The 57,671-nt window shown below is 45.0% G+C and carries 54 protein-coding genes, 1 other RNA gene and 1 pseudogene (2 of these 56 only partly in view); 47 read left to right on the forward strand and 9 right to left on the reverse strand.

What is annotated here, in order from left to right; genetic code table 11:
- Positions 1–552, forward strand: partial view of a class II fructose-bisphosphate aldolase gene (locus CCC17_RS03520; protein WP_015524416.1) — the 3' portion only. Its footprint begins 294 nt before the window's first position; only the last 552 of its 846 coding nucleotides appear in the window; its start codon lies off the left edge, out of view; it ends in the stop codon at positions 550–552.
- 102 nt (positions 553–654) lie between these two features.
- Positions 655–1,827, forward strand: a complete 1,173-nt coding sequence (gene rlmD / locus CCC17_RS03525) for a 23S rRNA (uracil(1939)-C(5))-methyltransferase RlmD (protein ID WP_059085471.1) — start codon at positions 655–657, stop codon at positions 1,825–1,827.
- Here rlmD and eutJ read toward each other — a convergent pair.
- Together eutJ and CCC17_RS03535 are read right to left on the reverse strand one after the other, a co-directional pair.
- Positions 1,824–2,648: an ethanolamine utilization protein EutJ gene (gene eutJ / locus CCC17_RS03530; protein ID WP_015524418.1), complete on the reverse strand. Its 825-nt coding sequence runs from the start codon at positions 2,646–2,648 to the stop codon at positions 1,824–1,826. The genes rlmD and eutJ overlap by 4 nt on opposite strands.
- Positions 2,649–2,707: 59 nt before the next feature.
- A complete protein-coding gene (locus CCC17_RS03535; protein ID WP_118752525.1) occupies positions 2,708–4,840 on the reverse strand; it encodes a glycogen debranching protein in 2,133 nt (710 codons plus the stop codon).
- A 214-nt stretch (positions 4,841–5,054) separates the two neighbouring features.
- On the opposite strand from CCC17_RS03535, the gene CCC17_RS03540 reads away from it, so the two are divergent.
- Positions 5,055–6,236: an ATP-binding protein gene (locus CCC17_RS03540; RefSeq protein WP_092070442.1), complete on the forward strand. Its 1,182-nt coding sequence runs from the start codon at positions 5,055–5,057 to the stop codon at positions 6,234–6,236.
- Positions 6,237–6,256: 20 nt separating this feature from the next.
- Here CCC17_RS03540 and CCC17_RS03545 read toward each other — a convergent pair whose 3' ends face one another.
- Positions 6,257–6,625, reverse strand: a complete 369-nt coding sequence (locus CCC17_RS03545; RefSeq protein ID WP_015524421.1) for a hypothetical protein — start codon at positions 6,623–6,625, stop codon at positions 6,257–6,259.
- Positions 6,626–6,894: 269 nt separating this feature from the next.
- Between CCC17_RS03545 and pap the strand changes: the two genes are divergently transcribed.
- Positions 6,895–8,367, forward strand: a complete 1,473-nt coding sequence (gene pap, locus CCC17_RS03550; protein ID WP_118752541.1) for a polyphosphate:AMP phosphotransferase — start codon at positions 6,895–6,897, stop codon at positions 8,365–8,367.
- A 64-nt stretch (positions 8,368–8,431) separates the two neighbouring features.
- Here the strand turns inward: pap and sigG are convergent, their stop codons facing one another.
- Together sigG and CCC17_RS03560 are read right to left on the reverse strand one after the other, a co-directional pair.
- Positions 8,432–9,211, reverse strand: a complete 780-nt coding sequence (sigG, locus tag CCC17_RS03555; RefSeq protein WP_015524423.1) for an RNA polymerase sporulation sigma factor SigG — start codon at positions 9,209–9,211, stop codon at positions 8,432–8,434.
- Between the two features lie 113 nt (positions 9,212–9,324).
- Complete coding sequence (locus CCC17_RS03560) at positions 9,325–9,579, reverse strand: YlmC/YmxH family sporulation protein (protein WP_015524424.1); 255 nt, start codon at positions 9,577–9,579, stop codon at positions 9,325–9,327.
- 138 nt (positions 9,580–9,717) lie between these two features.
- On the opposite strand from CCC17_RS03560, the gene nrdR reads away from it, so the two are divergent.
- The gene (nrdR, locus tag CCC17_RS03565) at positions 9,718–10,167 is read left to right on the forward strand and encodes a transcriptional regulator NrdR (RefSeq protein WP_021976805.1); all 450 of its coding nucleotides are present in this window, start codon (positions 9,718–9,720) and stop codon (positions 10,165–10,167) included.
- A gap of 191 nt (positions 10,168–10,358) precedes the next feature.
- On the opposite strand, the gene gdhA is transcribed toward nrdR, so the two are convergent.
- The gene (gene gdhA, locus CCC17_RS03570) at positions 10,359–11,693 is read right to left on the reverse strand and encodes an NADP-specific glutamate dehydrogenase (RefSeq protein ID WP_015524425.1); all 1,335 of its coding nucleotides are present in this window, start codon (positions 11,691–11,693) and stop codon (positions 10,359–10,361) included.
- 220 nt (positions 11,694–11,913) lie between these two features.
- On the opposite strand from gdhA, the gene CCC17_RS03575 reads away from it, so the two are divergent.
- The 35 genes and pseudogenes from CCC17_RS03575 (at position 11,914) to feoB (ending at position 46,485) form a co-directional block, all read left to right on the forward strand.
- Positions 11,914–13,131: an aminotransferase class I/II-fold pyridoxal phosphate-dependent enzyme gene (locus CCC17_RS03575; protein WP_015524426.1), complete on the forward strand. Its 1,218-nt coding sequence runs from the start codon at positions 11,914–11,916 to the stop codon at positions 13,129–13,131.
- Positions 13,132–13,378: 247 nt separating this feature from the next.
- Positions 13,379–14,740, forward strand: coding sequence for a citrate/2-methylcitrate synthase (locus tag CCC17_RS03580; protein WP_129974431.1), 1,362 nt, complete (start codon positions 13,379–13,381; stop codon positions 14,738–14,740).
- Positions 14,741–14,761: 21 nt separating this feature from the next.
- Positions 14,762–15,268, forward strand: a complete 507-nt coding sequence (locus tag CCC17_RS03585) for a YqeG family HAD IIIA-type phosphatase (protein ID WP_110103007.1) — start codon at positions 14,762–14,764, stop codon at positions 15,266–15,268.
- The gene (locus CCC17_RS03590) at positions 15,265–15,774 is read left to right on the forward strand and encodes a shikimate kinase (RefSeq protein WP_015524429.1); all 510 of its coding nucleotides are present in this window, start codon (positions 15,265–15,267) and stop codon (positions 15,772–15,774) included. The genes CCC17_RS03585 and CCC17_RS03590 overlap by 4 nt, the downstream gene beginning before the upstream one ends.
- 86 nt (positions 15,775–15,860) lie before the next feature.
- A complete protein-coding gene (gene efp, locus CCC17_RS03595) occupies positions 15,861–16,418 on the forward strand; it encodes an elongation factor P (RefSeq protein ID WP_015524430.1) in 558 nt (185 codons plus the stop codon).
- 260 nt (positions 16,419–16,678) lie between these two features.
- Positions 16,679–17,024: a transfer-messenger RNA gene (gene ssrA, locus CCC17_RS03600) on the forward strand.
- Between the two features lie 116 nt (positions 17,025–17,140).
- Positions 17,141–18,301: an FtsW/RodA/SpoVE family cell cycle protein gene (locus CCC17_RS03605; protein ID WP_092070471.1), complete on the forward strand. Its 1,161-nt coding sequence runs from the start codon at positions 17,141–17,143 to the stop codon at positions 18,299–18,301.
- 141 nt (positions 18,302–18,442) lie between these two features.
- Positions 18,443–18,676, forward strand: a complete 234-nt coding sequence (gene acpP / locus CCC17_RS03610) for an acyl carrier protein (protein WP_015524431.1) — start codon at positions 18,443–18,445, stop codon at positions 18,674–18,676.
- 173 nt (positions 18,677–18,849) lie between these two features.
- Positions 18,850–20,304: a glutamate--tRNA ligase gene (gene gltX, locus CCC17_RS03615; protein ID WP_195656924.1), complete on the forward strand. Its 1,455-nt coding sequence runs from the start codon at positions 18,850–18,852 to the stop codon at positions 20,302–20,304.
- Between the two features lie 22 nt (positions 20,305–20,326).
- Positions 20,327–22,153 carry an ATP-dependent helicase gene (locus CCC17_RS03620; RefSeq protein WP_287082559.1) on the forward strand — a complete coding sequence of 609 codons (1,827 nt, stop codon included), beginning with the start codon at positions 20,327–20,329 and terminating at the stop codon, positions 22,151–22,153.
- A complete protein-coding gene (locus tag CCC17_RS03625; protein WP_015524433.1) occupies positions 22,150–22,698 on the forward strand; it encodes a 4'-phosphopantetheinyl transferase family protein in 549 nt (182 codons plus the stop codon). Before CCC17_RS03620 ends, CCC17_RS03625 begins: the two co-directional genes overlap by 4 nt.
- 17 nt (positions 22,699–22,715) lie before the next feature.
- A complete protein-coding gene (locus CCC17_RS03630) occupies positions 22,716–23,864 on the forward strand; it encodes a YncE family protein (protein WP_021650703.1) in 1,149 nt (382 codons plus the stop codon).
- An 84-nt stretch (positions 23,865–23,948) separates the two neighbouring features.
- On the forward strand, positions 23,949–24,881 hold the full coding sequence (gene spoIIIAA / locus CCC17_RS03635; protein ID WP_015524435.1) for a stage III sporulation protein AA: 933 nt from the start codon (positions 23,949–23,951) through the stop codon (positions 24,879–24,881).
- Positions 24,866–25,384, forward strand: coding sequence for a stage III sporulation protein AB (locus tag CCC17_RS03640; protein ID WP_021650701.1), 519 nt, complete (start codon positions 24,866–24,868; stop codon positions 25,382–25,384). The genes spoIIIAA and CCC17_RS03640 overlap by 16 nt, the downstream gene beginning before the upstream one ends.
- Positions 25,385–25,442: 58 nt before the next feature.
- Positions 25,443–25,637, forward strand: a complete 195-nt coding sequence (spoIIIAC, locus tag CCC17_RS03645) for a stage III sporulation protein AC (RefSeq protein ID WP_021650700.1) — start codon at positions 25,443–25,445, stop codon at positions 25,635–25,637.
- Between the two features lie 15 nt (positions 25,638–25,652).
- Positions 25,653–26,039: a SpoIIIAC/SpoIIIAD family protein gene (locus CCC17_RS03650; RefSeq protein ID WP_022426372.1), complete on the forward strand. Its 387-nt coding sequence runs from the start codon at positions 25,653–25,655 to the stop codon at positions 26,037–26,039.
- Positions 26,036–27,178, forward strand: a complete 1,143-nt coding sequence (locus CCC17_RS03655; RefSeq protein WP_173733881.1) for a stage III sporulation protein AE — start codon at positions 26,036–26,038, stop codon at positions 27,176–27,178. The genes CCC17_RS03650 and CCC17_RS03655 overlap by 4 nt, the downstream gene beginning before the upstream one ends.
- Complete coding sequence (locus CCC17_RS03660) at positions 27,175–27,747, forward strand: stage III sporulation protein AF (protein WP_158526435.1); 573 nt, start codon at positions 27,175–27,177, stop codon at positions 27,745–27,747. Before CCC17_RS03655 ends, CCC17_RS03660 begins: the two co-directional genes overlap by 4 nt.
- Positions 27,713–28,027 carry a stage III sporulation protein AG gene (locus CCC17_RS03665; RefSeq protein WP_021650696.1) on the forward strand — a complete coding sequence of 105 codons (315 nt, stop codon included), beginning with the start codon at positions 27,713–27,715 and terminating at the stop codon, positions 28,025–28,027. The genes CCC17_RS03660 and CCC17_RS03665 overlap by 35 nt, the downstream gene beginning before the upstream one ends.
- Before the next feature lie 11 nt (positions 28,028–28,038).
- Positions 28,039–28,644 (forward strand): annotated as a pseudogene (locus CCC17_RS03670) (SpoIIIAH-like family protein); the annotation flags it as partial.
- 306 nt (positions 28,645–28,950) lie between these two features.
- Entirely contained in the window at positions 28,951–30,540 is a 1,590-nt protein-coding gene (locus CCC17_RS03675) for a peptide chain release factor 3 (protein WP_059085481.1), read from the forward strand.
- An 80-nt stretch (positions 30,541–30,620) separates the two neighbouring features.
- Positions 30,621–31,007 carry an Asp23/Gls24 family envelope stress response protein gene (locus CCC17_RS03680; RefSeq protein ID WP_015524453.1) on the forward strand — a complete coding sequence of 129 codons (387 nt, stop codon included), beginning with the start codon at positions 30,621–30,623 and terminating at the stop codon, positions 31,005–31,007.
- Between the two features lie 32 nt (positions 31,008–31,039).
- Positions 31,040–31,516, forward strand: a complete 477-nt coding sequence (nusB, locus tag CCC17_RS03685) for a transcription antitermination factor NusB (protein ID WP_015524454.1) — start codon at positions 31,040–31,042, stop codon at positions 31,514–31,516.
- Entirely contained in the window at positions 31,513–32,718 is a 1,206-nt protein-coding gene (gene xseA / locus CCC17_RS03690; RefSeq protein WP_059085482.1) for an exodeoxyribonuclease VII large subunit, read from the forward strand. The genes nusB and xseA overlap by 4 nt, the downstream gene beginning before the upstream one ends.
- Positions 32,718–32,936 (forward strand): exodeoxyribonuclease VII small subunit, encoded by a 219-nt coding sequence (xseB, locus tag CCC17_RS03695; RefSeq protein WP_021650691.1) that lies wholly within the window; start codon positions 32,718–32,720, stop codon positions 32,934–32,936. The genes xseA and xseB overlap by 1 nt, the downstream gene beginning before the upstream one ends.
- Positions 32,926–33,813 carry a polyprenyl synthetase family protein gene (locus CCC17_RS03700; RefSeq protein ID WP_059085483.1) on the forward strand — a complete coding sequence of 296 codons (888 nt, stop codon included), beginning with the start codon at positions 32,926–32,928 and terminating at the stop codon, positions 33,811–33,813. The genes xseB and CCC17_RS03700 overlap by 11 nt, the downstream gene beginning before the upstream one ends.
- Before the next feature lie 22 nt (positions 33,814–33,835).
- Positions 33,836–35,722 (forward strand): 1-deoxy-D-xylulose-5-phosphate synthase, encoded by a 1,887-nt coding sequence (dxs, locus tag CCC17_RS03705; protein ID WP_173760678.1) that lies wholly within the window; start codon positions 33,836–33,838, stop codon positions 35,720–35,722.
- Positions 35,723–35,806: 84 nt separating this feature from the next.
- A complete protein-coding gene (locus CCC17_RS03710) occupies positions 35,807–36,616 on the forward strand; it encodes a TlyA family RNA methyltransferase (RefSeq protein WP_015524459.1) in 810 nt (269 codons plus the stop codon).
- Positions 36,617–36,639: 23 nt separating this feature from the next.
- Positions 36,640–37,500, forward strand: coding sequence for an NAD(+)/NADH kinase (locus CCC17_RS03715; RefSeq protein ID WP_015524460.1), 861 nt, complete (start codon positions 36,640–36,642; stop codon positions 37,498–37,500).
- A gap of 16 nt (positions 37,501–37,516) precedes the next feature.
- Positions 37,517–37,978 carry an arginine repressor gene (gene argR, locus CCC17_RS03720; RefSeq protein ID WP_021650687.1) on the forward strand — a complete coding sequence of 154 codons (462 nt, stop codon included), beginning with the start codon at positions 37,517–37,519 and terminating at the stop codon, positions 37,976–37,978.
- Between the two features lie 42 nt (positions 37,979–38,020).
- Positions 38,021–39,706, forward strand: coding sequence for a DNA repair protein RecN (recN, locus tag CCC17_RS03725; RefSeq protein ID WP_173741012.1), 1,686 nt, complete (start codon positions 38,021–38,023; stop codon positions 39,704–39,706).
- A gap of 150 nt (positions 39,707–39,856) precedes the next feature.
- A complete protein-coding gene (gene spoIVB / locus CCC17_RS03730) occupies positions 39,857–41,062 on the forward strand; it encodes a SpoIVB peptidase (RefSeq protein WP_287082516.1) in 1,206 nt (401 codons plus the stop codon).
- A gap of 324 nt (positions 41,063–41,386) precedes the next feature.
- Positions 41,387–42,193, forward strand: coding sequence for a sporulation transcription factor Spo0A (gene spo0A, locus CCC17_RS03735; RefSeq protein ID WP_015524464.1), 807 nt, complete (start codon positions 41,387–41,389; stop codon positions 42,191–42,193).
- Positions 42,194–42,251: 58 nt separating this feature from the next.
- Positions 42,252–43,697, forward strand: a complete 1,446-nt coding sequence (glgA, locus tag CCC17_RS03740) for a glycogen synthase GlgA (RefSeq protein ID WP_015524465.1) — start codon at positions 42,252–42,254, stop codon at positions 43,695–43,697.
- Between the two features lie 409 nt (positions 43,698–44,106).
- Positions 44,107–46,485, forward strand: a complete 2,379-nt coding sequence (gene feoB, locus CCC17_RS03745; protein WP_287082517.1) for a ferrous iron transport protein B — start codon at positions 44,107–44,109, stop codon at positions 46,483–46,485.
- A gap of 10 nt (positions 46,486–46,495) precedes the next feature.
- Here feoB and CCC17_RS03750 read toward each other — a convergent pair whose 3' ends face one another.
- The gene (locus CCC17_RS03750) at positions 46,496–47,371 is read right to left on the reverse strand and encodes a LysR family transcriptional regulator (RefSeq protein ID WP_287082518.1); all 876 of its coding nucleotides are present in this window, start codon (positions 47,369–47,371) and stop codon (positions 46,496–46,498) included.
- Positions 47,372–47,542: 171 nt separating this feature from the next.
- On the opposite strand from CCC17_RS03750, the gene CCC17_RS03755 reads away from it, so the two are divergent.
- From CCC17_RS03755 to CCC17_RS03765, 3 genes are read left to right on the forward strand one after another with little or no spacing between them, the layout of a single operon-like run.
- Positions 47,543–49,009, forward strand: a complete 1,467-nt coding sequence (locus tag CCC17_RS03755; protein ID WP_287082520.1) for a UbiD family decarboxylase — start codon at positions 47,543–47,545, stop codon at positions 49,007–49,009.
- Positions 49,006–49,575: a UbiX family flavin prenyltransferase gene (locus CCC17_RS03760; protein WP_044960990.1), complete on the forward strand. Its 570-nt coding sequence runs from the start codon at positions 49,006–49,008 to the stop codon at positions 49,573–49,575. The genes CCC17_RS03755 and CCC17_RS03760 overlap by 4 nt, the downstream gene beginning before the upstream one ends.
- Entirely contained in the window at positions 49,560–49,940 is a 381-nt protein-coding gene (locus tag CCC17_RS03765; protein WP_173741014.1) for a prenylated flavin chaperone LpdD, read from the forward strand. The genes CCC17_RS03760 and CCC17_RS03765 overlap by 16 nt, the downstream gene beginning before the upstream one ends.
- Before the next feature lie 122 nt (positions 49,941–50,062).
- Here the strand turns inward: CCC17_RS03765 and CCC17_RS03770 are convergent, their stop codons facing one another.
- Positions 50,063–51,436: an MATE family efflux transporter gene (locus CCC17_RS03770; RefSeq protein WP_173741015.1), complete on the reverse strand. Its 1,374-nt coding sequence runs from the start codon at positions 51,434–51,436 to the stop codon at positions 50,063–50,065.
- Positions 51,437–51,725: 289 nt separating this feature from the next.
- Between CCC17_RS03770 and CCC17_RS03775 the strand changes: the two genes are divergently transcribed.
- The 3 genes from CCC17_RS03775 (at position 51,726) to CCC17_RS03785 (ending at position 55,077) form a co-directional block, all read left to right on the forward strand.
- Positions 51,726–53,216: an AAA family ATPase gene (locus tag CCC17_RS03775; protein WP_173741016.1), complete on the forward strand. Its 1,491-nt coding sequence runs from the start codon at positions 51,726–51,728 to the stop codon at positions 53,214–53,216.
- Positions 53,217–53,441: 225 nt separating this feature from the next.
- Positions 53,442–54,473: a LacI family DNA-binding transcriptional regulator gene (locus CCC17_RS03780; RefSeq protein ID WP_015524476.1), complete on the forward strand. Its 1,032-nt coding sequence runs from the start codon at positions 53,442–53,444 to the stop codon at positions 54,471–54,473.
- A gap of 100 nt (positions 54,474–54,573) precedes the next feature.
- Entirely contained in the window at positions 54,574–55,077 is a 504-nt protein-coding gene (locus CCC17_RS03785; RefSeq protein WP_287082522.1) for a gamma carbonic anhydrase family protein, read from the forward strand.
- Positions 55,078–55,184: 107 nt separating this feature from the next.
- On the opposite strand, the gene CCC17_RS03790 is transcribed toward CCC17_RS03785, so the two are convergent.
- Positions 55,185–56,567: an alanine/glycine:cation symporter family protein gene (locus tag CCC17_RS03790; protein ID WP_287082523.1), complete on the reverse strand. Its 1,383-nt coding sequence runs from the start codon at positions 56,565–56,567 to the stop codon at positions 55,185–55,187.
- 292 nt (positions 56,568–56,859) lie between these two features.
- Between CCC17_RS03790 and CCC17_RS03795 the strand changes: the two genes are divergently transcribed.
- Positions 56,860–57,671: the 5' portion of a sensor domain-containing diguanylate cyclase gene (locus CCC17_RS03795; protein ID WP_287082525.1), read on the forward strand. Its footprint extends 655 nt past the window's final position; the window shows 812 of its 1,467 coding nt (coding positions 1–812); its start codon is at positions 56,860–56,862; its stop codon lies beyond the right edge, outside the window.

The following is a 57,671-nucleotide window of genomic DNA, read 5'->3' on the forward strand; positions in this document are numbered from 1 at the left end:
ACATCGGTTATGCTGGATGCTTCTACGCTTCCTTTTGAGGAAAACATCGCCAGAGTAAAGGCCGTTGTGGAGAAAGCACGTAAATACGGCGCTACAGTTGAGGCTGAGCTTGGACTTGTGGGCGGAAGTGAGGATGGAAGCTGTGACCACGGTATCCGCTGCACAGATCCGGATGATGCGGTCGTTTACGCAAGAGAGACAGGTATTGATGCGCTTGCAGTTGCCATCGGGAATGCCCATGGTAATTATCCGGTAGCGCCGACGCTTGCTTTTGATGTATTGGAGAAGATCCATGAGAAAGTGGATATTCCGCTGGTTCTTCATGGCGGCAGTGGTATCACTGATAAAGATTTCCAGAGGGCGATCTCTCTTGGCATCCGTAAGGTGAATATTGCCACAGCAAGCTTTAACAGCCTGACAGCTCATGTGGAGAAATATATGGAATCAACAGACAAGCATAATTTCTTTGACCTCAATGAGGCTATGGTCCAGGGTACTTACGAGAATGTGAAGAGACATATTCTTGTATTTAATGAGCCATATCAGGAGTAGGTCAAGGATTTTCTTGTAAAAAAAGAAAAGGTCTGATAAGATGTTCTCAGTGAAAATAACTGGGAACATCTTTTTTGTGCCCATAAAAGAGGAGAGATAAAAATGGAACAGAAAGAGACTGTCTGTTCAGTTGCGAAGAAATGCGGCGGTTGTCGTTATCAGGGTGTATCCTACCAGGAGCAGCTTCGCAGGAAACAGAGAATTACAGAAGGCCTTCTGAAAAAATTCGGAAAAGTAGAGCCGATCATTGGAATGGAAGATCCCTATTATTACAGAAACAAAGTTCATGCAGCTTTTGGCCGTGACCGGAAGGGAAACGTAATTTCCGGGATTTATGAGGAGAAGAGTCATAGGATCGTTTCCGTAGATGACTGTATGATCGAAGATAAAAAAAGTCAGGAAATCATCCGTACCATACGTGGTATGCTGAAATCCTTTAAGATCAAGACCTATGATGAGGATACAGGATATGGACTTCTCCGCCATGTGCTTGTGCGGAGAGGCTTTTCCACAGGAGAGATCATGGTGGTATTAGTTACGGTTTCTCCAATATTTCCATCTAAGAATAACTTTGTAAAAGCTCTCCGTAAAGAGCATCCGGAGATCACTACGGTGGTTCTCAATGTCAATGACAGACAGACAAGCATGGTACTTGGAGACCGCAATATCGTACTTTACGGACCGGGATTCATCAAAGATCGACTTATGGGACTGACCTTCCGTATTTCTCCATCTTCTTTTTATCAGGTAAATCCTGTGCAGACAGAAGTACTTTACGGAAAGGCTATGGAGTTTGCGGCAATGACAGGAAAAGAGAGGGTGATCGATGCTTACTGCGGCACAGGTACTATCGGGATCATCGCTTCCGGGAATGCCAGGGATGTCATTGGTGTAGAACTGAACCGTGATGCTATCCGTGATGCCAGAATGAATGCCAGGGAAAACAAGATCCGTAATGTTCGTTTTGTTCCGGGAGATGCAGGATGGTTTATGGAAGGAATGGCAGCAGAGGGAGAGAAGGTGGAGGTTGTTCTCATGGATCCGCCACGTTCCGGAAGTGACCGTAAATTCCTTCACTCCCTTTTGACTCTTTCACCGGAAAAAATTGTTTATGTATCCTGCAACCCGGAAACCCTGGCAAGAGATCTTGCCTGCCTTACTAAGAGAGATTACCTGGTAAAGAAGATGCAGCCGGTTGATATGTTCCCGCTCACCGATTCAGTGGAGGTTGTTTGCCTTCTGGAGAATCGTAGGACCAGACCGGGAAGAGCTTAGATTTTTGGCAGCTCACAGTGATATGCGATGCCAAGGGGCGTAACAAGAAGCGGATGGACCGGACGGTATACCGGAAGCTTCAGCCTCTTTTCAAAAACGGTAGTAAATTCCTTAAACATGGAAGAACCGCCAACTACATAAACAGCCGGAACCTGATAGCCCTTTAGAAATTTCTCGGTGATCACAGCCATTTTTTCTACAGTGGCCTTGATCACAGGGAAAATTTCGTCTTCTTTTTCCGGAGTAGTTTTCAATACTTCGGCTTCCTCATAAGGAATCTTATAGTGACCGGCGACTGTCATGGTCATATGGCTGCCGCCAGTAGCCTCATCATCGGTGTAGATAACTTTTCCGTCTTTCAGGATGCTGATACCGGTTGTGCCGCCACCCACATCCACAACAGCACCGTCTGTGATCTTAAGGACAGCAGCTGCGGCAGTAGGCTCGTCCACGATATTTGTAACCTCGAAACCGGCACCCTCCAGAACATAGCCGATGCTTTTGACACTGCCTTCAGAAACTCCCGGAGGGATGGCAGCAGCACCGTAAGTAAGTTCTGTGCCAAGCCTTTCCTCCAGCTCATTTTTAAGCTTTGTCACAAGCTGGACAGATTCATAGTAATTGACGATCACTCCATCCTGGATCGCATGGGATGGTGCGGAAATTCCGGCTATGGGACGGTTATTCCGGTCGACAACGGCAAGAACGGTATTGGCAGTACCAAGGTCGATGCCTGTCTTCAGACGACCGCGGAATTTTTTACATTCACCTGTTTCTACAAGTTCTGCAAAATTGGACAAAGTTCTGTTTTTTAATTCCATTCAAAATACTCCATTTCTTTCAGACAGGGACAAAAAGAATTTTGCCCCTGATATAAATTCTAATAATTGCGGCCGGTAAAGATGGCAACGGATCTGGGCCGCATGCAGAAATCGTGTTCAATGCGTGGCTCCTGGCCTTTTTCGTAGAAATAACGGCCATTTCCGTCACCGAACGTGTTGACACAGAGATACCATGCACCGGGACGGGCAAGCTCCGGAAGTGTGACCGTTACGTCCTCCCAGTATGCGTTGATCACAATGTAGATCAGGTCATCAGTGCCTTTGCTCTTATTATAGCCTGCAAAGCTTACAGCGAAGGTGTGGGCATCTCTTGGAATGGTCACATCCCTTGCGTCAATGTTATGAGTGTGGATATTTTCCATACCGCATACTGCGTTGGGAAGCTTCCGGGAGATAACAGGGTGGTCTTTACGGAACCGGATCATAAATTTGAAAAATTCAAAAAGATCGTGATTTTTCTCCAGAAGCTTCCAGTTGATCCATGAGGTTTCGTTATCCTGACAGTAGGTATTGTTATTTCCGTGTTTTGTGTTTCCGAATTCATCACCTGCAAGGAACATCGGGGTTCCGCGGCTGGACATCAGTACAGCACAGGCATTTCGTATCATGCGGAAGCGGAGGGAGAGCACTTCGGGGTTGGTGGAATCGCCCTCTTCTCCACAGTTCCAGCTGCGGTTATCGTTGGAACCGTCGGTGTTATTCCAGCCGTTTGCTTCGTTGTGTTTTTCATTGTAGGAATAAAGATCATACATGGTGAAGCCATCGTGGCAGGTAAGGAAATTGACACAGGAATTGTATCCTGCATAATTGTCATTATGATCAGAATAAAAGCCTCCGTACAGATCACCGGAACCGGAAATACTCCATGCAGCGTCCCAAGCATTCCAGAAATCTCCCTTCAGGAAGGAACGGAGGCAGTCACGGTAACGGCCATTCCATTCAGCCCATCTGCGGCTGGCAGGGAAAGAACCAACCTGATACAGCCCGCCGGCATCCCAGGCTTCTGCGATCAGTTTGACATTTCTAAGGACCGGATCGTAAGCGAGAAGCTCCAGAAGGGGCGGATTGTTAAGTGGAGAACCGTCCTCATGGCGTCCGAGAATGCTGGCAAGATCGAAGCGGAAGCCGTCCACACGGTAGTTGATGGTCCAGTAACGTAAGCATTCAAGGATCATCTGACGTACAATGGGATGGTTACAGTTCAGAGTATTTCCACATCCGCTGAAATTGTAGTAATTTCCCTCTGGAGTCAGCATATAATAAACCTTATTGTCAAAGCCCTTAAAGCAGAAGGTTTTTCCCAGCTCGTTTCCTTCGGCGGTATGATTGAATACAACATCAAGAATTACTTCGATGCCATTTTCGTGGAGCTCACGGATCAGCTCTTTCAGCTCAGTTCCCTCACAGTTATGCTCCGGCTTGGAAGCGTAGCTGGTGTTTGGAGAAAAGAAGTTGACAGAATTGTATCCCCAGTATTCCAGAAGCCGTTTGCCATTTACAGTACGGGCATTCATATTCTCGTCGAACTCGAAGATCGGCATCAGCTCTACGGCGTTGATCCCCAGTTCCTTGAGATAAGGGATCTTTTCACGAAGACCGGCAAAGGTTCCCGGGTGCATAACACCGGAAGAAGAATCCTGTGTAAAGCCGCGGACGTGAAGCTCATAGATGATCAGGTCACTGATCTTACGGGTGGACTGCGGCATGTCTTCCCAGTCAAAGGAATCACGTACCACACGGGCATGATAGCTTCCGATCTTTTGCTGGCCCCATTCACGCTGACCGGCAACGGCTTTGGCATAAGGATCAAGAAGAACCTTTGTCTTATCGAAGATGTGACCCTTTTCCGGTTCGTAAGGACCGTCAATGCGGTAGCCGTACTCCAGATCTTCGATGTCCAGTCCCATGACGATCATGGAGTAGACATCACCGATACGACAGGCATTGGGAAAAGGAAGGACTGCGAAGGGTTCCTCTTCTCCGGAGTGGAAAAGAAGAAGCTCGCAGGATGTACCGTGGCGGGTATGTGCGGTAAAGTTGACTCCGTTGGAAAGAGGAGTAGCGCCATTTAATTCAAAAAACCCGGGACGTACAGGAAATCCCGCAATAATATCTGTGGGCCGGGATGTCAGTGTATTCTCAGAGAGCATAGTCTGATTCTGTGTTTTCATTTCCGGTATCCTCCTTGGTGAAAATTTTTTTACAAACAAAAATATTATAACTGATTTTCAGAAAAAAGTACAGGCTGGGTTGTTGAGAACAAAGTGAACAGCAGCATTCCAATAACGCGGGAACCTTCGGGAAAATCTTCTTGAGGTTTTTGACGGGAAGGCTTACAATATGAACCAGAAACTTTGAAAATGTAAGGAAAGGAATAATAGCAGTATGAATGAAGAAACACTGGAGATTTCTTTTGACCAGATAGAGAAAGAACGGGGGAAATATCTTCTGATAGATACCCGTGATAAAGTAACTGTAGAATATGGAATGATCCCGGGAGCAATCTCTGTTCCGGAACAGGAACTGGAAGAGCGGGCAGAAGAACTGAGGGGGGATAAGATACCGGTCCTTTACTGTACAAGAGGGCTTTTCAGCCAGGAGGGTGCAGAGATGCTCCGGGAAAAAGGAATTCCCGCACTGAGCCTGAAAGGTGGATATACAGGATGGCTTTTTCAGCAGATGCAGAAAGAATCCGGTAAAGAGAACAGTGAAGAAGAGGAAAATGATGCAATGGAACAGCGGCGGAAGGATATCGAGCTGAGTATCCGCAAAAAGTTCCATAAGCAGCTGTTTTCCAGATTTGCCAGGGGAATCAACGATTATGAGCTGGTGAAGCCGGGAGATAAGATAGCAGTCTGTATTTCCGGTGGTAAGGATTCCATGCTGATGGCCAAACTGTTCCAGGAACTGAAGCGTCATAACAAGTTTCCCTTTGAACTGGTGTTTCTTGTGATGGATCCGGGATATAATGAGGCAAACCGTGCGGTGATCGAGCACAATGCCAGGCTTCTCGGGATTCCGATCACAGTGTTTGAGACTGAGATCTTCGATGCGGTTTATAATATAGAAAAATCCCCATGCTATCTCTGTGCCCGTATGAGAAGGGGCTATCTTTACAGCAAGGCAAAGGAGCTTGGCTGCAACAAGATCGCTCTTGGACATCACTATGATGATGTGATCGAGACGATCCTGATGGGAATGCTTTACGGAGCGCAGGTACAGACTATGATGCCGAAGCTCCATAGTACAAATTTTGAGGGAATGCAGCTGATCCGTCCTATGTATCTGATCCGGGAGGCAGATATCAAACACTGGAGAGATTATAATGACCTTCATTTTATCCAGTGTGCATGTAAATTTACCGATACCTGTACTACCTGCCGTACAGATGGTACCAGTGTTTCCAAGAGAATGGAGATCAAGAATCTGATTGCAGAACTTAAGAAGGTAAATCCACATGTAGAAAGTAATATTTTCCGAAGTGTGGAAAATGTTAATCTTCATACAGTTATCGCATACAAAAAAGATGGAGTGAAACATTCTTTTCTGGAAGGGTATGAGGACTGACAGATATAAATAAAAGCTGCTCAGGCGTTAGCCCGGGCAGCTTTTACTTTTTCCCGCTGTTTGGTAAGATCATAATATTCATCAGAGATGATCCCGCGACTGGAAAGTGCTTCGTAGGTTTTCTGCTGTGCGGGGGTCATCTTCATTCCGATCGTGGAATTGACATCGGTCAGTACGCAGCTTGTTTTTTCTACCAGCCAGAAAAGTGCGGAATCATCATCGGGGATCATTTTCCAGATTTCGTTTTCTGTATATGGAAGAAGGGACATGAGAGTTTTTAAGTGTCCATCCTGGATCAGACGGTAATCCCCGTCCGGCATGATGATGCCATCGCCATAGAGTTCTTTTTTCTGTTCCATTTTCTGCAGAAGTTTTTCTGTGAGTTTCATGATCGGCTCCTTGATCTTTATTATTTCAACAGTTTTCAGGCACTGCTTTTTTATGAAGTTAAAAAAATAACAATCAGCGTCTATTGTATGAAGCGGCGACAAAAATGTCAAGAGGTTAAAAAGATTTTCGATGCTTATGAATGATTTTTGTTGTGCAATTTGTTTGCTTTTGTGAGGCTAAAGGTTAAAATTATGTAAAAATTATCGTAAAATAAGATCTTCTGTGGTATAATATGAATATTCAAAAAATTCAAGGAAGGACGATGCAGATGTTGAAAAACTGGAACCCGGAACAGATTCCGGAAAAAGAGGATATCAAAGTGCGTTTAAGCGCTGCAAGAACCAGATTATATGAATTGCAGATGGCTCTGAAAGAGCATAAGATTCCGGTGATCGTGCTGTTTGAAGGCTGGGGAGCTTCCGGAAAAGGAAGTACCATAAGTAAGGTGATCAAGAATATCGATCCTCGTTTCTTCAAAGTTGCGACTATGTCAGCACCTACAGAGGAAGACCTTCGGAAACCATTTCTTTACCGATATTTCAGGGAAATCCCGGAAGCGGGCAAGTTTACATTCCTGGATTCAGGATGGATGGATCAGACCTGTCGTGAACGTATGGATAAAAAGCTGAAGGGTGACAATTATTCAAAACGGATTGACAGTATCCGGAGATTTGAACGTCAGCTGACGGATAATGGATATGTACTCCTGAAATTTTTTATGCAGATCGACCGGAAAGAACAGGAAAAACGTATGGGCATCCTTCTGGAAAGCAAGGATACCAGATGGAGAGTCAATGAATATGATCTCTGGCAGAATGATCATTATAAGAAGTGCAGAAAGATTTTCGACCAGTATATGCAGGATACCAATACATCTGCGGCTCCATGGTATATTGTCGATGCCGGTGACCGGAAGTGGGCAGAACTGCAGGTACTGGAAACCATGATCAGCAATATAGAGGTTGCCATGGAAAACAGCAAACATGCAGTGCCGATCCTGCAGAATGTTTTTCCTCTGGTGGAGATGCCCAGATTAAGCGAGATTCCTCTGGATGGAAAAGAAGTGGGGGATGAAGAGTACAAGGCAGAGCTTAAGGAACTGCAGGCAAAGCTTGGAAGTCTGCATAACCGTCTTTACCGAAAAAGAGTGCCTGTGATCATCACCTATGAAGGCTGGGATGCTGCCGGAAAGGGAGGAAATATCAAGAGGATCACGGAGGCTCTTGATCCCCGTGGATTTGAGGTACATCCTATCGCAAGTCCGGAGCCTCATGAAAAAGCCCGTCATTATCTGTGGCGTTTCTGGACAAGGCTTCCCAAGGATGGTCACATTGCCATCTTTGACCGGACGTGGTACGGAAGAGTGATGGTAGAACGTCTGGAGGGCTTCTGCAGCGAGAATGACTGGAGACGTGCCTACAATGAGATCAATGAATTTGAGAAGGAGCTTTCTGACTGGGGCGCTGTGATCGTGAAATTCTGGGTCCACATTGATAAGGACACCCAGCTTGCCAGGTTCAACGACCGCCAGAGCAATCCGGAAAAACAGTGGAAGATCACGGATGAGGACTGGAGAAACCGTGAAAAATGGGATCAGTATGAAACAGCAGTAGATGAGATGCTTCAGAAAACCAGTACTGCTTATGCACCATGGCACATTCTGGAATCCGTAGATAAGAAATATGCAAGGCTGAAGGCGCTTCGGATCGTGATCGAAGAAATTGAGAAAGCGCTGAAATAAGAGATAAAAGCTGCGGCAGGATAACAGATATTCTGCTGCAGCTTTTTGTCTGAAGAGAGATGAATCAATTCCGGAGATAGTTTCGCATACTGCGAAGAGCATGTTTTTCCAGTCGGCTGACCTGAGCCTGGGAGATACCAATCTCATCAGCTACCTCCATTTGGGTTTTTCCCTCGTAGAAGCGGAGATCGATAATGTGACGTTCACGCTCTCCAAGCCGGTTCATGGCATCTCGAAGAGAAATATCCTCCACCCAGTTTTCTTCCAGGTTCTTTTTATCACTGATCTGATCCATAACATATAGGGTATCTCCGCCTTCGGAATACACGGGCTCAAAAAGGCTTACCGGGCTCTGGATCGCATCCATGGCATAGACGATCATTTCCTTGTCGATACCGATCTCATCAGCGATTTCTGCAATGGTAGGCTCTTTGAGATGCTGCCGCATATAGTTTTCCCGGGTATAGATGGTTTTGTAAGCGATATCCCGCAGAGAACGGCTGACCCGTATGCTGTTGTTATCACGGAGATATCTTCGGATCTCTCCGATGATCATGGGAACTGCATAGGTGGAAAATTTTACCTGAAGAGTGGTGTCGAAATTATCGATCGCTTTGATCAGGCCGATGCAGCCGATCTGAAAAAGGTCATCCGGATTTTCACTGCTGTTCTGAAAACGCCGGATCACGCTTAAAACAAGCCGCAGATTGCCTTTGATGTACAATTCCCTGGCTTCTTCATCGCCAGCTTTGATTCTTTTAAAGAGCTCCGCCTTTTCTTCCTGATCGAGAACGGGAAGGGTTGAGGTATTTACTCCGCAGATTTCAACTTTATTCAGTGCCATCTTAGAATCCTCCTTGTCTTGTCAGTACATTAAGATGATTCTCAGAGGGCGGTTGAAATATACTTTTTCAGGGAAAATATAAAAAATAAAGGGCCTTGACAATAAGGAGGTATTTATTCTCCGGACAGCAGTTTTTCATTACGGAAATCAACAAGGATGATATCTTCGCCGATCTGGCGGATGCAGTCCCATGGAATGGAATATTCATTTTCTTTGGAAAAACACCAGCAAAATTTTCCCGGTTCCGGCATGATCAGGGCTTTCAGACGTGCGGTTTCACAGCAGAATTCCACATCAAGAGGGCAGCCAAGACTGCGGCAGGTATGGATATTGATCACTTCTTTTTGTTTCAGCTCACAGATGCGCATAAATTCATCACCTGGTATGATTTTATGGAAAATCTGTAAAATTTATGCAAGTCCGATTATTGACACATTATGTGCATTTATTTTATAATAAAAACGAATTTAGTAATGATTTACTGATCCGGAAAGGGGGAGAGTTCCGTGAGATGTCCGTTCTGTAACCAGGATAATACAAGAGTTGTAGATTCCAGACCTGTAGAGGATACCAATTCCATCCGCCGCCGCCGTCTCTGTGATGCCTGCGGAAAGCGTTTTACAACTTATGAGAAGGTGGAAACGATTCCGCTGACTGTGATCAAGAAGGATCAGAACCGGGAAAGCTATAAACGTTCCAAGATCCAGGATGGTGTTCTTCGTGCCTGCTATAAGCGCCCCATTCCCATTGAGAGAGTGGAAGAGATGATCGATTCCATAGAAGGAGATATTTTCCGGTCAGAAGACCGTGAGATCAGCAGTACCAAGATCGGAGAGATCGTTATGGAGCATCTGAAGGATCTGGATGCGGTGGCGTATGTACGCTTTGCGTCTGTATACAGAGAGTTTAAAGATGTCAGTACCTTTATGGATGAGCTGAAGAAGCTGATCAATTAAGAGATTAAATGAATAGACCGCAAATGCAGGAGATTTCAGGCCGATTGTCAAAAGACAACCGGCCTTTTTTGAAACATGAATGTTCGATTTTTCAGAGATCGTAAAAGTGGATACAAAAAAACAGGAACCGCCTGGGAAAAATCCTCTGCGGTCCCTGCTATAAATATACATTAATGATTCAGGAAACTTAATTAAACAATACCCTGAGCTTTCATAGCGTCAACAACTTTTTCGAAGCCGGCGATGTTTGCACCTACAACATAGTTGTCTTCCATACCGTAACGTTTAGCAGCGTCATCAGCTTTGTGGAAGATATCGATCATGATGTTGTGGAGTTTCTCATCAACCTCTTCTCTTGTCCAGGAAAGTCTCATGGAGTTCTGGCTCATCTCAAGTGCAGATGTGGCAACACCGCCAGCGTTTGCGGCTTTACCAGGCATGAAGAGAACACCGTTCTCCTGAAGGTATGTTGTTGCATCAAGAGTAGTAGGCATGTTTGCACCTTCAACGACGTATTTGCAGCCATTTGCAACCAGTGTTTTAGCTCCGTCAAGACCAAGCTCGTTCTGAGTAGCGCATGGAAGGTAGATATCACATTTGATATTCCAGATGCCAAGTCCCTCAGTGTAGGTAGCACCCTCAACACGGTCTGCATATTCTTTGATACGTCCACGTTTTACTTCTTTGATATCCTTTACGACGTCAAGGTTGATTCCGTTCGGATCGTAGACATATCCGTTGGAGTCGTTCATTGCAACAACCTTGGCACCAAGCTGAGTAGCTTTCTCAACAGCGTAAATAGCTACATTACCGGAACCTGTTACAACGATTGTTTTTCCTTCTACAGAATCATTGTGAGCTTTGGCGATCTCGTTGAGCATGTATACAACACCGTAACCGGTAGCCTCTGTACGGATCAGGGAACCTCCGAAGGAAAGACCCTTTCCTGTAAGGACACCCTCATAAAGGCCACGGATTCTCTTATACTGTCCGAAGAGATAACCGATCTCACGTCCGCCGACACCGATGTCACCAGCCGGAACATCTGTATCTGCGCCGATATATTTGCAAAGCTCTGTCATAAAGCTCTGGCAGAATGCCATAACCTCTCTGTCAGATTTACCCTTAGGATCGAAGTTGGAGCCACCTTTTCCACCGCCGATCGGAAGGCCTGTAAGAGAGTTTTTAAAGGTCTGCTCAAAACCAAGGAATTTCAGGATACCCTGATTTACAGAAGGATGGAATCTTAAGCCGCCTTTGTATGGTCCGATGGCGCTGTTGAACTGAACACGATATCCCTTGTTAACCTGTACAGTTCCGTTATCATCGATCCACGGTACTTTGAAGGAGATGATCCTCTCTGGCTCTACAAGACGCTCAAGGATGGAAAGTTTACGATACTCTTCCTCATTTTTGTCAATTACGACTTTAAGGGAATCGAGAACTTCCTTAACTGCCTGATGGAATTCTGGCTCGCCAGGATTCTGTGCTACAACTCTTTCATAAACTTCTTCTGTGTAAGACATTGTTGTTTCCTCCTCATCACATATTAAATTGCGTTGAAAACTAAATTCGAGTGCTATTATACATTAACATGCTAAAAAAGGGAAGTGCTAAATTTGATTTTTTTAAATTTTTATTTCTTGCGTTGAAAGCCTAAATGTGAGATGATATAGAATAAATATTTTTTGACTATGAAATTAAAATGGTTAAATAATAGTGAAAATTAGAAGAGGAGTGGTTTTTATGAGAACATTCGGGAAATCATCAAAGCTTGACAACGTGCTGTACGATGTGCGCGGACCGGTTGTGGATGAGGCTGCCAGAATGGAAGAAGATGGAATGGAGATTCTGAAGCTGAATATTGGTAATCCGTATCCATTTGGGTTTTCAGCACCTCAGGAAGTGATCCTGGATATGCTGAGTAATGTTCGTACTTCCCAGGGATATTCCGATTCCAAGGGCATTTTTTCTGCAAGAAAAGCGATCATGCAGTATGCACAGCTTCGCGGGATCCCGGGAGTTACCATTAATGATATTTATACGGGAAATGGTGTCAGTGAACTGATCAACCTCTGTATGCAGGCGCTGCTTGATAACGGGGATGAGATCCTGATCCCGGCTCCGGATTATCCGCTGTGGACAGCTACTGCAACACTGGCAGGCGGAAATGTAGTTCATTATATCTGTGACGAACAGTCTGACTGGTATCCGGATATTGAGGATATCAAGAGCAAGATCACACCAAGGACCAAGGCGATCGTTATCATCAATCCCAATAACCCTACAGGTGCAGTATATCCGAAGGAGATCCTGGAACAGATTGCAGACATTGCAAGAGAAAATGAGCTGATCATCTTTTCTGATGAGATCTATGACCGTCTTGTTATGGATGGATATAAACATACATCGATTGCATCCCTTGCACCCGATGTGTTCTGTGTAACATTTTCAGGATTGTCCAAGTCTCATATGATCGCAGGTTTCCGCATCGGATGGATGATTTTAAGTGGTGCAAAAAGTAAGGCGAAGGGTTATATAGAGGGAATCAATATGCTCTCTTCCATGCGTCTCTGTTCAAATGTTCCGGCACAGTCCATTGTACAGACTGCACTTGGCGGATATCAGAGTGTCAATGAATATACGCAGCCGGGCGGACGTGTTTATGAGCAGAGAGACTTTATTTACAAGGCCCTGAATGATATTCCGGGAATTTCCGTTGTAAAACCACATGCGGCATTTTATATATTCCCGAAGATCGATACTGAGAAATTCAATATTTTCAATGATGAACAGTTTGCTTTGGATTTTCTTCATGAGAAACAGGTGCTTGTTGTTCCGGGCAAGGGATTCAACTGGAACCAGCCGGATCACTTCCGTATTGTTTATCTGCCGGATATCCGCCAGCTTGACAAGGCAATGAAGAAGATGAAAGAGTTCTTTGCTACATATAAGCAGGGCTGATCGCAGATAGACAAGAAGAGATTTGCGATCCGCATTCGCTGCCTGCTCATAACCGATAAACTGTAAAGCAGATATTCGGTTATATTTTCGGCATAGACCGGAACCGAAAAAAATGTTATAATATATCTGAAATATCCCGGCCAGCTACGCCGGGATATACAAATAAGACCAGAATTGCTTGAGAGGGGAATGAGGAGGGACCGTTATCGAACAGCAATAAAACAGAAATCGAAAGGGGAAATAACTGATGAGCAAATTCAACATGAAAGTGACACCTGAGATTGAGAAACTTACCCAGATCTGTCGTGAGAATGACAAACTGGATCTGTCTTTATATGGCAAATACGATGTCAAGCGAGGCTTGCGTGACCTGAATGGAAAGGGTGTCCTTGCAGGACTGACCCAGATCTCCAATGTCCAGGCAACGAAGATCGTGGACGGAAAAGAGGTTCCCTGCGCAGGTAAGCTTTCTTATCGCGGGTATGACATTAAGGATCTGACAAATGGTTTTATCAATGACCGGCGCTTCGGTTTTGAGGAAGTAACCTATCTGCTTCTTTTCGGAAAGCTTCCGGATCAGGAAGAACTGAATGGATTTTCCGGGATTCTTGCGAACCAGCGTATGCTTCCGCGGAATTTTGTAAGGGATGTCATTATGAAGGCACCATCCAGAGATATTATGAACGCTCTGTCAAGAAGCGTGCTGACACTTTATTCCTACGACAAAGACCCGGATAATATTGAACTGGAGAATGTGCTCCGTCAGTGTATCAACCTGATCAGCGTTTTCCCGCTGTTATCTGTTTATGCATATCAGGCCTATAACCACTATGAGAAAGGCGAGAGTCTTTATATCCATCAGCCTAAAAAGGAGCTTTCCACAGCTGAGAATATCCTGCGTCTGTTAAGACCGGATAAGAAGTATACGGCACTGGAGGCAGAGATCCTTGATATTGCTCTGATCCTTCATATGGAGCATGGCGGTGGTAATAACTCTACTTTTACTACACATGTGGTTTCCTCTTCCGGGACAGATACGTATTCTGCGATCGCGGCAGCACTAGGTTCTCTGAAAGGCCCGAAACACGGCGGTGCCAACATCAAAGTCGTAAAAATGTTTAACGATATGCGTAAACACGTACATGACTACAGTGATGAAGAGGAGATCAGTGCATACCTTAAGAAGCTTCTTCATAAAGAGGCCTTTGATAAACGTGGACTGATCTATGGTATGGGACATGCGATCTATTCTGTTTCAGATCCACGTGCAGAAGTCTTTAAAGGCTATGTGGAACAGCTTGCAAGAGAAAAGGGCAGAATGAAGGATTATCAGCTGTATGCTGCAGTAGAGCGTCTTGCACCAAAGGTTATCGCAGAGGAGCGTAAGATCTATAAGGGTGTCAGTGCCAATGTGGATTTTTACAGCGGATTTGTTTACAGCATGCTGGATCTGCCGCTGGAGCTTTACACACCGATGTTTGCTATTGCACGTATCGTAGGCTGGAGCGCACATCGTATGGAAGAGCTTATCAATGTGGATAAGATCATCCGTCCCGCATATAAGAATGTCCTTCCGGAAGCAGAGTATATTCCTCTTTGCGAGCGATAGGAAAGGACTGAGGTGGAATAGATGTTCAGATGCTTTTTTCCGGATGAATATCTGGATTCTGCGTATGGGATCGATTATGAGAAGCTTTACAGAGAAGGATACAGAGGGCTGCTCTTTGATATCGATAATACCATTGTTCCCCACGGTGCACCGGCAGATGACCGGGCAAAGAAACTGTTTGAAAAGCTGAGGGCTCTCGGGTTTCGATACTGCTTTGTATCCAATAACCAGAAACCTCGTGTGGAGCCCTTTGCCAAAGCAGTAGAGGGGGATTTTATAGAAAATGCCCATAAACCGGCTGTGAAAAATTATAAAAAAGCCTGCCAGGTGATCGGAATCGATCTTGACAGGACGATCTTTATAGGAGATCAGTTGTTTACGGATATTTATGGAGCAAAGAGAGCAGGGATCCGGACGATCCTTGTGAAACCGATTCATCCAAAAGAGGAGATCCAGATCGTACTGAAGCGATATCTGGAAAAAATAGTATTACATTTTTACCAAAAAGAGGAGGGAAAGAATTCATGAACCATATTGTAATCATCGGCTTTATGGGTTCAGGAAAGACACGAGTTGGAAAGAGACTGGCGAAGGACCTGGGGCTTCCGTTTATTGACGTGGACAGACTGATCGTGAAAAAAATGAACATGTCAGTAAAGGAGGTATTTGAACGCTTTGGAGAAGCATTTTACCGTGCGCTGGAGACTATGGCAGTCAAGGAACTGTCCACAGACAGCGAACGGAAGGTAATCTCTGTAAGTGCGGGATTGCCTCTTCAGGAGCAGAACCAGAAATATCTCCAGAGTATGGGAACGATCATCTATCTGAAGGGATCTGCTGCAACGTTGATCAAACGTCTGGAAGGAAGTAACAATCCCACATTGGAAGGAACTGAGAATAAAGAAGAGAAGATCAAGAAACTTCTGAAACAGAGAGATCCGGTTTATGAGAAGTTTGCGGACATTAAAGTTGTCACAGGAGTGAAGCCTTTTGATGAGCTGATCGCAGAAATTGAAGAAAAATTGAAGGCTTAAACAAAAAAACAGTTGAAAAATGGCAAAAGGTATTATAGAATAATCCATAGCGAAAAAGAACCGCATATATTAAGGAGGAAATATTTATGATTTCAGCAGGTGATTTCAAAAATGGTATCACACTTGAAATTGATGGAAACGTATGTCAGATCGTTGAATTCCAGCATGTAAAACCAGGAAAAGGCGCAGCCTTTGTAAGAACAAAATACAAGAACATTATCACAGGCTCTGTAGTAGAGAAATCCTTCCGTCCTACAGAGAAATTCCCGGCAGCACGTATTGAGCGTGTAGATATGCAGTATCTGTATCAGGATGGTGGTTTATACTACTTCATGAATACAGAGACATATGATCAGGTTGGTCTTACAGAGGAGCAGGTTGGCGATTCTCTGAAATTTGTTAAGGATAATGAGATGGTTAAGGTTTGCTCTCATAACGGAGAGGTATTCGCAATCGAGCCACCTCTTTTTGTAGAGCTTGAGGTTATTGAGACAGAGCCAGGATTCGCAGGAAATACAGCACAGGGTGCTACCAAACCGGCAACTGTTGAGACAGGTGCACAGGTTCAGGTTCCTCTGTTCGTAAACCAGGGCGACAAACTGAAGATCGATACAAGAACAGGTGAGTATCTCTCACGTGTATAATGCAGCAAAAAACCCGCGTAAGCGGGTTTTTTTGTGCCATAAAATTAAAAGATCATTTTGACAGTATTTAAAATACCAAAGTTTGAATGCATATTCCAGACTGTACAGGTAAGAAAAACGGTACAGTCTGGACTTTTTTTGAAATATCCTTGACACGAAAAATCATTCTGGTATAATTAAACCCAGTCAAAAAACTGACTAAGAAGTTCGTCTGTCCACCAGAGATGACCGGAAATGATCCTGTCACAGAAGTCTTTTAAGGGCTTGTACTGGTTTCGACGGGGGCTTTGAAGTTAGGGAAGCCATCCGCAGACTCCTGGACTGCGTACCAACCGGGAACTAAATATAAACGCAGACGAAAAGTTAGCGTTAGCAGCCTAAGCTGCTCGTCAGCCCCGTTGCACTTACACATCGGGAATCTGGCGTCGACCATGTGAGAAACCTTGCCGGGTAAGCTTTGCCCCGGTAGATGTATCATGAAGCTACTGAAGCAGTAAGCCTGTCGGTGGGCGTACTGCTGAGGGAATGTTAAATCAGCGACTGTGATGGGAGATGCCTTAAGGGATAGGCTTTCGGACAGGGGTTCGATTCCCCTCAGGTCCATTTATGGAACGTCCCGGAAAGACAGCATTTATGCGGCTTTCCGGGAATTTTTTTTACTTTCTTTATTACTCGTGGATATCAGGAAATTCTTCGCAGATACAGAAAGCGATGGTGATAGAATGAAAAAAACTCTGCTTAACAGAAAAAAGCAGAATAAGAAATCTGATTATTATGATTATAATCTGGTAGCTGTTATTGTACTGCTGGTGTGCTTTGGACTGGTCATGCTTTACAGCACCAGTTCATATATGGCAGAAGTGAATTATGGCAACGATATGTTTTATTTTAAGAAACAGGCACTGATCAGTGCAGCATGTCTGATCGGAGCGTTATTTATTTCAAAAATACTGGATTATCATATCCTTCTTCCTTTTACAACTGCGTTGTATGTGGCTTCGCTGATCCTTATGGGACTTGTGCGGACTCCGCTGGGACATTCCTCTCATGGTGCTACCAGATGGCTGTATATCGGACCGATCAACTTTCAGCCTGCCGAGCTGGCAAAGATCGCGGTTATTATCATGATGGCTTACATGATCGGAAAAATGGGACGAAAGGTGAAAACTTTAAAGAGCTGTATGATTCTGGGACTTCCGGGGGCAGGACTTGCGCTTGCGGCTTATATACTTACAGATAACCTGAGTACAGCCATGATCATTCTGGGAATAACAGTTGGAATGGTGTTTGTGGCACATCCGGATATGCGTCCGTTTATTGCTGTGGCAGCGGCAGGAGTGATCCTTATTGTGATCGGAGTACTTTTTCTGGTTGCGACGACCAAGAATAGTGACAGCTTCCGTGTTATGCGAGTACTTGTATGGCTTCAGCCTGAGAAATATTCCGATGAAGGCGGTTATCAGACGCTGCAGGCATTGTATGCCATTGGCTCCGGAGGGCTTTTTGGCCGCGGGCTTGGAAATAGTATCCAGAAGCTTGGAAGTGTTCCGGAAGCACAAAATGATATGATCTTTTCCATTATCTGTGAGGAGCTTGGAATTTTCGGAGGGATTTTTGTACTGATCCTGTTCGGATATCTTTTGTACAGGTTGTTTTTTATTGCGCAGAATGCACCGGATCTGTTTGGCTCACTGATCGTTACCGGGATTTTTATACATATTGCGCTGCAGGTGATCCTTAACATTGCTGTTGTATTGAATCTGATGCCCAATACAGGTGTTACCTTGCCCTTTATCAGTTACGGAGGAACGTCCATTGTGTTCCTGATGCTGGAGATGGCAATAGCTCTCAGCGTGGCCCGTCAGATAAAATTTCAAGAGTAAAATAGTTTTAAAATCAAAATATTTTTGCTCTGGAGCCATTTTTTGGGAAAATCCTCTTGACAACTGTTTTTGCAGACTATATACTTTGCTCAAAAAGAGGAAACAGATTCGATCTGTAACGATTAAAGGAGAGAATAAGACATGTTAGAAAAAATGAAAGAAATGCTTGCAGAGCAGTTAAATTGTGAGGCATCTACAATCACACCGGAGACATCTTTCAAGGATGATCTTGGTGCAGATTCTCTTGACCTGTTTGAACTGGTCATGGCTCTTGAGGATGAGTACAATGTTGAGATCCCGGCAGAGGAGCTTACAGATCTGAACACAGTTGGAGATGTGATCGATTATCTTAAGAACAAAGGCGTAGAAGCATAAGCAGAAATCTAGGATCCTCTGGGACGACAGTGTCTCAGAGGATTTTTTTGTATATGCGAAGATACATGAGAGGGATGGTAGGGTATTCCGCCGGAAAACCTATGGACATTTTGAAGGATTTGGGTATATAATAGCACCTATAAAGAGAAACAACAAAAACGAGGAGAAAAGAAATGACAAAGATCAGAACAAGATTTGCACCGAGCCCTACAGGAAGAATGCATGTGGGTAATTTAAGAACAGCTCTTTATGCTTATTTGATCACAAAACATGAAGGCGGAGATTTTATCCTCCGTATTGAAGATACAGACCAGGAACGTTATGTGGAGGGAGCTGTAGATATCATCTACCGTACTCTTGAGAAAACAGGACTTCTCCATGATGAGGGACCGGACAAGGATGGCGGATTTGGCCCGTATGTACAGAGCGAGCGTCAGGCAACAGGCATGTATCTGAAATATGCCAAACAGCTTATTGAGCAGGGAGATGCATATTACTGCTTCTGCGGCAAGGAAGAACTGGAAAGCATGAAACGTACTGTTGCAGGTAAGGAGATCTCTATTTATGACAAGAGATGTCTCCATCTTTCCAAGGAAGAGGTTCAGCGCCGTTTGGATGCAGGTGAGCCGCATGTTATCCGCTTTAATATGCCAACAGAGGGAACCACTACATTCCATGATGTTATTTACGGAGATATCACCGTTAACAATGAGGAGATGGAGGATTTGATCCTGATCAAATCTGACGGTTATCCGACCTACAACTTCGCAAATGTAATTGATGATCACCTTATGGGAATCACACATGTTGTAAGAGGTAACGAATACCTTTCCTCTTCACCGAAGTATAATCGTATTTATGAGGCATTCGGATGGGAAATCCCGACCTATGTTCACTGTCCGCTGATCACAGACGAGACACATCAGAAGCTTTCCAAGAGATGTGGACATTCTTCCTATGAAGATCTGATCAATCAGGGATTTGTGACAGAGGCAGTGATCAACTATGTTGCACTCCTTGGATGGAGCCCGGCAGACAACCGTGAGATCTTTTCTCTTCCGGAGCTTGTGGAGGCATTTGATTATCATCATATCAACAAATCACCGGCAGTTTTTGACATTGCCAAGCTGAAATGGATGAATGGTGAGTATATCAAGAAGATGGATCCGGAGGCATTCTATGAGAGAGCACTTCCGTATCTGAAAGAAGTTCTGAAAAAAGACTTTGATCTTAAGAAGATTGCAGGAATGGTTCAGACCAGAATTGAAGTATTCCCGGATATTCCGGAGCTTGTAGATTTCTTTGAGGCAGTTCCGGAGTATGACAGTGCGATGTACCGCCACAAAAAGATGAAAACAACAGAGGAGACTTCTCTTGCAGTTCTCAAGGAAGTGCTTCCGGTACTGGAAGCACAGGAGGATTATACCAATGATCCGCTGTATGCATCTTTAAGCGCTTTTGTAAAGGAGCACGGATATAAGAATGGTTATGTTATGTGGCCGCTTCGTACAGCAGTATCCGGCAAGCAGATGACACCGGCCGGTGCAACAGAGATCATGGAGATCATTGGCAAGGAAGAGACACTGAAACGTGTACATGCAGCAATCGAAAAGCTTGAAAATAAATAAGAGTGTGATCGATAATCCAGTTATGAAACGAAATCCATCTCAGAAAAGGGCAATCGCCCACCTGTCAGGACCTATGATGGTTCTGGCAGGCCCCGGTTCGGGGAAAACTTCCGTCATAGTAGAAAGAACAGCACATATGATCCAGGAAGGGAAGATACCGGCTTCCTCTGTTCTTGTTGTGACTTTTTCCAGGGCAGCAGCAGTGGAAATGAAAGAACGGTTTCTGAAATTTACCGGTGTTCAGCGAACCGGCGTTACTTTCGGGACTTTTCACGGAGTGTTTTACGGGATCCTCAAACAGGCTTATGGTCTGAATGGAGGAAATATCCTGTCAGAAGAAGAAAAATATGCGATCTTAAGAGAACTGGTGGTAAACTGTGCTGCAGAACAGTCCCAGGAAGGGGATTTTGTGGAAGATATTGCCAAGGAGATCAGTGTTGTAAAGGGTGGAAGGATCGCTCTGGAGCATTATTATTCTTCCTGCTGCCCGGATGAAGTGTTCCGACAGATCTTTCAGGGATATCGAAAAGTCCTGAATGAAAGAAGAAAACTTGACTTTGATGATATGCTGTTGAGCTGTTATGAACTTCTGAAAAAACGAAAAGATATCCTGTCTGCATGGCAGAAAAAGTTTCACTATATTCTGGTGGATGAGTTTCAGGATATCAATCATCTTCAGTATGATATCGTGAAGATGCTGGCAGCACCGGAGAACAATCTGTTTGTGGTGGGAGATGATGATCAGTCTATCTATCATTTTCGTGGCGCTCGCCCGGAGATCATGCTGAATTTCCCGGAAGATTTTAAAAATGCGGAGACGGTGATCCTGAATATCAATTACCGGTGCAGTGGAAATATCTTGGATACAGCCATGAAGGTGATCAATCATAACGAAAACCGTTATGTGAAAAAACTTTCCACACCAAATGAACCGGGAGAGCCGGTGCAGATAAAAAAATTTCGAAATCCCAGAGACGAATATATGGCAGTTGCAGGCCTGCTGCGGAATCGGATGGAAGAAGGGGATAATATTGAAGATACAGCGCTGCTTTTCAGGACTAATCAGGAAACCGAAGGACTGGTCGCTGCGTTGATGGAGTATGGGGTTCCTTTCACTATGAAGGAAAAACTGCCCAACCTGTTCCGACACTGGATCTGCCGGAATATGATCGCTTATTTGAAAATGGCAGAAGGAGACCGGAGCCGCAGTACATTTCTGGAGATCATGAACCGGCCAAACCGATACATAGCCAGAGACGCTCTGACAGAAAAAAACGTTGATTTTAAAGCATTGGGAGAGTTTTACAAAGACAAAGACTGGATGTGTGACAGGATCACAACGATGGAGACACATCTTCGGATCTTAAAGACTATGGCCCCTTATGCAGCTATTAATTTTATCCGGAATGGCATGGGATACGAAGAATACTTGCAGGAATATGCAAGGTATCGTAAAATAAAACCGGAAGAGCTTATGGAAACCCTGAACCGGATCCATGAAAGTGCCAGAGGAATGAAAACATTGGAAGAATGGATGGCCTATATGGACGAGTATACCAGAAAGCTGGAAGAACAGGCGAAGAAACAGGATGTGAAACGGGAAGGAGTGGTGATATCCACTCTTCATGCGGTCAAAGGTCTGGAATATGACAATGTATATATCATGAATGTAAATGAAGGTAGCATGCCTTATCGGAAGGCAGTCCTGGAGGCACATCTGGAGGAAGAACGGAGGCTTTTCTACGTTGGTATGACACGGGCAAAGAAGAAACTCTGCCTGTATTATGTAAGACAGCAGTATGAGAAGGAACGGGAACCGTCCCGTTTTCTTGAGGAGGCCGGATTATGAATGGGATTATTTATTATACGAAGATCAGAGATGAATATAACGGCAAGAACATGGAGCATATGATCGGGGAAAAGCTTCTGGAAATCGGACTTGAGCGGGAATTTGGACGGAAGCTTGCTTTTGAGCCTCGGTCAAAGGGGGAACATGGGAAACCGTTTTTTACCCTGCTTCCAAGAATTCATTATAATATCACACATTCCGGAAAATATGTGATGTGTCTGTTTGCCGGAGAAGAGGTGGGCATTGATGTGCAGATCCACAAGAAGGTAAATTACGAACGGCTCCTTGAAAGAATGGTGCCGGCAGATATGATACGGGAAATCCTGGATGCAGATGATATGGAGAAAGCCTTTTTTGCCCAGTGGGTTTTGAGAGAGGCATATATCAAATGGACCGGAGAGGGACTGTCCAGGGATCTGCGTACGATTTCCATGGATAAGGGAAATTACATAATGCTGGAGCTGGAACCGGGATACAGTGGTGCAATCTGGTCCAGAGACAGCCTGGAATTACGATTTGAATACGAAGACATCATTTTGAGATAGCAAATAGAGACGATGAAATGAACAAAGAGATGAAACGCAGCTTCAGGATTTTCATTCTGAAGATCCTGGCAGTTGTTTTTGTGCTGTGCATATGTTATTTTTTATATGCATTTGTTTACCGTGCAAAAACTGAGCTGCCCACAAAAGCTGTGGTGACAAACCGAGGTGCTGCAGTGTATACACTGCGGGGACAGAAACAGATGCTTTCCCAGAAAGAGGATTTCTCTTATTTTGCCTTTGATGGGAGAGAAAAAGAGAAGGAATATGGAACATATGTCATTCCCGGGCTGAAGAATACCAGGACGCTGCTCACAAAAAAGGGTGCCACTCCTGCCATGTGTACGTCCATGACGCCTCAGGGACTGGCGGTTACAGAGGATTATGTGCTGGTCAGCGCTTACTGCAGCACACAGAAACATAATTCGGTCATTTATGTGATCGATAAGGAAAAACATAATTTTATTAAAGAAGTGATACTGCCTGGACAGCCTCATGTGGGAGGACTTGCCTATGACCCGGAGCATAAGTTATTATGGTATTCCTCCAATATCAACGGGATCGCACAGGCAGTGAGTATAAAGATGGATACAATAGAAGCCTACGATTATGATGACAGCCATCTGCCGGTGGATACTTTCCAGATAGTCAGTCTTTATGGGATCGTGAGAGATTCTTTTATGACCTTTTATAAGGGATGTCTGTATGTAGGCTGCTTTGAAAAATATAACGAAAGTGTAATTGCACGATACGGAGTTGACGAAGAGGGAAAACTGATCAATACCATGGACGAGAAACTGGGCATGGATTTTGAAATGGCAGTTCCGTTGGATTATTCCACCATATCGGAGCAGGTTCAGGGAATTGCTTTTTATAATGATAAGCTTTTGATCTCTCATTCTTTTGGAATCCTGCCATCCAGGCTGGTGTTTTATGAACAATCCGATAAGCGTTTGTATGTAAACGAGAATTCTGCCAGAACTTATCGTTTTCCGGAACGACTGGAACAGATCGTGGTGGAGGGTGACAGTCTTTATGTGATGTTTGAATCCTGTGCCTATGCATACCGTGCGTCCTCCGTAAATATTGTGGATCGGGTCCTGAAGCTGAATCTTTCGAAGATGGAGACCTATGACGAAGAAGAAAGTCTTTTTTTTCTGTCGGAATAAAGAAAAAACGAGAGAGCATCAAAAAAGACAACAGGTACTAAATCCGGCATGTCCGCAATATATTTAAGTGTAAGAGGTGAAAACATGGACGCAAACCAGATCCAGAACCTGTTTGCCAGTAATGTCCGCCAGCTTCTGGTGGATGCAGACCTTGATTATGATAAATTATATGAGATACGTCTCCGCGTGGGAAGACCTCTGTTCCTCACTTATGATGGGGGAGAATGTTTCCTCCGGCAAAAAGATACAGAACCTTATCTGGTTACGCGGGAGGATCTTAAGGAAACACTGGAGTATGTCAGCGGCTATTCCCTGTATGCTTATGAAGATGAGATTCGCCAGGGGTTTTTGAGTGTACAGGGTGGGCATCGTGTAGGAGTTACCGGAAAGGTGATCCTGGACGGAAACCGTATCCGTGGGATGAAATATATTTCCTGCATCAATGTCCGTCTGGCACATGAGATCCAGGGATGTGCAGAAGAAGTGCTGCCATATATCCAGACAAGAGAGCAGATCATGCATACCTTGATCGTTTCTCCGCCCAGATGTGGGAAGACCACGCTTCTTCGGGATATCATCCGGCAGATGAGTAATGGATGGGGAAATATTTCTGGTGTTACGGTAGGAGTAGTCGATGAGCGCAGTGAGCTGGCCGGATGCTACCAGGGGATCCCTCAGAATGACCTTGGAATGCGTACGGATATCCTGGACGGCTGTCCGAAAGCAGAAGGGATGCAGATGCTGATTCGGTCAATGTCGCCGGTTGTGGTTGCTGTGGATGAACTTGGAAAAGAAGAAGATTTCAAGGCTGTGGAATCAGTTATCCATTGTGGATGTCGTCTGATCGCAACTGCACATGGAGCTTCCATGGAAGAAACATTATCCCAGCCGTTTTTCCGGAAATTGTGGGAAGCGCGGGTTTTCCAGAGATATATTTTTCTGGGAAAGCATGAACGTGCAGGAATCGTGGAAGGAATCTATGATGAAAATGGGAAATGCCTATGTACCGGATTGTAGGATGTATTCTGGTAGTGGCGGCAGGAGCCGGAATGGGATTTTCCGGAAGTATGAGACTTTCGGAGCAGATTCGTATACTGGAAAAACTGCTTCAGATGGTGATCTGCCTGAAAGGCGAGATCCGCTGCGGGAATGCATCACTGCCGGATGCTTTTTATGGAGCAGCAGGAAGAATGAATGGAAAATACAGAGAGTTTCTCATCAGTGCCGCGGACAGGATGAAAGCGGGAACAGGAGAAAAACTTTCACAGATATGCAGGGAATGTGCGGAAAGCGCCCTGAAAAAAAGCTGCCTTACCCATGGGGAAAAGGACGCTTTTTTTTCTTTCGGAGAATATCTGGGCTATATGGATCTGGAAATGCAGATGCGACAGCTTTCCCTGTATGAAAATAATTTGGAAGCAGAGATATTGAAGCGGAAAGCGGAGGTTTCCGGAAAGAAAAAACTGTACCAGGGAATTGGGATTCTTGGAGGCCTGCTGCTTGCGGTTCTCTTGGTATAGTATTGTTTATCAGACAGTAGTAAGAAGGACAGGCTTTCAGAAGAAAAGGAGGGATCATTTGGAGGTCAGTATCATATTTAAGATCGGTGCAGTAGGGATCCTGGTCTCTGTTCTTTCTCAGATCCTGAAACATAGCGGAAGGGAGGAACAGGCTTTTCTGGTGAGTTTTTCAGGACTTCTTTTAGTACTGTTCTGGATCGTGCCGTATATTTATGAGCTTTTTAAAAATATCCAGCAGCTTTTTGTACTGTAGGGGAGGGAAAGAACCGTGGATATTCTGAAGATTTCTGTTCTGGGAACAGCGGGGGTTCTTCTGGGGATTCTTCTGAAAGACCGTGCACCGGAGTATGTAAGCCTTGTTACGATGGGAATAGGTCTTGTGATACTGGGATTAGCGGTAGGGAAGATCAGCTATCTGTTCCAGTCTCTGGAGAGACTGAAACAGAGTCTTCCGATTGATGGAAGCTATATTACTACTTTGCTGAAGATGATCGGGATCACCTATATCGGACAATTTTCATCCGGTATATGCAGAGATGCAGGATATTCATCCACTGGTGCACAGATCGAACTGTTCTGCCGGTTATCTGTAATGGTTTTAAGTATGCCGGTTCTTCTGGCACTGCTGGATACCATACAGGGATTTCTTGCATGAAAAGATATTGGTCAGAGATTTGTGCAGCCCTGTTTCTGGCTGTAGTTATAAGCTGTTTTGGCGGTGTGATCGTTTATGCTTCTTCGGCGGAACAACAGATCACAGATCAGATGGAGCTTACCGACCTGCAGTCCATGGTAGATGAGATGCTTGGAGAAAAAACATTTTCTGTTGCAGAAGCGTTTCACAGACTGTTGTCAGGGGAAGAGGTGCTTTCGGAGGAGAGTGTGCGGGAATTTTTGCACAGTCTCCTTTTTTATGGTATTGAAAGAGAAAAAGAGCTGATCGTGAAGTTGTTGCTTCTGCTGTTGTTCGCTGCCGTTTTTTCCGGGTTTGCCGGTGCCTTTGATAACGGGCAGGTGGGAGAGATCAGTTTTTATGTGGTGTATCTTCTTGTTTTTACTCTTCTGATGAACAGTTTTTCCGGTTTGAGTGCATCACTGCTTTCAATGCTTGCGTGGATCACGGAGTTTATGAAGGAACTTTCACCGGTGTATTTTATGGCAGTGGCAGCAGCGTCAGGTGCATCCAGTGCAGCTGCTTTTTATCAGGGAGTATTGCTTCTGGTGTGGCTTTTTCAATGGATCCTGGAACGAGTACTGCTTCCCGGAGTGAGTTTATATATTCTTCTGAAATTTGTAAATCATCTTTCCAGGGAAGAAATGCTGGGAAAAATGGCTGAGCTGATCGAGACTGTGATCTCCTGGGGGCTTCGGACATTACTTGGAGTGGCAGCAGGACTGCAGGTGGTGCGTGGGCTTGTAGCTCCGGTAATGGATTCTCTGAAGCGGAGTGCTGTGGGAAAAACTGCAGGTGCTCTTCCTGGGATCGGGAGCGCGGTAAATGCAGTTACGGAACTGGTCCTTACCACAGCTGTTCTTGTAAGAAACAGTCTGGGCATTGCGCTTTTACTGGTAATCCTGGCGGTGGGGGCGGGGCCATTGGTCCGATATGGACTTTTGTCACTGACCTATCGCTTTCTGGCGGCTGCGGCGCAGCCTGTATCAGACAAACGGCTGGTAGAAGCCTTTGGCACCATGGCAGAGGGATGTGCACTTCTGATGAGAATCCTGTTTACTGCGGAAATTTTATGTATGCTTACATTTCTGATCCTGATGGCAGGAGGAGGCTTGGGATGAGAACAGAACTTTATCAGTGGATGAAAAGCCTGGCTTTTTTTCATGTACTTACTACAGCACTTCTGCATATTCTGCCTGATAAGCGTTATGAGCAGTATATACGGCTGTTTATGGGGCTTCTGTTGGTGCTTTTGATCTGTACGCCTATATTTGCCGTAGTGGGAAAAAGTGAAGAACTTCTGTCCGGATTCAGCAATAATTATGGGAGAGAAGAACAGGTACGTATGAAGACAGAAGCAGAAGGAATAAGGGAAACATTTCTTAAAGGAGCATATGAACAGGAGTTGAAGGATCAGGTTCAGGGTATCCTCAGGAAAGAAGGGGTTTTTTCGGCAAAAACAGAAGTAGATATGGAGAAAGAGCTTCAGCTGACCATAACACTTTATGGAACAGTCACAGAAAAACAGAGGGAGGCGGTGAAAAATGAGCTCGAAAGAATCTGCGGACTCAGGAAAGGACAGTATCAGATCCTGGCTTCTGAGGATGGGATGGAAGGAGTGGGGAGTTTTCCTTCTTCTGGGAATCCTTCTTCTGGTGGCAGGACTTCCGGTAACCCGAAAGAACAGTAAAACAGCAGAGGATCAGAATGCGGAGAAAACCCGCCTGGAGAGCCGCCTTGAGGAACTGCTTTCCAATGTGGAAGGAGTCGGAGAAGTGGAAGTGATCATTATGACCGGGGATGAGGGAAATACGGAAAACTTTTCCATAAGCAGCAAAAATGAAGTTACCGGTGTGCTGGTGGCGGCTCAGGGAGCAGGCAGCGCAGTGACAGTCCAGAATATTCAGCAGGCAATTATGGCATTATTTCAGATCGACGCTAATAAAATTAGAATAATGAAAATGAAATGAGGAGAGTAGAAGTGAAAAAGATCATGAAGAAAAATCAGGTAATCATCACCTCGCTGGCCATTCTCATTGCTGTGGCCGGATATCTGAATTTCGCAGATGTGGATCTGGGATTTAAGGATAAGGAGACGAGTACAGACAGCAGCAGTATCCTGGATGACGTGGATTATGACCTGACCGATGAAACAGCCCTTCTGGATGAGAACGGGGCAGATGGCACAACCCAGTCGGAGGTGATGGATACCGCATCCCCGGGCGAGGCCGTACTTACCGGTGCTTCGGATTTTGCAGCACAGGCAAAAGTCAGCAGGGAGCAGGTGCGTTCCCAGAACAAAGCGGACCTGCAGGCGATCATCAGTAATAAAGACATCAGCGAAGAGGAAAAACAGAATGCTATTAACACAATGGTTTCCATGACAGATCTTACAGAAAAAGAGGCGGCTGCAGAGCTTCTTCTGGAGGCGAAGGGCTTTGAAAATGTGATCGTAAATCTAACGGGTGAAACTGCGGATGTTGTGGTGCCGGATGCAGATCTGGAGGATGCAAAACGTGCACAGATCGAGGATATTGTAAAGAGGAAAACCGGTGTGGCAGCAGAGAGCATTGTGATCACGCCTCTGAGTCAAAGTAAAAATGCATCGGATGTCATAAATACTGCAGATGAAGCTGAAAAAAATACGGGAGGTGCAGAGGATAATGCGGAAAGTACAGGTGAGGAGGTGCAGGATACCGCTGCATCTGTGGAAAGCGATTCGGCGGATCAAACATCTGAGGACGCAGAGACGGCTGCAGATATCCAGAACGATCAGACTATTGATACAGAGGGAATTTACGACTGAATTGCCTTGACAGCAAAGCCTTGTCTATACTAGAATAGGAAAGGTTATAGTAAAATAGAGATATCAGAGAATATACAGGAGGCTCACGTGTCGAAGTATACGAAAGAAATAGAAAAAAGAAGAACATTTGCCATCATCTCTCATCCGGATGCTGGTAAAACAACATTAACAGAAAAATTTCTGCTGTATGGAGGGGCCATCAATCTGGCCGGAAGTGTAAAGGGTAAGGCTACGGCCCGCCATGCAGTATCAGACTGGATGGAGATCGAGAAGGAAAGAGGTATTTCCGTTACTTCATCCGTTCTTCAGTTCCATTATGACGGATATTGTATAAACATTCTGGATACACCTGGACATCAGGATTTCTCCGAGGATACCTACCGTACATTGATGGCTGCGGATTCAGCAGTTATGGTCATCGATGGATCCAAGGGTGTTGAGGCACAGACCCGTAAGCTTTTCAAGGTCTGTGTTATGAGACACATTCCGATCTTTACTTTTATCAATAAGATGGACAGAGATGCCAACGATACTTTTGATCTTTTGGATGAGATCGAAAAAGAGCTTGGTATTGCAACCTGTCCGATCAACTGGCCAATCGGTTCCGGTAAGAAATTCCGGGGTGTGTTTGATCGTAATACAAAGAAGATCCTTACCTTTTCCGATACACAGAAGGGCACCAAGGAAGGTGTGATAGAAGAGATTGATATTAATGATCCCCGTGCAGATGATGTCATGGATCCTGAGCAGAAAGAGCAGCTGATGGAAGAAATCGAGCTTCTGGATGGTGCAAGCGCGGAGTTTTCTCAGGAAGAGGTCAGCAAAGGACAGCTGACACCGGTATTTTTCGGTTCTGCTCTTACCAACTTTGGTGTGGAAACATTTCTGGAGCATTTCCTGAAGATGACCACTTCTCCGCTTCCGAGAACTGCAGACTGCGGACCGGTAGATCCTATGAGTGATGATTTTTCAGCCTTTGTATTTAAGATTCAGGCGAATATGAACAAGGCTCACAGAGACCGTATCGCATTTATGAGGATCTGTTCAGGCAAGTTTGATGCGACCAAAGAGGTTTATCATGTGCAGGGAGACAAGAAGATGCGACTTCTTCAGCCGCAGCAGATGATGGCAGAATCCCGTCATGTTGTGGAGGAGGCGTATGCAGGTGATATCATCGGTGTCTTTGACCCGGGTATTTTTTCTATTGGAGATACCATCTGCGCACCTGGAAAGAAATTTGCCTTTGAGGGGATCCCGACCTTCGCGCCGGAGCATTTCGCACGTGTGCGTCAGATCGATACCATGAAGAGAAAACAGTTTGTAAAAGGTATCAACCAGATCGCTCAGGAAGGTGCAATCCAGATATTCCAGGAGTTTAACACCGGTATGGAAGAGATCATTGTGGGTGTTGTAGGTATCCTGCAATTTGATGTCCTGAAATACCGTCTGGAGAATGAGTATAATGTAGATATCCGCCTGGAAACACTTCCATATGAGCATATCCGCTGGATTGCCAACAAGGAGACTGTAAAAGTAGACAAGATCGTGGGAACTTCTGATATGAAGAAAGTCACAGACCTTAAGGGAAATCCGTTGCTGCTCTTTGTCAATGCATGGAGTGTTGGCATGGTTGAGGACAGAAACCCTGATCTGGTACTGACAGAATTCAGTAAATAAGCCCTTTTATTTCATAACTTTTTTTGATATAATAGTATAAAATTACGAACAAAAATATTATATCCGTAGGAGGGTTTCCCATGGCAGAAAAAAGAACAACATATAAGATACAGGATTTGGGCGGAATCGGTGAAGTTCACATTGCAGATGAAGTTGTTGCGATCGTTGCAGGACTTGCAGCAACAGATGTGGATGGAGTTGCTTCCATGGCAGGAAATATCACCAATGAGCTGGTAAGTAAACTTGGAAAGAAGAATCTGTCCAAGGGCGTGAGAGTAACCATTCTGGAAGGAGTCGTTACCGTGGATCTGTCACTGAATATCGAGTATGGCAGAAACATTCTTGAGACAAGCAAGAAGGTTCAGGAGAAGGTTAAATCCGCTATTGAGAATATGACAGGACTTGAGGTTGCAGATGTAAATATTCATATTGCCAGCGTGGATATGGAGAACGAAAAAGGAAAGTAAACCTTTCCTTTTTTCCGTCTTAGGAGGAAATTATGAGAAGAAGAGAACAGAGAGAACATGTATTTAAACTTATGTTTATGACAGAGTTTAATTCAGAAGAAGAGATGACAGAACAGCTCTCTCTTTATTTTGAAGGTCTTGGAGAACTTTCAGAACAGGACCAGGAATATATGAAGAAGAAGTACGCACATGTGAAAGAACATCTGGAAGAGATCGATGCACAGCTGAACAGTGCAAGCCGTGGATGGAAGACAAAGCGTATGAGCCGTGTGGATCTTGCGGCACTTCGTCTGGCAGTATATGAGATGGAATATGATGCAGACGTACCGACAGGAGTAGCTATCAACGAAGCGGTAGAACTTGCCAAAAGATTTGGCGGAGATGCTTCCGGCTCCTTTGTAAATGGAGTACTGGGTAAGATCGCATCTGAGAAGGATGAGAAGAAAAACGAGGAGGAGACTGCTGATACAGAAGAGAAGGCAGCAGAAGCCCCGGAAGAGAACGCATGAGAAATGTCTATTCTGTCGGTCAGGTAAACCATTATGTCAAAAATATGTTTACCCAGGATTACTTTCTCCGGAAAGTCTATGTAAAGGGAGAGGTATCCAACTGTAAATACCATACCAGCGGACATATTTATTTTTCCCTGAAGGATGAAACAGGCACATTAAGCTGTGTGATGTTTGCGGGACACCGTAGGGGTCTTGCTTTTCGCATGAAGGACGGGGATAAGGTAGTTGCAGGCGGAATTGTAGACGTATATGAGAGAGACGGGCGTTATCAGCTTTATGCAAAAGAGATCACACTGGAGGGTGCTGGTGCCCTCTATGAGCGGTATCTGGCACTGAAACAGGAACTTGAGGATATGGGGATGTTTGCCCAGGAATATAAGCAGCCCATTCCTCATTTTATTCATACCCTTGGCGTGGTGACAGCACCTACTGGTGCAGCAGTACAGGATATCCGCAATATTGCAGGCAGAAGGAATCCATATCTGCAGGTGATCCTTTATCCGGCACTTGTGCAGGGAGAGGGAGCGGCGCAGAGTATCGTAAAGGGAATCCGGATGCTGGATGAAGCAGGGGTGGACGTGATCATCGTCGGCCGTGGAGGTGGCTCTATTGAAGATCTCTGGGCCTTTAACGAGGAGAGCGTTGCCCGTGCTATTTTTGAGTGCAGGACACCGGTGATCTCGGCAGTGGGACATGAGACGGATTTTACCATTGCGGATTTTGTAGCAGATCTGCGGGCACCTACACCATCTGCTGCAGCAGAGCTGGCAGTGGATGATTTTCGCAGTGTTCTGGAGAGCTTTCATATGTACGGAGACCGTCTGCAGCGTGCCATGAACAGTAAGACAGAACTTTTTGCCGCAAAACTTAAGGCCTATGAGAACAGATTCCAGTATCTGAGCCCGGAGTCCATGTTACGTGAAAAACGTCAGTATGCATCGGAGCTGGAGGAATGCCTGCGTTCTTCCATGGAACAAAAGCTTACAGAGAAAAGACATGAACTGGCAATATGGATCCAGCGGTTTGAGGGACTTTCTCCATTAAGAAAGCTAAATGGAGGATATGCATTTGTGTCCGACTTAGGCGGACATGCGGTGACAGAGATCAGTCAGATAAAAAAAGGTGACAGGATCTCCATTGCAGTAACCGATGGAGTCATAGAAGCAGTTGCGGATCGCATCAGGAAGGAAGAGCGATAATGGCAGAAGCAAAGAAAGAAGAGAAATCCATAGAAGATACTTTTGGGGAGCTTGATCTGCTTGCCCGGAAGCTGGAGGATAAAGAAACACCTCTTGAGGAGTCTTTCCGCCTCTACAGACAGGGAATGGAGCTCCTAAAGGATCTGAACGGAAGACTGGATACTGTAGAAAAAAAGATGCTTCAGATGAATGAGGATGGGACATTTCGTGAATTTTAAAGAAGAACTGAAAAGAAGAACAGAAGAAGCAGAACATGTGATCCGGGAATATCTTCCGGAAGAATCCGGTTTTGCAAAAACCATGGCAGAGGCCATGAATTACAGTATGACGGCAGGTGGAAAGAGACTTCGCCCGATCCTGATCAGGGAAACCTACGAGCTGTTTGGAGGAAAGGATAAGCTTTGTGAGCCTTTTATGGCGGCTATGGAGATGATCCATACACATTCGTTGATCCATGATGATCTCCCTGCACTGGATAACGATGATTACCGAAGGGGAAGGCTGACCACACATAAAGTATACGGAGAAGCCATGGGTGTTTTAAGCGGCGTGGCACTCCTTAACAGGGCTTACGAAGTGATGCTTTCCGCCTTTGATCTGACCGGGGATAAAGACCGTGTGATAGCCGCCATGCGGATCATTGCAGATAAGACCGGCATCAACGGTATGCTTGGTGGACAGAGTGTTGATGTGGAGAATGATGGGAAACCTCTGGAACACAAGATGCTGGATTATATTTACAAAAACAAGACCTCCGCATTGATCGAGGCTTCCATGATGACCGGTGCTGTGCTGGCAGGGGCATCTGAGAAAGAACTTAAGGTTGTGGAGCAGGCTGCAGAAAACATCGGGCTGGCTTTTCAGATCCAGGATGATATCCTTGATGTGACCAGTACCCAGGAGGAACTGGGAAAACCGATCCACAGTGATGAAAAAAACAACAAGGTTACCTATGTAAGCCTTGTTGGAGCCCCGGCAGCAGCCAGCAGGGTTAAAGAACTTTCTGACCATGCGGTAGAACTTTTAGACGACCTTGACAGGAAGAACGGATTTCTGGATCTTCTTGTGGAAAGTCTTGTCAGCCGCAGGAAATAGAAAGAACAAAGGAAGGGTACAAATGATTCTGGAAAAAATTAAAAAGCCAAATGATATTCATAAAGTTTCATTGGAGGATTTTCCGCGTCTTGCCGAGGAAATCAGGAGCTTTTTGATCCAGAGTGTAAGTGAGACAGGTGGCCATCTGGCATCCAATCTGGGTGTGGTGGAGCTGACTCTTGCTCTGCATAATGTGCTTGATCTTCCACAGGATAAGCTGATCTGGGATGTGGGACATCAGGCTTATACACATAAAATCCTTACAGGAAGAAAAGACGGCTTTAAGGATCTTCGTAAAGAAGGAGGTTTAAGCGGTTTTCCAAAAAGGAATGAAAGTGACTGTGATTCGTTTGATACCGGACACAGTTCCAATTCCATTTCCGCAGGACTTGGCTATGTCCGTGCCAGAGACCTGATGGGAGAGAAATACCATGTGGTTTCCGTGATCGGAGATGGTGCGCTTACCGGTGGGATGGCTTATGAAGCATTGAACAATGCGGCTGAGCTGAAGACTAATTTTATTATTATCATCAATGATAATAACATGTCTATTTCCAAGAACGTAGGAGGAATGTCCACCTATTTAAGCGCTCTGCGTACAGCTGAGACTTATACAGGAATGAAGATCGGCGTGACAAAAACACTCAAAAAGATTCCCCATGTTGGAACCGCCGTGGTAGATACGGTCCGAAAGACCAAGAGCAGCATCAAGCAGTTGATCATTCCCGGAATGCTTTTTGAAAATATGGGGCTGACTTATCTGGGACCGGTAGATGGCCATAATATGCGCCAGATGATGAAGCTTTTTAATGAGGCAAAGAGAGTGGAGGGACCGGTTGTTGTCCATGTCCTTACAGAAAAAGGCAGAGGCTATGGACCGGCATCTTCCCATCCGGAGCGTTTTCACGGAACAGGTCCTTTTGACATCCAGAGTGGCAGACCTCTTGCAGCAAAAACAGCGCCGACATATACGGATCATTTTTCCGGTGCAATATGTTCTTTGGCAGAGAAGAACAAAAAAGTAGTTGCTATTACAGCTGCTATGCCAGATGGAACCGGACTGAACCGATTCCGGAAGAAATTCCCGGAGCGTTTTTTTGATGTGGGTATTGCGGAAGAACATGCAGTAACCTTTGCGGCAGGCATGGCACTTGGGGGAATGATCCCGGTTTTTGCGGTATATTCTTCGTTCCTGCAGAGAGGGATCGATCAGATCCTTCACGATGTATGTATGCAGGATCTTCATGTGATCTTTGCCATTGACAGGGCAGGATTTGTCGGAGCAGATGGTGAAACACATCATGGATGCTTTGATTTTTCCTATCTGTCCATGATTCCCAATATGACAGTTATGGCTCCCAAGAATGGAAAAGAGCTTGAGGAGATGTTGAAATTTGCAGTAGAAGAGCTGGATGGTCCCTGTGCGATCCGATATCCGAAAGGATCGGCATGTACCGATATGGAAGAATGTCATGAGCCACTTAAGAAGGGAAGAAGTGAAGTGATCACTCCAGGCAGTGAGATTGCAGTTCTCGGGGTTGGCAGCATGGTTTCTGTCTGTCAGAAGGTCTGTGAAGAGATAAGAGATCACAAAATAGCAGGAGCTACGTTTGTCAATGTCCGTTTTGTAAAGCCTCTGGATACAGAGCTTCTTGATCGGCTTTCGCAGAACCACAGTCTTTTGGTCACTGTGGAGGAGAATGTAAAAAGCGGTGGGTTCGGAGAACATGTATCTGCTTATATGGAAGCCTGTCATCCGGAAGTAAGAGTTCTTCCACTGGCAATACCGGATCATTTTATTGAGCATGGAACGGTGGACCGTCAGCGAATGAAAATAGGTTTAAATGTACAGGGAATCCTGGATGCGGTAGAACAGAGCTGGGAAAATCTTGTGAATAACAGAAAATAAAGGACATAGCCTTTGCAGAAGAATACGAAGCTGTGAGGCATTTTACAGCCCGGCACATAAAGAGCCGGGCTGTTGGAGGATAATATGAAAAAAAGACTGGATATCATGATGGTGGAACAGGGACTTGCACCGTCACGCGAAAAAGCAAAAGCGTATATCATGGCCGGGGAAGTATATGTCAACGGTCAGAAGGAAGACAAGGCTGGCTCCATGTTTGCTGAGACTGCCAAGCTGGAGGTAAGAGGAAAGACTCTTCCTTATGTCAGCAGAGGCGGACTGAAGCTGGAAAAAGCCATGAAAAATTTTGGCGTGACGCTGAAGGATAAGGTGTGCATGGATGTAGGCGCATCCACCGGCGGTTTCACAGATTGTATGCTTCAGAACGGAGCGGTCAAAGTCTATTCCATTGATGTGGGATATGGACAGCTGGACTGGAAACTCAGGAATGATCCAAGAGTTGTATGCATGGAAAAAACAAATATCCGCTATGTGGTACCGGAAGATCTGGAAGGTCCGGCAGCATTTTCTTCGATCGATGTTTCTTTTATCTCCCTTACAAAAGTGCTTCTTCCTGTAAGAAACCTTCTCACAGAGGACGGAGAGATCGTATGTCTCATCAAACCTCAGTTTGAGGCCGGCAGAGAAAAAGTCGGAAAAAAAGGCGTTGTCCGTGATCCGAAGGTCCATGAAGAAGTCATTGAGAAAGTCAGAGATTATGCCATGAGCATTTTTATGGAGCCCTGTCATCTTTCCTTTTCTCCCATCAAGGGACCTGAAGGAAATATTGAATATCTCCTTCATCTGAAAAAACATCCGGAAGGAACAGAAGTACCTGTGAGTCTTGACGTATCCGTAGAGGATGTGGTAAAGGAAGCCCACGGACAGCTGGACTGATGTTTGGAAAGGACTGAAGCAATATGGACAGATTTTATATAATTCCAAACAGTGCCAAGGATCCGGAACTGACATTTTCTAATAGGATCATTGCCTATCTGGAGAAGCATGGTGCCAGGTGTCATGTGCAGAAGATCACCGAAAAAATGGAAGGACCGTATCATTATACGGACCCGGATGGGATTCCGCAGGATACACAGTGCATTATTGTACTGGGTGGAGATGGAACACTTCTGCAGGCTGCAAGGGATGTGGTGCATCTGGATATCCCTCTTCTTGGAATCAATCTGGGAACTCTGGGATTTCTTGCCGAGGTGGATAAAAATTCCGTGTATCCGGCTCTGGATCGGCTTTTGTCAGATGACTATGAGCTGGAAGATCGTATGATGCTGGAAGGAAAGATCTATCGGGGAGAAGAACTTATTGGAAAAGATATCGCATTAAATGATATTGTGATCGGAAGAGAAGGACATCTCCGTGTGATCCGTTTCAAGAATTATGTTAATGATGCATATATGAATTCATACAATGCAGATGGTATCATCATTTCCACTCCGACCGGTTCTACCGGATATAGTCTGTCAGCGGGAGGTCCCGTGGTTTCTCCCAGTGCCAGTATGATGATCATGACCCCCATCGCTCCCCATACCATGAACACCCGAAGTATCATTCTTTCCGGGGAAGAGGCAGTTACAGTAGAGATCGGTGAGGGAAGACATAATACCATTGAGAAAGCGGTGGCCTCTTTCGACGGGGATACCCAGATATCCATGGTCACCGGTGACCGGATCGTGATCCGGAAAGCCACAGTCAGGACAAAAATCCTCAAGCTGAACCATCTGAGCTTTGTGGAGGTTCTGAGACAGAAAATGAGTAACAGCTGATGCAGGAGGTTCAATTTTGAAAGTAGCAAGACATGAAAAAATTATCGAACTGATCCGTCAGTACGAGATCGATACACAGGAAGAACTTGCAGCAAGACTAAATGAGGCCGGTTTTAAGGTTACGCAGGCTACCGTATCCAGAGATATCCGTGCTCTGAAAATGACAAAGGTTGCAGGCAGCAACGGAAAGTCCAGATATGCGATCCTGGAAGAACATACACCGGATGTGTTAAGTGATAAATATTCCAGAGTTCTGAAAGATGCAGTGATCGCTATGAACATCGGACAGAATATCGTAGTGGTAAAAACAATTCCGGGAATGGCCATGGCGGCAGCAGCAGCTCTTGATGCTATGAAATGGCCGGAAATCCTGGGATGTATTGCCGGAGATGATACCATTATGTGTGTGGTGAAAACCTCTGAACAGGCACCGGGTGTAGTTCAGAAGCTTGGCGGGATCTTATCCAGAGGAAAATAAAATGACAGAATATGTAAATGCTTTATACCAGAAAGGAAATCAATGTTAGTACATCTGCATGTAAAAAATCTTGCACTGATAGAGGAATCAGAGGTGGAATTCGGACCAGGCTTAAATATCTTAACTGGTGAGACCGGAGCCGGAAAATCCATTCTGTTAGGATCCATACAGCTTATCCTTGGTGGAAAAACTTCCAGAAGCATGATTCGTGAAAATGCTTCCTATGCCCTGGTAGAGTTGCTGTTTCAGGTTGAAAACACGAAAGCCAGAGAGTCCCTTGCGGCGCTTGACATCTATCCGGAAGACGGACAGGTGCTGATGTCCCGCAAGATCATGGACGGCAGAAGTATCAACAAGATCAACGGAGAGACAAGTACTGTCAGCCAGATGAAAGCAGCAGCAGCCTGTCTTCTGGACATTCACGGACAGCATGAGCATCAGTCACTTCTTTATGGAGACCGCCAGCTGGCTATTTTGGATGTATATGGAAAGGAACAGATCCTTCCTGCCAGGGAGAAGGTCCGGAAAGCTTATCAGGAGTATCGGGACTGTGTGGATCAGCTGAAAGCACTGGATATGGATGAGGAACAGCGCAACCGTGAAAAAGCCTTTCTGGAATTTGAGATCAATGAGATCGAGGAGGCAGCTCTTATTCCAGGAGAGGACGAAACACTGGAGGACCGCTACCGGAAGCTGAGCAATGCCAGAAGGATCATGGAAACAGCACAAATGGTTCGTGGGATGACCGGATATGAACAGGGCGCCGCAGATATGACCGGAAATGCCCTGAAAGAGTTTTCAAGAATTGCAGATTACGATAAGGATCTTGCACCTTTACAGGAAGCTCTTGTGGAAATCGATTCACTTCTCAGTGACTTCTGCCGTGATCTGTCCTCTTATATGGATAGTTTGACTTTTGACGAAGAAACTTTTTTTGAAACAGAAAAAAGACTGGATCTGATCAATAGTCTGAAGGCAAAGTATGGACAGACGATCCATGAAATTTTGTCTTATCAGAAGGAACAGCAGGAAAAATTAGAAAAACTTCAAAGATTCGAAGAAAATTTCCGGTTACTGAAAGAAAAACTTATGCAGGCAGAAAAGATTCTTGAGGAAGCTTCGCATGAACTTTCAGAGATACGGAAAGAATACAGTAAGCAGCTGGATGAAAAGATTATCGAAGGATTGAAGGAACTGAATTTTGAGGATGTGGATTTTTCTATCCGTTTTGACCGGAGGAAAAATTATACAGATAATGGTTATGATGCGGTGGAATATGAGATTTCCACAAATCCAGGTGAGAGCAGAAAACCGCTGGGACAGATCGTATCCGGTGGTGAGCTTTCCAGGATCATGCTTGCCATCAAAGCGATCCTTGCAGATAAAGATCAGATCGATACACTGATCTTTGATGAGATCGATACAGGGATCAGTGGGCGTACTGCACAGAAGGTCTCTGAAAAAATGGCAGTGATCGGACAGCACAGGCAGGTGCTTTGTATCACACATCTTCCACAGATCGCAGCAATGGCAGATACCCATTTTGAGATTGAGAAACATGTAGAAGGAACAGAAACCATCACTCAGATCCATCCTCTGGAAGGAGAGGAATCTGTTCGTGAGCTTGCCAGACTTCTGGGCGGTGCCCAGATCACGCCGGCTGTTCTTGGAAATGCAAGAGAGATGAAGGAATTGGCACAGCAACAAAAAAATACAAGACTGAAATAATTTATACGTTACATACTAAGAGAGGACGGCCGAAAGGTCGGTCCTCTTTTTTAACCGAATCAAGTCAGTCCCCTGCTTCAGTTGCGAAAAGCAATAAGCAGTGGGTGGGGATTTGCTTGTATCAGAAAATTACAAAGGATGTGACGTAAGATGAACAGAAAAAGAAAATACCGATGTTGGCTCCTTGTATTTCTTGCGCTGGATCTGATTCTGATGGGATGGCTGGGCTACCGGCTTCTGGACAGAAAAATCCCGGATCAGATTCTGGTGGATCATGAGGACAGCCGGGAAGTAGCCAATCTTCTTAAACGCCCTTTTATCAGCTTTGATGATGCGATCACCGTTTCAGGAAAAGACAGCTATAAATTGCACTGCAGACTCTTGGGAGTGATCCCTTTTAAGGATGTGAAGGTAAAAAATATAACTGCAAAAGAAGTATATGCAAGCGGAGATGCAGTAGGTATTTATATGCAGACGAAAGGAGTTCTGATCATTGATACAGGCGAGATTCTTTCGGAAAGTGGTGAGATGGAAGAACCGGCCCGGGACATTGTAAAGCCGGGAGATTATATTGTGGCTTTTGATCAGAACCGGATTCAGTGCAAGCAGGATCTTCTGGAGGATCTTGCAGATCTTTGCGGAGAATCTGTAACACTGAAGGTCCGCCGGGGAAAAGAGACGATTCCCCTGTCCCTGACGCCGGTGAAAGATGAGAAAGGAAACTATAAGCTTGGCATCTGGGTGAGGGACGATACACAGGGAATCGGAACCCTGACTTATGTGGACGAAAATGGAGGGTTCGGTGCTCTTGGCCACGGGATCAGCGATGTGGATACCGGCGAACTTTTAAGTATCGCAGATGGAAATCTTTACAACGCCCAGATCCTGGGGATCCGGAAAGGAGAAAAAGGAAATCCCGGAGAACTATCTGGTCTGATCCGATACAAAGCTGACAATATCCTGGGTGAGATTTCCGAAAACAGTAAAAACGGCATTTTTGGAACTGTGGATGCTGATCAGGTGAAAAATCTGGATCTGAAGAAGATTCCTGTAGGTTACAAACAGGATCTGAAAATTGGACCCGCATCTGTTCTCTGCTGCACAGACGGCGAAGTAAAAGAATATGCCGCAGAGATCACTAGGATCGATATGAACCATGAGGATTCTAATAAGAGCTTCGTGATCCAGATCACAGATAAGGAACTCCTGGAAAAAACAGGTGGGATCGTTCAGGGAATGTCTGGAAGTCCTGTGCTTCAGAACGGAAAACTCTTTGGTGCCGTGACTCATGTATTTGTGCAGGATTCTACCGGCGGATATGGGATTTTTATTGAAAATATGACAGGCAATGCATAATCTGCAGTTGAGGAAAGAGGCACAAAAACATGGAAAAAGTCCGGGAAAAGTGCCTCTTTTTTATATGGGGAAAAATGCCGGATACAGATTGAAATACCTGCATTTTGGTGAATTTTGTGATATATAAGAGAAAAAATATCGAAAAATATCGTACGAAAGTGTGATAAAATAACTACTTTTATCTTGATTTTACTACAGGATTTCCACTATAATAATTTTGTCGCCAGCAAGGGGAAAGCGCAGGCAGCTAACAGTGTCGGTTACTGCCGTGGTGACAGGGGGTATGTCTGGAAACCCAAGGAGATAGAAGTTAGGAGGGTCCTCATGGACAAATTAAATGTTGCAATCGCTGATGATAACGCGAAAATGACAGACATGCTCGGTCAGATGATCGAAGAAGATAAAGACCTTGAACTGGTCGGAAAAGCACACAACGGAGAAGAAATCTGTAATATAATCAAAGATAAGGAGCCGGATGTGGTGATTCTCGACATCATTATGCCGAAGATGGACGGCCTTTCCGTTATGGAGAAATTTTCCCATAACGCAAATGTCAAAAAAGTTCCAGTGTTTATCGTATTATCTGCAATTGGACAGGAGAGGATTACAGAGGATGCATTCAGTCTTGGAGCAGACTATTATGTTTTGAAGCCTTTTGACAACACCACACTTTTAAACCGGATCAAACATATTCGGAAGATTGGGGACAGAAGAGTGCGGGAGATTGCAAGGCCAGGTATCACAGAAACCAAAAAGCCTCAGCCGGAGAGGAATCTGGAAACCGATGTGACGAATATCATTCATGAGATCGGAGTTCCGGCACACATCAAGGGGTATCAGTATTTAAGGGATGCGATCATTTTGTCTGTCAATGACATGGAAATGCTCAATTCCATTACCAAGGTATTATATCCAACCATTGCGAAACGTCATCAGACAACACCGAGCAGAGTGGAGCGGGCGATCCGACATGCGATCGAGGTGGCATGGAGCCGGGGAAAGATGGATACCATTGATGAATTGTTTGGATATACTGTAAGCACCGGAAAAGGGAAACCCACGAATTCTGAATTTATAGCACTGATCGCAGATAAAATCAGACTAGAATATAAAAATCGGTCTTTAAATTAGATGAATTTTGGAGTATAATCATAAATAAAAACGGGTGTACCCAGGGAGGGGAATACAGATGAAAAAAATTCTGTTTGCTACATCAGAAGCAGTACCTTTTATCAAAACAGGAGGACTCGCTGATGTTGCCGGCTCACTGCCTAAGTGCTTTGACAAAAAATATTTTGATATACGCGTGATCTTACCGAAATATGCCTGTATGAAACAGGAATGGAAAGACAAAATGGAGTATGTGACCCATTTTTATATGGATCTGGGATTTAAGAACTGCTATGTAGGCATTATGCAGATGCAGTATGACGGGATCCAGTTTTACTTCATTGATAATGAATATTATTTCAGCGGTCCGAAACCATATGATAGTGCACCATGGGATCTTGAGAAATTTGCTTTCTTTTCCAAAGCTGTGTTATCGGTTCTTCCGGTGATCGGATTCAGACCGGATATCATCCACTGTCATGACTGGCAGACAGGACTTGTTCCGGTTTACCTTCACGATTCTTTCCAGGAGAATGAATTCTTCCGTGGAATCAAGACTGTTATGACAATACATAACCTGAAATTTCAGGGTGTATGGGATGTTAAGACTGTTAAGGATATCACAGGCCTTTCCGATTACTACTTTGCGCCGGATAAACTGGAAGCATACAAGGACGCAAACTTCCTGAAGGGCGGTATGGTATTTGCAGATGCCATTACCACAGTAAGTAATACCTATGCAGAAGAGATCAAGACACCGTTTTATGGTGAGAAGCTGGACGGACTTCTCAATGCGAGAGCCAACAGCCTGCGTGGTATTGTAAATGGTATTGATTACAATGAATTCAATCCGGAGACAGATCCGAATATCACCAAGAACTACAATGCAAAGAACTTCCGCAAGGAGAAGATCAAGAACAAGATCCAGCTTCAGAAAGATCTTGGACTTGAGCAGGATCCGAAAGCTATGATGATCGGTATTGTATCCCGCCTGACAGATCAGAAGGGATTTGATCTGATCGCTTATATCATGGACGAACTGTGTCAGGATGCGGTTCAGATCGTTGCTCTTGGTACCGGTGAGGAACGTTATGAGAATATGTTCCGTCATTTTGACTGGAAGTATCATGGCAAGGTATCTGCACAGATCTACTATGATGAGGCAATGTCTCACAGAATTTATGCAGCATCTGACGCATTTCTGATGCCGTCACTATTTGAGCCATGTGGCTTAAGCCAGCTGATGAGCCTTCGTTATGGAACTCTTCCGATCGTCAGAGAGACCGGTGGTCTGAAGGATACAGTTGTCCCGTACAATGAATTCGAGGGAACAGGAACAGGATTCTCCTTCGTAAATTACAATGCACATGAAATGCTTGCTACGATCCGTTATGCAGAGAGTGTATATTATGACAAGAAACGTGAATGGAATAAAATGGTAGATCGCGCGATGGCTGCAGATTTTTCCTGGAACAATTCCGCACGTCAGTATGAGGAAATGTACAATTGGTTAATTGGTGAGTAAGGATTCACCGAAGCGGTTCTCGCAATAAAAAGGCGCAGACGACAGATAATATGTCGTCTGCGCTTTTTTATTGCGGGAATATACATGGATGTTATTGTATGTCTGCAAAAAAAATATGAAGGTGTTTGTTTATCAAACAGAAATTGTGCTAAAGTGAGAAAAAATATAAATGTTAATGATAAATAACTTTTGAATTGGTATTATTTGTACGAAACTTATCAGATTAATCAGTTATTGTCAAATAACTTAAATTGTGTTACATTTATATTAGTACATTGTTTTTGAAATAACTATACCATTCACTTGTCTGTGAATCCGATTGATATAGTTATTTACGAAACGATGTACCAGTGGATAATACAGATATATGTATTGACCATGTAAATTGTACTTATGATGAGGTGACAATATGACACTGGACAAATTAAAGACTGGAGAATGTGGCAGAATCATCAGTGTTCGTGGCGAGGGGGAGCTGAGACATCATCTTCTGGATATGGGGCTTACACCGGGGACAGAAGTGTCTCTTCGTAAAACAGCTCCTATGGGAGATCCGGTACAGCTTGTGCTGCGCGGATATGAGCTGACATTGCGGCTGGCGGAAGCTGCAAAGATTGAGATCGTATCGATCGAATCCATGACGGAAACGAAGAAAGAAAATGAACGGCATCAGCCGATTGCTCATCCTGGTGTGGGAGAACTTGGAAAGGCTCGAGATTATCGCAAGAACCGGATCGGTGATACGATTCCCAAAGGGGAACCGATCACGTTTGCACTGGCAGGTAATCAGAACTGTGGAAAGACAACTCTTTTTAATCAGCTGACAGGCTCCAATCAGCATGTTGGTAACTTTCCGGGTGTAACTGTTGACAAGAAAGAAGGAAGCATCCGGAGGCATCCGGAGGCAACGGTAACGGATCTTCCTGGAATCTATTCACTTTCCCCGTATTCCAGCGAGGAGATCGTAACAAGAGATTTTCTGCTGAATGAGAAGCCGACAGGAATCATTAATATTGTAGATGCTTCCAATATTGAGAGAAATCTTTATCTTACCATGCAGCTGATGGAGCTTGGAATCCCAATGGTGCTGGCCTTAAATATGATGGATGAGGTAAGGGCAAATGGAGGCTCTGTTCGGATCAATGAACTGGAGGAGATTTTAGGAATTCCGGTTGTACCTATTTCAGCAGCGAAGAATGAAGGAATTGATGAGCTGATCGATCATGCAGTTCATGTTGCAAGATACAGAGAAGCACCAGGAAGAATTGATTTCTGTACTGACAATCAGTCACCGAAGGATCCGGTAGGCGCACTTCACAGATGTATCCATGCAGCCGTACATCTGATCGAACCCTATGCAAAAAAAGCAGGACTTCCTGTACGTTTTGCAGCTACGAAGATCGTAGAGAAAGATTCTCTGATCGAAAAACGTCTGGCTTTGCCTGAAGGTGAAAAAAAGGTTCTTGATGGGCTGGTACATGTTATGGAAAAGGATGGCGGTCTGGACCGTGAGGCAGCTCTTGCGAACATGCGCTTCGATTTTATTGAAAAGCTTTGTGAGAAAACTGTGGTAAAACCGGCAGAAAGCCGTGAACATAAACGAAGCGTCGCTATAGATCGTATTCTTACCGGAAAATATACAGCAATTCCCTGTTTTGTAGGAATTATGGCAATTGTATTTGTGATGACGTTCAATTATCTGGGAGCCTGGCTTTCAGACGGAATGACTATGGTCGTGAACTGGGTAATTGCACTTATTGGCAGGGGACTGGAGGTGGCAGGTGTCAGCTCAGTACTGCAGTCACTGGTTGTGGATGGAATTTTAAGCGGTATCGGAAGCGTGATCGGATTTCTTCCTACGATCGTTACTTTGTTTTTCTTCCTGTCAATCCTGGAAGATACCGGATATATGGCTCGTGTAGCCTTTGTTATGGACAAGCTCCTTCGAAAGATCGGACTTTCCGGAAGAAGCTTTGTGCCGATGCTGATCGGATTCGGCTGTTCGGTGCCGGCCATTATGGCAACCAGAACATTATCCAGTGAACGTGACCGGAAAATGACGATCCTGCTTACTCCGTTTATGAGCTGCAGTGCCAAGCTTCCGATCTACGGACTTCTCACCAGTGCATTTTTCCCGAAGCAGTGGAGAGGAGTTGTGATGATCAGCCTTTATTTTGCAGGAATTCTCTGCGGGATCCTGTATGCGCTGATTTTGAAAAAGACGAAATATAAGGGAGAGCCGGTTCCGTTTGTTATGGAGCTTCCCAATTACCGGCTTCCTTCTGCAAAAAGTGTAGGACAGCTGATCTGGGAAAAGGCGAAGGACTTTATCCAGAAAGCGTTTACAATTATTTTTGCGGCAACGCTGATCGTGTGGTTCCTGCAGAACTTTGATGCAGGTCTTAACCTTGTTACCAGCACAGATCAGAGCCTTCTGGCAAAGATCGGAAGCATCGTGGCACCACTTTTTGCTCCGCTGGGCTTTGGTGACTGGAGAGTATCTACCGCATTGATCACGGGCTTTATGGCAAAAGAGAGCGTTGTGTCTACGCTGACAGTCCTTCTGGGCGGAAATACGGCGTTGCTTCAGACTTTATTTACACCGTTTACTGCTTACGTATTTTTGATCTTTACCTTGCTCTATACACCCTGTGTTGCAGCTATTGCAACTGTGCGTCGGGAGATGGGAACTGTAAGAGCTGCTGCTGGTATTGTAGCAGTACAGTGTGCCACTGCATGGATCGTTGCGTTTGCGGTACATGGTGTGGGAATGATGCTTGGATTATAGAAAAAATACCTTACATATGGCTTTTCACAAACTGCAGAAAACATTCTGCAGAGGTTGTGAGAGCCATATTTTTTTTATGGGCAATTCCAACAGATAGCTTTTTCAGTCCGTTAACCGGGACAGCAACAAGCGAAGGCTGACGAAAGAACTGAAAGCTGCTTTCTGTAAGAAGGCTGATCCCTTCGCCAATTTCCACTGCGCTGACAATAGATTCTGCGCGGGCAGTACGCAGAAGCTGAGGGTGGATCCCTGCATTATGAAAACTTTGCATACAGAAACGGTAAATGGAGGTGTGCGGAGGCATCAGGATAAAAGATTCTTTTTTCAGTTCGGAAAGAGAGACCGATTTTTTGGACGCGGAGGGATGAGCTTCAGGAAAAACAGCAACCAGACGGTCTGCTGTGAGAGTATGAAAAGTATAGAGCTCCGGGTCTATCATGTGTTTTCGTACAAAGATCAGATTAAAAAGGTCTTTTTCAAGACCGGAAAGAAGTTCTTCGTCTTCTACCTCCTTCAGAGAAAAAGAAAGCTCCGGGTGTGTATCACAAAAACTGTGTATCACAGAAGTAAGATGGTACTGAGAAAGAAAAGGAAGTGTTCCAATATGAAGTGCCTGGAGCTTGCTGTCCTTAAAATGGTACACTGCTTCCAGAGAACGATGATACTGTCTGGAAATCTTAAGTGCTTCTTTGTAAAAAAACTCTCCTTCAGGAGTAAGCACAGCAGTACGCTTGCTGCGGTCCCATAAGGTAAGCTCCAGTTCTTTTTCCAGTTTCATGATCTGCTTGGAAAGGGAGGACTGGGAGATATGCATAGCTTCTGCAGCATCAAAAAAAGTCCGGGATTGAGCTGCACAGATAAAATAGTCGATCTGTTCAAGAGTCATGGTAACACCTGCCTTTTAGAAAATAGTGACGAATCATTCCATATTGGAAACAATTATATCATAGAAAGAATTGATTCACCATGTAAAAAAGAGATAAAATAACATAAGAAAATAAAGATGTTACTGAGAACGGAGTGAACAGTAATATAAAGATAACGCAGGAGGTTTTTTATGGCAGAAAAAGTAAGAGATCTGAGAAGTGCTCTGGCACTTCTGGAGCAGATGCCAGATCAGCTGATCGAAACAGAGGTGGAAGTTGATCCGATGGCAGAGCTTGCAGGGGTATATCGTTATGTAGGAGCCGGTGGAACGGTGAAGCGTCCCACAAAGGAAGGACCTGCTATGATCTTTAATCGTATAAAAGGACACCCGGATGCAAGGGTATCTATCGGTCTTCTGGCAAGCAGAAAAAGAGTTGCTGCTTTACTTGACACTCAGCCGGAAAATCTTGGAAAGATGCTCTGCAAAAGCGTGGAGAATCCAATTCCACCGGTCGATCTTGAAGGCGATGCACCGTGTCAGCAGGTGGTGCATAAGGCAGCAGATCCGGATTTTGACCTCTATAAGCTGGTTCCTGCGCCAACGAACACACCGGATGATGCGGGCCCGTATATCACACTTGGCATGTGCTACGCCACACACCCGGATACTGGAGTTCACGATGTGACCATTCATCGTCTTTGCATTCAGGGAAAAGATGAGCTTTCCATTTTCTTTACACCTGGTGCCAGACATATCGGAGCAATGGCAGAGCGTGCTGAGGAGCTGGGACAAAGGCTGCCGATTTCTATCAGTATCGGAGTTGATCCTGCTATTGAGATCGGTTCCTGTTTTGAGCCGCCTACAACACCACTGGGGTATGATGAGCTCTCTGTAGCCGGCGCACTGCGCAAAGAGCCGGTGGAACTCTGTAAATGTTTAACCGTTAACGAGCGTGCCATCGCCAATGCGGAATACGTGATCGAGGGAGAAGTGATCCCGGGTGTGCGTGTAAAGGAAGATCAGAACAGCAATACCGGATACGCCATGCCGGAGTTTCCGGGATATACAGGGCCTGCAAGTGATCAGTGCTGGCTGATCAAGGTTACAGCAGTGACACATCGTGAAAATCCGATCATGCAGACCTGTATCGGGCCAAGTGAGGAGCACGTATCCATGGCGGGAATCCCTACAGAGGCCAGCATCTATGGCATGGTGGAAAAAGCAATGCCTGGAAGACTTCAGAACGTATACTGCAGCAGTGCCGGAGGTGGAAAGTATATGGCTGTCCTTCAGTTTAAAAAGCTTTCTCAAAGTGATGAGGGAAGACAGCGTCAGGCTGCACTTCTTGCATTTTCCGCCTTCAGTGAGCTGAAAAATGTATTTCTGGTAGATGAAGATGTGGATTGCTTTGATATGAATGACGTACTTTGGGCGATGAATACGAGATTCCAGGGGGATGTGGATGTGATCACCATTCCGGGTGTCCGTTGTCATCCTCTTGATCCGTCCAATGATCCTGCATTTTCTCCAAGTATCCGTGATCATGGAATTGCATGCAAGACTATTTTTGACTGTACGGTGCCTTATGATCTGAAGGAAGATTTTCACAGAGCCCGTTTTATGGAACTGGATCCGGAGAAATGGCTGAAAAAATGAAAAAGAGAATTATAGTTGGTGCAACAGGTGCAAGCGGCCTGCCGCTCCTTGTAAAATGTCTGGAGATCATCCGGGAGAATCCGGATTTTGAGTCTTATCTGATCATGAGTTCCAGTGCAGAGCTGACTCTTCGCCAGGAGACGGAGCTGGAACCGGAGGATGTGAAACGATTGGCAGATCATGTATGTGCACCGGGAGAAATTGGGGCAAAACCGGCCAGTGGTTCTTTCAAAACAGAGGGGATGCTGATCGTGCCCTGCAGCATGAAGACGATCGCGGGGATCCACAGTGGCTATGCGGATAATCTTATTCTGCGTGCGGCAGATGTGACGGTCAAGGAACAGAGAACACTGGTGCTGGCAGCCAGAGAAACACCGTTAAGCGGGATTCATCTCCGAAATCTTTATGAGCTTTCCATGCTTCCGGGAGTGCGGATCATTCCGCCGATGCTGACGTTTTATCATAAACCGGAGAGCATTGATGATATGGTGTATCATATTGCGGCAAAGCTTTTGGAACCGTTTGGGATCGAAGCAAAGGAGTATCGCAGATGGAATGGATTGTAAAAGAGTGTGTGGAGACTGCAGGCTGTAAGCTGGAGGTCAGTGCTGCATTTGTCGGAGAGGATGTGCTTATCTGTCTGAAAGGCGGAGAGAGACCTCATCTGGGATGTGTGGTGCAGACGGAACCGAGAGTGTCTTTGACAGGGGATGGTTCTGTGAGTGCGACTTCTTCAGTTTTGAATTTTCCGGGACATAAGGACGAGGTGATCTGCCGGTGGATGGCGGAGAAGGTTTCGAAAGAGCTGGGAAAGAGAGTGGTTTGCACCGGGGGATTTCATAAGGATGGTATTTCGGAGAAAGAGATCCGGGAGGTAAAGGGAAGTGTTGTGCGTCTGACAGAGATGGTGATAGAAGGACTGCAGCGGTAGTTGAGTAACGAACGGCTGGAACCTGCTAAAGTTATTTCCCAAAAGTCCGAGACTTTCTTCGCTCAAACAGCGAATTTTTGAAAAATAACGCAGATTCCAGCCGTCTAAAATGTTTCTGTATTCTATTTATTTTCAAATATATTCTCGCGGGTAATATTCTTAGCCCACTTCCCACTGAGATACCTTTTGATCACCCATGGCCACTTCACAAATTCATCCGTACAGAGCAGAAAATACACCCACATAACCGGCAGCTTCAGTACAAAAGCAGCGAAGAATCCAAGGGGTACTGCATATACCCACATATCAATGGTATCACAGATCAGACCAAACTTTGTATCACCACCTGCCCGGAACACACCGGCGATCAGGGTTGTATTTACGGCAGACCCCATAATATAGTAGCTGTTGATCAGAAGCATATATTTCAGATAATGCATGGCAGTGGGTGTCAGGGACGCAAATCTCATTACGAACGGTGTGATGGCAAGAACGATAAGTCCGCCCAAAAAACCTGCAATAACAGTAAGCTTTAGTGTTTTGGAAGCATAACGCCTGGAACGTTCCAGATCGCCCTGCCCCATAACATTGCCAAGAAGGATACCTCCTGCACTGGCAATACCGAAACAGAAAACAGAGCCGATATTACGGACTACTACAACCAGAGAATTGGCAGCAACCGCATCCGTACCAAGATGCCCCAGGATCACAGAGTACATGGAAAAACCAATACTCCAGGAAATATCATTACCAAGAGCCGGCAGGGAAAGCCGCACGAAATCACTGAACAGCAGTTTGTTTTTTGTGAACATACATCGGAGATCCAGTCGGACATTTTTGCTGAAAGCAGAAACAATAAAACAGGCGATCAGCTCGATCATTCTGGAAAGTGCAGTAGCAATAGCCACACCGGTAGCACCAAGCTTGGGTGCTCCGAACAATCCGAAGATAAAAGTCGCATTCAAAAGGATATTCAGTCCAAAGGCCAGCATATTCATCGCCATGCTGGTAGTCACCCGGCCAATGCTTCGAAGAACAGCCAGATAAACCTCCGTCATACCCCAGCAGATATAGGTGATACCCATAATGCGGATATAGGAAGAACCAATGGCCAGAAGCTCCGGATCGTTGGTGAACAGTTTCATCATCATCTGTGGCATGGTAAATGCAACGAGTGCCACGAGAACAGAGATGATCATGGAAAAACGAAGAGCGATTCCCTCGATGATCTGAATGGCTTTGTAATCTCCCTTTCCATAATACTGGGCACAAAGCAGGGTGGCTCCCGTACCAAGACCGTAATATACCATAAACAGGACATTGGAATAATTCGCTGCTAGAGATACTGCGGAGATGGATGACTGACCTACAAAGTTCAGCATGATAACATCGGCAGAATTTACTGCTGCACTTAGCAGGTTCTGAATGATGATGGGGATGACAAGCTTAACGATCTGTGGATAAAAATCATCCCGCTGTAAAAGTTGATTTCTCATTTCCTCCTCCAAAAAAATACAATTACAATGACGTGAAAAACAGTAGATCACATACATGGTAACTGTGTCAGCTTTTGTAAAAAATGAAAGCAGACATGATTGCACGATAACATAGTTTACAGGCAGTGTCAATCGGCAAACTGTGGAACTGTTTAAACAACTTACGGGAAAATGACGAATACAAAAAATGAATAAAAAATGCATAAAAAACCATATCAGCAGTTGTTGAGATTTCCAATCCATGATAAACTGAATGGAGATATTTTTCAGAGAAAGAGGAGTAAAAAATATGCCAGTTTTTGATTTCAGCGCAGCGCCGGCAGATAAAAAAGAGACAAAAAGCCAGTGCACATATACAACATTTCGTTCTAATGAAACAAAAGCCACACCGGAGAAACCGGTGCTGATCCTGGATAACAGCAAAAGAGAGTGGAAACATCATTCCTGCGGATATTTTTCCAATCCTGCGAAGCAGACTGCATTTGAGTTTAAGGAAGAAGACGGTGCTTTTCCGGCAGACATCCTGAAGATCGATTCCCGTTTTACAAGCCTGATCAAATGGCTCGGAGAAAATCATATCAACATCCGTCTTTCAGGACAGAATACAGAAGAAGGATATGCTGTTTACAAAATCCGCGAGATCGCTTTTGGCGGAGGCACCAAGCTTTCTGCTGAGGACGGATTTCTTCAGTTTATGATCGAGCGTCTGTTTGCAAGCAGTGCGCCGGCAGAAGAAAATGAGAACGATGAGGAGGAAGAAGACGGTGACGATATGAAGCTTACCAGTATTCAGAGTATCACCGACTTTATGAACTGTGCCGGAAAGACTATGCCGGATAATATCCGTCTCTGGGCAAGAAGAAATCTGGCAGTTGCCCGTTCTCATGAGGTTTCTCAGGAGGAAAGACGCCATGCCCAGAGAGCACTTTCCATCATGATGAATATTCAGTGGAAGCATAATTATTTTGAGTCTATTGATCCGAAGGAAGCACGCCGTATCCTGGATGAGGAGCTTTATGGAATGGAGCGTGTAAAACAGAGGATCATTGAGACGATCATTCAGATCAACCGTACTCATACACTTCCTGCTTACGGACTGCTTCTTGTAGGACCGGCAGGTACCGGTAAATCTCAGATCGCTTATGCAGTTGCAAGAATCCTGAAAATGCCGTGGACAACCCTGGATATGAGTTCGATCAATGATCCGGAACAGCTTACAGGAAGCTCTCGTGTTTATGCAAATGCCAAGCCTGGAATCATCATGGAGGCTTTTTCCATGGCAGGAGAATCCAATCTGGTATTTATCATCAATGAGCTTGACAAGGCTGCATCAGGTAAAGGAAACGGAAATCCGGCAGACGTGCTTCTGACACTGCTGGATAACCTTGGTTTTACAGATAACTATATGGAATGTATGGTTCCGACAGTTGGTGTCTATCCTATTGCCACAGCCAATGATAAGGCACAGATCAGTGCACCTCTGATGTCACGTTTTGCAGTGATCGATATTCCGGATTACACACCGGAGGAAAAGAAGATCATCTTTTCCAGATTTGCGCTTCCCAAGGTTCTGAAACGTATGAGCCTGAAACAGGAAGAATGTATCGTAACGGATGAGGCGTTGGACGCAATAATTAAGAAATTTGAAGATACCACAGGAATCCGTGATCTGGAGCAGGCTGCGGAGCATATTGCGGCCAATGCTCTGTATCAGATCGAGGTGGATCATGTGAAGGCTGTAACCTTTACCCCCGAGATGGTACAGGAGCTTCTGGACTGACAAAGGGATCTGTTTTGCAATGATAAAAATGCTTCCGGAGATTTTTTCGGAAGCATTTTTGGCTGAGGGAATGCACCTGTTTATGCCGGGCCTGTCTGATCGTAAAGGAAAATTATAAAAATAATGAAATCAGGGATTGCCTGAGAAAGTGTAAATGTGTATAATGAGATAAAAGAGCGTGCGCGTGAACACAAAGCACACAGGAGAGGTTTTGGAGGGTAAAATATGGCAGTAACATTACAACAGATTGCGGAAGCAGCAGGAGTTTCAAGAGGCACTGTGGACAGAGCACTGAACAACAGAGGCCGTATCCGCCCGGAAGTAGAGGAAAGGATCAAAAGGATCGCCCGGGAGATGGGATATCAGCCCAGCCGTGCCGGTCGTGCCCTTGCCATGGCAAAGAGAAAGATCCGTATCGGTGTGATCCTTCAGTATATGGAGACTCCTTTTATGCAGCAGGTTTTAAATGGGGTCCTGGAAGCAAAAGAAGAAGTGGAGAGCTTTGGCGGAACAGTAAAGATCTATGAGATCGAGGGCGTGGAACCGGAAAAAGTAATGGCTGCAATGGAAGAACTCCGGGAAAAGGGGTTTAATGGAATCGCACTGACTCCATCAGAGGATCAGCTTTTGAGAGCGAGGATCGATCAGTATCAGGAAGAGTATGGAATTCCGATAGTTACCTTTAATGCGGATCTGGAAGATACAAAAAGGTTATGCTTTGTGGGACAGGATACCTTTCAGGCCGGTCGTACGGCAGCAGGCCTGATGTGGGAGATGACAGGCGGAAACGGGCAGGTTGCCATAATTTCCGGACAGGTTGCCAATCCTGGTCTGATCAGCAGGCAGAAAGGATTTACGACAGAGATTAAAGAAAGCTTTCCGGGAATCGAGATCGTGGATATAAGGTATTCTTATGATGACGAATGGGTGGCATCCAAGATCGTGGAAGAATTTCTGGAGCTTTATCCGGAGCTGACCGGGATCTATATTACGGGTCATGGTGTAAAGGGTGTCTGCCAGACCTTGCAGAAGCTTGGAAAGGATAAAACCATGCATGTGATCGCCAATGATTTCCTGGAAGAAAATCTGAAATGGCTGAAAGAGGGGACGATCAATTTCCTTATCGGTCAGGATGCGGCTGTACAGGGACATTCTCCGGTGATTATTTTGTTCCAGCTTCTCTTTGACAGCAAGGCACCGGAAAAGGAATACCAGTATACAGATATTGTGATCCGGACGAAATATAATATGGGTTAAAAAGTCAGTATAAACATTAAAATTGCTGTTGTGCACGGAGTCTATAGTCAGATTATATACCAAGGTTCTGTACAGAAAAAAAGCAGATTCAGGAGGAAAAATGAATTATAAAAATGTAAAGATCGTAGAAGGTGCCAGGATCGCAAAGCAGTCTGTGATCCTTGGAAATGTAACGATCGGCCGTGACAGCTGTGTATTATATTATGCGGTGATCCGCGGAGATGATGCGCCGGTAGTGATCGGAGAAGAAACCAATATCCAGGAAAACTGTACCATTCATGTGAGCCACAACATGCCGGTCCATATCGGAAACAATGTTACTGTGGGACATAATGCGGTGATCCATGGATGTACCATCGGAGACCGGACATTGATCGGAATGGGAGCCGTGATCCTGGATGGTGCAAAGATCGGAAACGACTGTATCATAGGAGCCGGAAGCCTTGTGACTAAAAATACGGTGATCCCGGATGGCTCCCTGGTAATGGGAAGTCCGGCCAGGATCAAACGAAACCTTACCTGGGAAGAGAAGCTTGGTATCGTGGAAAACAGCAAAGAATATCTTACTGTGTCCGAAGAGATGAAAGCGCAGGATGTATTATAAAAAAGTGAAGAAGACATTTGTAAACGGATAGCTCCGACTGCTTTGTAATATGAGAAGCAGTCGGAGCTGTAACTTTGTTATATAAAATGCTTATATTTATCGTTTTTTTATTTATCGATCACTTCCACCGGTGTGTCATCCCGTGCATCCAGATCGTTGATATATTTTTGGGTCTCTTTTACGATCACATTGGAAAGCAGTAGTACTGCGATCAGGTTTGGAATAGCCATCAGTGCATTCAGGATATCCGCTACGGTCCATACCAGGTTCAGAGAGATAACAGGGGAGATGGCAGCTACCGCAATGTACAGCACACGATAGGGGATGAGTCCCTTTTTGCCGGAAAAATACTCCACGCATCGCTCGCCATAATATGCCCATCCAAGGACTGTAGAATATGCGAAGGAAATGATACCCACTACAAGGATTACAGGACCAAGAACCGGGATCTGCTGAAAAGCCAGTGTAGTAAGAACACCGCCATCAGTGATATTTCCCATGTCGATCGAAGGATTTTTCATAATACTGGTTACCAGAACAAGACCGGTCATCAGACATACCACAACGGTATCCCAGAATGTACCGGTGCTGGAAACGAGAGCCTGACGAACCGGATTTCTTGTCTGTGCGGCAGCAGCGGCGATGGGGGCAGAACCCATACCGGATTCATTGGAAAAAAGTCCTCTTGCGATTCCATACTGCATGGCCATCATGATACCACGTCCTACAAGACCTCCTGCAGCAGCACCAGGGGTAAAAGCAAATTTGCAGATGGTTTTTACTGCGGGAATGATAAAATCGAAATTGATCCCCAGGATGATGATACATCCAATCACATAGAAAAATGCCATAAACGGAACAAGACGTTCACATACATTGGCGATGGATTTGATCCCGCCGAAAATAACAAGGGCAGTAAGAACTGCCACAGCAATGCCGATCGCTGCCGGCGGAATATGAAGGTTCTCATTACATACCGTTGCAATGGCATTGACCTGGGTAGCACATCCGATTCCAAAGGAAGCAAAGCCACCGAAAAAGGCAAAGATCAGACCAAGCCAGCGCATATTTAATCCGCGCTCCAGGGCATACATAGCACCACCCTGCATACGGCCGTCTTTGGTTTTGACGCGGTATTTTACAGCGATGAGAGACTCACTGTATTTGGTGGCGATTCCGAAGACACCGGTAAGCCAGCACCAGAGGACTGCACCGGGACCACCAAGAGCAATGGCAGTACCGACACCGATGATATTTCCGGTTCCAATAGTGGAAGCAAGGGCTGTTGTCAGGGCGCCAAACTGGCTGACTTCACCTTCCGCATTGGTATCTTTGGTGACAGACAGGCGAATGGCGGTACCAATCTTACGCTGGATCACACCGGTACGGATGGTCATGAAAATATGGGTGCCCAGAAGTAAAATGATCATCCACCAGCCCCACACCAGACTGTCGATCTGGTTTATCACACTTCCGATTGCATTCATCATAGAAATCTCCTCCCTTTCTCAAAGCGAAATATCGCAGGACTGCAGAAATAGCACAAGGGCGTACAGACATAGGAAATATGTGCTGTACGCCCTTGTACGTTACGCTCTTAAGTTTTGATTATTGTGTTAATTATACAGGAATATTCAGAATAATGCAACAAAAATATTTCATCTGAACAGGAGTTTTTCTGAAAACCAGATAATCACAGGAGATTTTTTGTTATGGAGAAAAAACAAAAATCATGGTAAAATAAAAATGCATGACAAAAAAGGTTAAATCAGGAGAAAACGTATGAAAAAGAATCACTTTGAATTAAAAAATTATGTTATGGCAACCGGCGTTTTTATCTTGGCGGTTATAGCAGGGATTCTTATTTTTTTCGAGTGTGTGCAGAGGGCTGTACAGGTGAATTCTCAGAATACATTGAAGATAAATGTGCAGAGACAAAGTGAACATTTGCGGACGATACTGGATATTAATTATCAATATCTGAATGAGATTGCCTCTGCAATGGGAAGATCAGAAGAACTTTTTTCAGAAGAAAATAAAGAACGACTGATATCCATTTATGAAAAGACAGACCTGGAGAGGGCTGCTCTTATTGATAAGAATGGAGATGCATACTACGACAATGGAGTAACCAAGAATGTTTCTCATCGCAGATATTTTCAGGAGGCTATCAGTGGAGAGCAGACCATCAGCGATCCCCTGGAAAGCAGTGTGGATCATAAGGTGCGGGTGGTTTTAGGTGTGCCGGTATACAAAGACCATAAAGTGATCGGTGTGTTGGGCGGATCCTGTAATGTTACAGCGCTGAGCCATATGCTTTTTAATGATCTTTTTGATGGAGCGGGAAACAGTCTTCTGGCTACAAGTGATGGAGAGATCATTGCCTTTGACAGTGGTTCGGCGTCTGGTACGGAGATCACATATGGAATCAATCTTTTTAAATATTACGGAGAAAAAAATCTCAAAGGGAAGCATGCTTTTCAGGATATTCAGGAAGATTTTAAAGTTGGCGAAAGTGGTCTGGTGAAGCTTAGTCTCAAAGAGAGAAAAGAAGAGGACCGGTATCTGGCATATATGCCTCTTGGATACAACGA

It is taken from the genome of Blautia sp. LMAG:36, from assembly GCF_008680535.1.
Lineage (GTDB): Bacteria > Bacillota > Clostridia > Lachnospirales > Lachnospiraceae > Blautia_A > Blautia_A fusiformis.

What these genes read in the sequence shown, in the direction of transcription:
- CCC17_RS03765 (WP_173741014.1), top strand. Translation starts at nt 49,560, where the DNA reads ATGGAATGGATTGTAAAAGAGTGTGTGGAGACTGCAGGCTGTAAGCTG.
- CCC17_RS03780 (WP_015524476.1), top strand. Translation starts at nt 53,442, where the DNA reads ATGGCAGTAACATTACAACAGATTGCGGAAGCAGCAGGAGTTTCAAGA.
- CCC17_RS03545 (WP_015524421.1), bottom strand. Translation starts at nt 6,625, where the DNA reads ATGAAACTCACAGAAAAACTTCTGCAGAAAATGGAACAGAAAAAAGAA.
- rlmD (WP_059085471.1), top strand. Translation starts at nt 655, where the DNA reads ATGGAACAGAAAGAGACTGTCTGTTCAGTTGCGAAGAAATGCGGCGGT.
- efp (WP_015524430.1), top strand. Translation starts at nt 15,861, where the DNA reads ATGATTTCAGCAGGTGATTTCAAAAATGGTATCACACTTGAAATTGAT.
- CCC17_RS03575 (WP_015524426.1), top strand. Translation starts at nt 11,914, where the DNA reads ATGAGAACATTCGGGAAATCATCAAAGCTTGACAACGTGCTGTACGAT.
- CCC17_RS03790 (WP_287082523.1), bottom strand. Translation starts at nt 56,567, where the DNA reads ATGATGAATGCAATCGGAAGTGTGATAAACCAGATCGACAGTCTGGTG.
- sigG (WP_015524423.1), bottom strand. Translation starts at nt 9,211, where the DNA reads ATGGCACTGAATAAAGTTGAAATCTGCGGAGTAAATACCTCAACCCTT.
- CCC17_RS03620 (WP_287082559.1), top strand. Translation starts at nt 20,327, where the DNA reads ATGAAACGAAATCCATCTCAGAAAAGGGCAATCGCCCACCTGTCAGGA.
- xseB (WP_021650691.1), top strand. Translation starts at nt 32,718, where the DNA reads ATGGCAGAAGCAAAGAAAGAAGAGAAATCCATAGAAGATACTTTTGGG.
- CCC17_RS03560 (WP_015524424.1), bottom strand. Translation starts at nt 9,579, where the DNA reads ATGCGCATCTGTGAGCTGAAACAAAAAGAAGTGATCAATATCCATACC.
- spoIVB (WP_287082516.1), top strand. Translation starts at nt 39,857, where the DNA reads ATGAACAGAAAAAGAAAATACCGATGTTGGCTCCTTGTATTTCTTGCG.
- CCC17_RS03775 (WP_173741016.1), top strand. Translation starts at nt 51,726, where the DNA reads ATGCCAGTTTTTGATTTCAGCGCAGCGCCGGCAGATAAAAAAGAGACA.
- gltX (WP_195656924.1), top strand. Translation starts at nt 18,850, where the DNA reads ATGACAAAGATCAGAACAAGATTTGCACCGAGCCCTACAGGAAGAATG.
- CCC17_RS03585 (WP_110103007.1), top strand. Translation starts at nt 14,762, where the DNA reads ATGTTCAGATGCTTTTTTCCGGATGAATATCTGGATTCTGCGTATGGG.
- CCC17_RS03655 (WP_173733881.1), top strand. Translation starts at nt 26,036, where the DNA reads ATGAAAAGATATTGGTCAGAGATTTGTGCAGCCCTGTTTCTGGCTGTA.
- CCC17_RS03680 (WP_015524453.1), top strand. Translation starts at nt 30,621, where the DNA reads ATGGCAGAAAAAAGAACAACATATAAGATACAGGATTTGGGCGGAATC.
- spo0A (WP_015524464.1), top strand. Translation starts at nt 41,387, where the DNA reads ATGGACAAATTAAATGTTGCAATCGCTGATGATAACGCGAAAATGACA.
- eutJ (WP_015524418.1), bottom strand. Translation starts at nt 2,648, where the DNA reads ATGGAATTAAAAAACAGAACTTTGTCCAATTTTGCAGAACTTGTAGAA.
- CCC17_RS03715 (WP_015524460.1), top strand. Translation starts at nt 36,640, where the DNA reads ATGGACAGATTTTATATAATTCCAAACAGTGCCAAGGATCCGGAACTG.
- dxs (WP_173760678.1), top strand. Translation starts at nt 33,836, where the DNA reads ATGATTCTGGAAAAAATTAAAAAGCCAAATGATATTCATAAAGTTTCA.
- CCC17_RS03580 (WP_129974431.1), top strand. Translation starts at nt 13,379, where the DNA reads ATGAGCAAATTCAACATGAAAGTGACACCTGAGATTGAGAAACTTACC.
- glgA (WP_015524465.1), top strand. Translation starts at nt 42,252, where the DNA reads ATGAAAAAAATTCTGTTTGCTACATCAGAAGCAGTACCTTTTATCAAA.
- gdhA (WP_015524425.1), bottom strand. Translation starts at nt 11,693, where the DNA reads ATGTCTTACACAGAAGAAGTTTATGAAAGAGTTGTAGCACAGAATCCT.
- CCC17_RS03750 (WP_287082518.1), bottom strand. Translation starts at nt 47,371, where the DNA reads ATGACTCTTGAACAGATCGACTATTTTATCTGTGCAGCTCAATCCCGG.
- CCC17_RS03590 (WP_015524429.1), top strand. Translation starts at nt 15,265, where the DNA reads ATGAACCATATTGTAATCATCGGCTTTATGGGTTCAGGAAAGACACGA.
- CCC17_RS03535 (WP_118752525.1), bottom strand. Translation starts at nt 4,840, where the DNA reads ATGAAAACACAGAATCAGACTATGCTCTCTGAGAATACACTGACATCC.
- acpP (WP_015524431.1), top strand. Translation starts at nt 18,443, where the DNA reads ATGTTAGAAAAAATGAAAGAAATGCTTGCAGAGCAGTTAAATTGTGAG.
- nusB (WP_015524454.1), top strand. Translation starts at nt 31,040, where the DNA reads ATGAGAAGAAGAGAACAGAGAGAACATGTATTTAAACTTATGTTTATG.
- CCC17_RS03710 (WP_015524459.1), top strand. Translation starts at nt 35,807, where the DNA reads ATGAAAAAAAGACTGGATATCATGATGGTGGAACAGGGACTTGCACCG.
- pap (WP_118752541.1), top strand. Translation starts at nt 6,895, where the DNA reads ATGTTGAAAAACTGGAACCCGGAACAGATTCCGGAAAAAGAGGATATC.
- CCC17_RS03640 (WP_021650701.1), top strand. Translation starts at nt 24,866, where the DNA reads ATGTACCGGATTGTAGGATGTATTCTGGTAGTGGCGGCAGGAGCCGGA.
- feoB (WP_287082517.1), top strand. Translation starts at nt 44,107, where the DNA reads ATGACACTGGACAAATTAAAGACTGGAGAATGTGGCAGAATCATCAGT.
- CCC17_RS03785 (WP_287082522.1), top strand. Translation starts at nt 54,574, where the DNA reads ATGAATTATAAAAATGTAAAGATCGTAGAAGGTGCCAGGATCGCAAAG.
- CCC17_RS03540 (WP_092070442.1), top strand. Translation starts at nt 5,055, where the DNA reads ATGAATGAAGAAACACTGGAGATTTCTTTTGACCAGATAGAGAAAGAA.
- recN (WP_173741012.1), top strand. Translation starts at nt 38,021, where the DNA reads ATGTTAGTACATCTGCATGTAAAAAATCTTGCACTGATAGAGGAATCA.
- xseA (WP_059085482.1), top strand. Translation starts at nt 31,513, where the DNA reads ATGAGAAATGTCTATTCTGTCGGTCAGGTAAACCATTATGTCAAAAAT.
- CCC17_RS03605 (WP_092070471.1), top strand. Translation starts at nt 17,141, where the DNA reads ATGAAAAAAACTCTGCTTAACAGAAAAAAGCAGAATAAGAAATCTGAT.
- CCC17_RS03660 (WP_158526435.1), top strand. Translation starts at nt 27,175, where the DNA reads ATGAGAACAGAACTTTATCAGTGGATGAAAAGCCTGGCTTTTTTTCAT.
- CCC17_RS03770 (WP_173741015.1), bottom strand. Translation starts at nt 51,436, where the DNA reads ATGAGAAATCAACTTTTACAGCGGGATGATTTTTATCCACAGATCGTT.
- CCC17_RS03625 (WP_015524433.1), top strand. Translation starts at nt 22,150, where the DNA reads ATGAATGGGATTATTTATTATACGAAGATCAGAGATGAATATAACGGC.
- CCC17_RS03755 (WP_287082520.1), top strand. Translation starts at nt 47,543, where the DNA reads ATGGCAGAAAAAGTAAGAGATCTGAGAAGTGCTCTGGCACTTCTGGAG.
- spoIIIAA (WP_015524435.1), top strand. Translation starts at nt 23,949, where the DNA reads ATGGACGCAAACCAGATCCAGAACCTGTTTGCCAGTAATGTCCGCCAG.
- CCC17_RS03760 (WP_044960990.1), top strand. Translation starts at nt 49,006, where the DNA reads ATGAAAAAGAGAATTATAGTTGGTGCAACAGGTGCAAGCGGCCTGCCG.
- CCC17_RS03630 (WP_021650703.1), top strand. Translation starts at nt 22,716, where the DNA reads ATGAACAAAGAGATGAAACGCAGCTTCAGGATTTTCATTCTGAAGATC.